Genomic DNA, 46,427 nt, shown 5'->3' on the forward strand with positions numbered 1-46,427 from the left:
CGGGCCGCCCCCCGACCGGCTGCGGGTGGGCCCCTGGCGGGACAGCTGGACCACCCGCCAGCACGCCGACGCCGTGCGCGCCGTCCGCGCCGCCATCGGCCGCGGCGACGTCTACCAGGTCAACGTGGTCGGTCACGCCGCCGCCACCTACACCGGCGACCCCCGCCCCGCCCTGGCCCGCCTCGCCGCGCTGCCCGGCGCCCGCTACGGCGGCACCCTGCACGGCGACGGCTGGACGATCGGCTGCGCCTCACCGGAGACCCTCGTCGCCGTGCACGCCGGCCGGGTCGTCACCCGCCCCATCAAGGGCACCCGCCCCGCCACCCCCGCCGGCCGCCGCGACCTGCTCGCCTCCGCCAAGGAACGCGCCGAACACATCATGATCGTCGACCTGGAACGCAACGACCTCGCCCGCATCGCCCGCACCGGCTCGGTGACCGTCGACGACCTGTTCACCGTCCGCCGCTGGTGCGACCTGTGGCAGGCCGAGTCGACCGTGTCGGCGGCCCTCGCCGACGGGACCGGCCTGACCGACCTGCTGCGCGCCACCTGCCCCGGCGGCTCCGTCACCGGCGCCCCGAAACACGCCGCGCTGGCGCTGATCGCCGCCGTGGAACCCGTCGGCCGGGGCGCCGGCATGGGCGCGTTCGGTTGGCTGGGCCCCGGCCACCTGGACCTGGGCCTGACCATCCGCACCGCGGCGGCCGACCACGACCGGCTGCACCTGTGGGCCGGCGGCGGCATCACCTGGGACAGCGACCCCGCCGCCGAGGTCGCCGAGGCCGCCGCCAAGGCCGCCCCGGTACGGGCCCTGCTCGCCGCCGGCTGAGCACACCCGGGCCGTTAGGGTGACGGCATGCACGTCGAGTACAGCGGTACCGGCGACCCCGCCCGCAGCCTCGCCCTGCTGTGGCGCACCCGCGACCGGGTCAGCCGCAGCGGCGACCTCGGCGTCGACCAGATCGTCCGGGCCGCCATCGACGTCGCCGACGCCGAGGGCCTCGCCGCGCTGTCCATGCGCCGGGTCGCCGAACGCCTCGGCGTCGGCACCATGTCCCTCTACACCCACGTGCCCGGCAAGGGGGAACTGCTCGACGTCATGCTCGACACCGTGCACGGCGAGACCCCCCGCCCCACCGACGTCCCCGGCGGCTGGCGCGGCCGCCTGGACCGCATCGCCCGGGACAACTGGGCGCTGTACCTGCGCCACCCGTGGCTGTTGCAGGTCGCCACCACCCGCCCCCCGCTGGGCCCCCAGGTCACCGCCCGCTACGACTACGAACTACGCGCCGTCGAGGGCACCGGCCTGACCGACCTGGAGATGGACGCCGTGGTCACCCTCGTCGACTCCTACGTCCACGGCGCGGTACGCGGCGCGGTGGAGGCCGCGCAGGCCGCCGGCCGCACCGGCCTGACCGACGAACAGTGGTGGCGCGCCCACGCCCCCTACCTGGAGAAGGTCATGGACCCGGCCCGGTTCCCCACCGCCGCCCGGGTCGGCACCGCCGCCGGGCAGGAGTACCAGGCCGCCACCGACCCGACCCGCGCCTTCGAGTTCGGCCTGGCCCGCGTCCTGGACGGGATCGCCGCCCTGATCGCCGACCGGTGCGCCGGTTCACCGCCGCCGGTAACCCCCCGATAGCCTTCCGGACATGACCGTACGCCCGATCCGGATCATCGGTGACCCCGTCCTGCGCACCGCCTGCACCCCGGTGACCCGCTTCGACGCCGCCCTGCAACAGCTCGTCGACGACCTGATGGACACCCTCACCGGCGAACCCGGCCGGGCCGGTGTCGCCGCCCCCCAGATCGGCGTCGACGCCCAGGTGTTCGTCTACGACGCCGACGGCCACCGCGGACACCTGATCAACCCCACCATCGAGCTGTCCGACGAGATCCAGGACGACGACGAGGGCTGCCTGTCCATCCCCGGCCTGTACTTCCCGACCCGCCGCGCCCTGCACGCCACCGTGCACGGCGTCGACCGGCACGGCGACCCGCTCACCATCTCCGGCAGCGGCTTCCTCGCCCGCGCCCTGCAACACGAGACCGACCACCTCGCCGGCCGGCTCTACGTCGACACCCTGCGCGGCGACGTCCGCCGCAAGGCCCTGCGGGAGATCCGCGCCGGCCGGTTCGACTCACCCCGCCGCCACCGCTGACCCCGCCCCGACGGTCAACGCGTACTCACCGAACCCGGCCACCCGGGTGAACCCCAACCGTTCGTAGAGGCGCACCGCCACCGCGTTGTCGGCCCGCACGTTCAACGTCACATGGTCGACGCTCGCGGCCAGCCGGGCACACAACGCGGCCACCACCTGACCGCCCAGACCCCGCCCCCGTACCGCCGGACGGGTGGTCACGTTCCCCACCGCGGCCACCCGGTACGTCGGCGACCACACGTGCACCCCGGCCACCGCCACCAGGGCGTCACCGTCGCGCACCCCCACGTAGTGGCCGGTGTCGAGCATCCGCGCGTCGAACCAGTTCCCCGGGTACGCCACCGCGTACAGGTCCCGCAACGCCGGCAGGTCCGCCGCGCCGAGCACCTCACCCCCGGCGGCGGCACCGGCCAGCCGCCCCGGCTCGGTCAACGCCATCCGCAGGTGCGCCCCGGCCGGCGTGACGACGTACCGGCCCGCGAGGACCCGCTCCAGGCCGGGGGACAGGTGCGCGTACAGCCGGGCCGGCAGCACCGGGGCCACCTCGTCGAGCAGCGCCGCCACCGCCGCCCGGTCCCGGTCGGCGGCGAACGCCAGCAGCACCGGCTCGTCGGCCCCGTGGTAGAGCAGCACCACCTGGTCACCCCGCCGGAACCACGACGTGTACGGCCAGAAGAAGTCGTCCAGGTCACCCAACTGGTAGGCGTGCAGCACCGGATCACGGCGCAGCAGCGCCGCCAGCACGGCACGGTCGTGTTCGGCGCGGACCGGCACCGCTCAGCAACGACCCGCGGGAAGGTTCTCGTCGGCCCACCGGGCCAGCTCGTCCAGCGCCGGCAGCAGGGCCGCGCCCCGCCCGGTCAACTGGTAGCTGACACCCAGCGGGGGACCCTCGCGCACCGTGCGGCTGACCAGGTCCACCCGGGCCAGCTCACCGAGCCGGTCGGACAGCACCGACTCGCTGATGCCCGGCAGCGCCCGGGCCAGCTCGGCGAAGCCCGCCGGCCCCTGGGCGAGGGTGCCCAGGATCATGCCGTTCCACCGCTTGCCGAGGAACGCGAACGCCCGGGACAGCCCCCCGGGACAGGCGCGGGGCCCGCCGTCGGTCGGGGAGCACGTCGTCATCGTCCCAGCATACGTGGTCTTCAACTCACCGTAGCTACTTCGAAAAAACTAGCTGCTACCGTAGTCGCAGCAACCGTCGATCCGACCGGAGGACACCATGACCGACGTACTGCCCGACCACCTGATCACCCTCGACCCCCGAGCCCAGGCCCAACTGTTCACCGAAGCCCGCACCGCCAACACCTTCACCGACACCCCCGTCAGCGACGAACAACTCCACGCCATCTTCGACCTCGCCAAGTACCCACCCACCGCCATGAACGTCCAACCCCTGCGCATCCTGTTCGTCCGCCCCGGCGAAGGCCGCGACCGCCTCCTCACCCACGTCGCCGACGGCAACCGCGCCAAAACCGCCACCGCCCCCGTCGTCGCCGTCCTCGCCGCCGACACCGACTTCCACGAACACCTCGACACCGTCTTCCCGATCCGCCCCGGCATGCGCGAACACTTCGCCGCCGACCCCACCACCCGCGACGCCATGGCCAGGTTCAACGCCGGCCTCCAGGTCGGCTACTTCCTGCTCGCCGTCCGCGCCGCCGGCCTCGCCGCCGGACCCATGGGCGGATTCGACCCCACCGGCGTCGACAACGAATTCTTCACCGACACCGGCTGGAAGTCCCTACTCCTGGTCAACATCGGCCACCCCGGCCCCGACGCCTGGCACCCCCGGCTGCCCCGCCTCGACTACGACACCGTCGTCCGACACGCCTGAACCACCCCCGAACCCCCAGTGGCTGGCCCGCCGAGCACCCCGCTCAGCCGGCCAGCCACTGGTCATAACCCAACCGCGCCACCAACGCCAACACCACCACCAACAACACCACCCGCACGAACCCCGCACCCCGCCGCAACGCCATCCGCGCCCCCACCACCGCCCCCGCCACGTTGCACACCGCCATAGCCGCACCCAACGCCCACCACACGTGCCCGGTCAACCCGAACACCACAAGCGCACCCAGATTCGTTCCCGCGTTCACCACCTTCGCCATCGCCGAGGCGTGCACGAAATCCGAACCCAGAATCGCCGTGAACGCCAACACCAGGAACGTGCCCGTACCCGGCCCGATCAACCCGTCGTACAGGGCGATACCCAGACCCGCCACCGCCACCGCCACCACCACCCGAACCGGCGTCCGCCGCTGCGGCCACGCCACCACACCCAGCGACGGCCGCGCGAGCACGAACACCGCCACCACCACCAGCACCACGAGCACCACCGGCCGGTACGCACCACCCGGCACCGCACCCGCCAACGCCGCACCCAACCCCGCCGTCAGCACCGCCAACCCGGCCGCCGGACCCGCCACCACCCAGTCCAGCTTCGTCCGCCGCGCATACGTCACCGCAGCCGTCGACGTACCCGCGATCGCCGCCAACTTGTTCGTCCCCAACGCCGTCGCCACCGGCACCCCCGGCACCGCCACCAACAACGCCGGCAACAACAACAACCCACCCCCACCCACCACCGCATCCACCCACCCCGCCAGGGCAGCCGCAGTCAACAGAGTCGTCAACGACACAGGATCCACGGCCGGCCATTCTCCCCACCCCACCCGACCACCCACCCACCCGAGTGGCCCACCTCACCGCCCCCGCCGCCGCCGCAACCACACCCCCACCACACCCACCGCCACGAACACCAGCACCGAACAACACAACAACTTGATCATCCAGCAACTGTCCCACGCCACGTAGGGTGCACACGTGCGCCTGGCCACCTTCAACCTGCTCCACGGCCGCTCCCTGACCGACGGACTCGTCGACCCCGACCGCCTCACCGCCGCCGTCCACGCCCTCGACGCCGACATCCTCGCCCTCCAGGAAGTCGACCGCGACCAGTCCCGCAGCGGCCACCACGACCTCACCACCATCGCCGCCCACGCCCTCGACGCCCCCGAACACCGCTTCGCCGCCGCCGTCGTCGGCACCCCCGGCGAACACTTCCGCCCCCTACGCCACGACGACGACGGCCACGGCGAACCCTGCTACGGCATCGGCCTGATCAGCCGCCACCCCGTCCACAGCTGGCACGTCACCCGCCTCAACCCCGCACCCGTCCGCTCACCCATCTACGCCCCCGGCCCCGGCGGCGGCCTCATCCTCCTGCGCGACGAACCCCGCGTCGTCCTCGCCGCCGTCCTCGACACCCCCCACGGCCCCCTCACCGTCGCCGCCACCCACCTCTCCTTCGTCCCCGGCTGGAACGCCCACCAACTCCGCCGCGTCGTCCGCGCCCTGCGCGCCCTACCGGCCCCCCGCATCCTCCTCGGCGACCTCAACCTCCCCGCCGGCCCCGCCCGCCTCCTCACCGGCTGGCAACCCCTCGCCCGCCGCCCCACCTACCCCGCCACCGCACCCCGCGTACAACTCGACCACATCCTCGCCGACCCCCACGACCGCCACCGGCTACCCCCGGTCACCGCCACCGCCACCCCCCGCTCCACCATCTCCGACCACCGACCCCTCATCGTCGACCTCGGCTGAGCCGCACCCCCACCCGGTCACCTCCGCCCCGCAGCCCGCTGCGCCGCCCGCAACGCGTTACGGAACAACATCGCCACCGTCGTCGGACCCACCCCACCCACCCGCGGAGTGATCGCCCCCGCCACCCGCGCACACGACTCGTCCACATCCGGCAACAACCGACGGCCCTCGTACCGCACCCCACCACCCACCACCACCGCACCCGGACGCACATGCTCCGGCCGCACGATCCCCGGCACCCCCGCCGCCGCCACCAGGATCTCCGCCCGCCGCGTGTACCGCGGCCAGTCCGCCACCCCCGTGTGCACCACCGTCACCGCCGCATTCGCCGTCGGCCGCTTCTGCGCCAACAACATCGCCAACGGACGCCCCAACGTCGCCCCCCGACCCAGCACCACCACCTCCCGCCCCGCCACCGGCACCCCGTGGAACGCCAACAACGCCTCGATCCCCGCCGGCGTACACGGCACCGGACCCGGCAACCCCAACGCCAACCGCCCCAGGTTCACCGGATGCATCCCGTCCACGTCGGAATCCGGATCCAACACCTGCAACGCCCGGTCATAGTCCAGATGCCCCGGAACCGGATGCTGCACCAGCACCGCATGCACCCCGGCGTCGTCGTTGAAATCCCGCAACACCCGGTGCAGATCGGCCTGCGTCGCCGACGCCGGCAACCGCACATGCGGCGACGCGAAACCCAACTCCGCCGCCTGCCGGGACTTGATCCGGATGTACCCCACGCTCGCGTCGTCGTCACCCACCAAAACCGTCGCCAACGCCGGCACCACCCCGGCCGCCCGCAACGCCGCCACCCCCTCGGCGACCTCGGCGAGAATCCGATCCGCCACCGGCCCACCCGGCAACAGACGCGCCGAACCGGCCGACGCAGCAGAAGAAGAAGAGACGGACATGGCTCACCTCGACCACGGAGGCCCAGGCGGTCGACCCCCGCGACGAGCTCCCCGATGGTCAACCCATCCCCGTGCCGCCAGTCGCATCCACCCACACCATGCCACACCCACCCCCGCACACACCGCCCCGATCAGTCACCCGGACCACCCGACACCAACCCCACCAACACCCGGTTCGTCCGGTTCGACCGCACCGCCGCCCGCTGCTGACCCGCCGTCACCTCGATGTACGTCTGCGACGACGCCAACGACGCATGCCCCAACAACCGCATGATCTCCGCCGCCCCCGCCCCCTCCTCGGCCAACCGGGTCGCGAACGTGTGCCGCAACGCGTGCAACCGCGCCCCCGCCGGCACCCGGTCGGTGATCCCCGCCCGCCGGTAACAGGAATCCACCAGATACTGCAACCCGCCCCGACGCAACGGCGCACCCTGCCGATCCACCAGCAACACCCCGTCCGGACGTACGCTGCGCGCCCCGAACCGCCGCCGCCGACTGTCCAGGTACGCCGACACCACCTCGTCCAACTCCGGCTCCACCGGCACCACCCTCGGCCGACCGCCCTTGCCGGCCACCGCCACCCGCCGCTCACCGGCCCGCCCCGACACCGACGACACCCGCAACGCCAACAACTCCGCCAGGCGCAACCCCGCGCACAACGCCAACGCCAACACCGCCACGTCCCGCTCCGGCCACGGATCACGCTGCCGCGCGTCCTCCCGCGACACCGACGCCAACAGCACCTCCGGGGTGTCCTCGCCCCGCAACGGCTTCGGCTGGGGGAGCGGCGTCCGGGGACGCCCCACCGCCGGCATCGGATTGCCCGCCACCACCTGCTCGGCTACGAGGAACGAGAAGAAGCCGTTCCAACTCGACCAGGCGCGGTGCACCGACGCCGCCGCCCGGGGCGCGGCGAACCGGGCGAACGCCGCCCGCATCACCCGGGGGGAGAGGGCGGAGATCATCAGCTCGTCGGGGGACAGGGGAGGGGTGCACTCCTCGCCGGCCAGCGCCGCGACGGCCCGCAGGTCCCGCCGGTACGCCTCCTGCGTGTGCGGGGACGGCTTGCGGGTGGCCCGCGCGGTCAGGAACTCCTCGATGAGCCGGCCAACCGATTCGTCCTGTTTGTCATGCATAAGGGATATTATGCAGCTTTCTCGGGTTGTCGGCCACCCGGGGGGAGGGGAGCGGCGACGGGTTGCTCCGGCCGCCTCGCACCTACCGCTGCACACCGTGGTCGCCATCAGCGCGCCCGGGTGGCGGGTCCTGGTGGATCCCGCCGTTGTGTGCCACTGGAACATGTCGGGTCGGTGCCTCGTCGGCCGCCCGACCCCGCACCGGCGACCCGTCGGACCGGCGGCGGGGCGCACGGGTTCCGGGGTGTCCGCCGCGTGGGCGCGGCCCGAAGGCGGCTGTCGCCACTCCGGGTATCCGAAGGCCGGAGGGGGCCACTCTTCCGGCTCACTTTACATAATGTGAATTATCGAATCAGGGCCGGAGTTGGTGGCGGGGCTGGTTGGATGACCGTTCGGCTCACCGGGGCGACCGCCGGGCGCGGCGTCGGTTTGCCCGCCGCAGGCGGCGGGGGCATGTGACGGGAGCACGTCACCGCGATGTTCCGGAGAGGAAGCACCGATGCTGTCCGCACTCGACCGTCGGCACACCGTCGCGCCGCCCGGGTACAGCCGTTGGCTGATCCCCCCGGCGGCGTTGGCGATCCACCTCTGCATCGGCCAGGTCTACGCCACCAGCGTCTACAAGAACTCCCTGATCGCGCACTTCGACGCGAGTCAGACGGCGATCGGAGTGATCTTCAGCATCGCGATCGTGATGCTGGGGTTGTCGCCGGCACCTGGGTCGAGGCGAACGGGCCGCGCAAGGCGATGTTCGTCTCGGCGTGCTTCTGGGCGGCCGGGTTCGGCGTCGGCGCGCTGGGCATCGCCACCGGGCAGCTGTGGCTGCTGTACGTCGGGTACGGGCTGCTGGGCGGGATCGGGCTGGGCATCGGCTACATCTCCCCCGTCTCCACGTTGATCAAGTGGTTCCCGGACCGGCCGGGTCTGGCCACCGGTCTGGCGATCATGGGTTTCGGTGGTGGGGCGATGGTGGCCTCTCCCCTGTCGCGTCAGCTGTTGTCGCTGTACGACTCCGGGTACGACCCGGCCGACGCCGGGTCGACGGCCTCGGGGCCGGCGCTGGTCTGGTTGTTCGTCACGCTGGGTGTCGGCTACTTCGTGATCATGATGTTCGGGGTGGTCAACGTGCGGGTGCCGGCGGCGCACTGGCGGCCGGCCGGGTTCGATCCGGCGGCGGTGGCGGCGAAGCCGCTGGTGACCACGGCGAACGTGTCGGCGGCGAACGCGGTGCGGACCCGGGCGTTCTGGCTGCTGTGGGTGGTGCTGTTCTGCAACGTGACCGCCGGGATCGGGATCCTGGAGCAGGCCAGCCCGATGATCCAGGACTTCTTCCGCGACGGGGGCGGCTCGGCGGTGTCGGTGGCCGCGGCAGGCGGGTTCGTGGGGTTGTTGTCGCTGTTCAACATGGCCGGCCGGTTCGTCTGGTCGTCGACGTCGGACGTGATCGGCCGTAAGCCGATCTACCTGGTGTACCTGGGTGTGGGGATGGTGCTGTACGCGGTGCTGGCCCTGGTCGGGCAGACGGCGACGGCGCTGTTCGTGCTGTTGGCCTGCGTCATCCTGTCGTTCTACGGCGGCGGGTTCGCGACCGTCCCGGCGTACCTGCGGGACCTGTTCGGCACGGTCGAGGTGGGGGCGATCCACGGCCGGTTGCTGACGGCGTGGTCGGCGGCGGGGGTGGCCGGGCCGTTGATCGTCAACGCGTTCCTGGACGCGCAGGGTGAGCCGGGGACGTTGACGGCGGCGGCGTACCGGCCGGCGTTGTTCACGATGGTCGGGGTGCTGGCGGTGGGGTTCGTGGCGAACCTGCTGGTGCGTCCGGTGCCGCAGCGGTACCACGAGCCGGCCGGTGGGCGGGACACGGATGTGGTGACGACGCAGAGGAGTGGGGCGCGATGAGTGGGGACGGTCCCCGGGGTCAGCGGGCCCGGTTGTGGGTTTCCTGGTCGGTGGTGTCGGTGCTGCTGGGGTACGGGGTGGTGCAGACGGTGCTGACGGTGGCGAAGCTGTTCACCGGTTGACGGCCGGGCGGCGGTGGACGGGGTGTCGGGCCGCCGGTCACAGGCCGCCGGCGACGCGCAGCACCGCGCCGGTGGTGTAGGTGGCGTCGGGTCCGAGCAGCCAGGCGACGGCGCCGGCGACCTCGTCGGGTTCGCCGGCGCGGCCGAGGGGGATGCGGCCGGCGGCGGTGTCGGCGCGGTCGGGTACGCCGGAGTCGGCGTGGATGTCGGTGCGGATGATGCCGGGGGCGACGGCGTTGACCCGGATGCCGCGGGGGGCGAGTTCCTTGGCCAGGCCGATGGTGAGGGTGTCGGTGGCGGCCTTGACGGCGGCGTAGTGGACGTACTCCCCCGGGCTGCCGAGGGTGGCGGCGGCGGAGGAGATGTTGACGATGGCGCCGCCGGTGGTGAGCCGGCGGGCGGCCTGTTGGGCGCACAGGACGTAGCCGATGAGGTTGACGTCGACGACGCGGCGCAGGTCGTCGGGGCGTAGTGCGGTGAAGGGGCCGATGGGGCTGGTGACGCCGGCGTTGTTGACCAGGGCGGTGAGGGGGCCGAGGTCGGCGGCGGCGGTGAAGAGGCGGTCGACGTGGGTGGGGTCGGTGGTGTCGGCGGGGACGGCGACGGCGCGGCCGCCGAGGCGGTGGATGTCGGCGACGACGGTGGCGGCGGCGGTGTGGTCGTGGCGGTAGCCGATGGCGAGGTGGTGGCCGGCCGCGGCGAGCCGTCGGGCGGTGGCGGCGCCGATGCCTCGGCTGCCGCCGGTGATGACGGTGACCGCGGTCATTGCCTGTGCTCCCCTGCGGGTCCGGTGTGCGGTGGTGTGACGGTACCTCCGTGTCGGCGTGGTGGGCATGGTGTGGGTGCTCACGTGGCGCGGTGGTGCGGTGGTGTGCTGGGTGATCGCTTACGCTCACCGCGTTTCGGACGGAACGGATCGGTGGAGGTGTGTGGTGGGTGTGAGTGTCGGTGATCTGGTGGAGGATTTCGTGCTGCCGGATCAGACGGGTGCGCCGCGGCGGTTGTCGGAGTTGTTGGCGGCGGGGCCGGTGGTGTTGTTCTTCTATCCGGCGGCGATGACCCGTGGGTGTACGGCGGAGAGTTGTCATTTCCGGGATCTGGCGGCGGAGTTCGCGGCGGTGGGGGCGCAGCGGGTGGGGATCAGTCGGGATTCGGTGGACAGGCAGGCGGAGTTCTCCCGGATGCACGGGTTCGACTATCCGTTGTTGTCGGATGTCGACGGTGTGGTGGCGCAGGCGTTCGGGGTGCGGCGGCGGTTGCCGTTGGGGCCGTTGAGCACGCGGCGGATGACGTTCGTGATCGGTCAGGACCGGCGGGTGCTGGCGGTGGTGCACAGCGAGTTGGGGATGAACGAGCACGCGGACGAGGCGTTGCGGGTGCTGGGGGGCTGATCTTCCGGTTGTCGTGGTGGGCTGGTATCAAGGCAGGATCAGACACGTGTACGAAAGAGGGTTGTGATGGCGGGCCAGGGTTTGTCCGATGACGAGGTGCGGGGTATCCGGGAGGCGTTGGCGGCGGGGCGGAAGCCGAAGGTGGTGTTCACCGCGTCGGCGGGGCAGATCGCCGGGCAGGTGGGTCAGGTGGTGGAGGTGACCGATCCGGCGGTGTCGGACGAGTTCGTGGTGGTGCGGTTCGGGCGCGACGAGTTGCCCTTCTCCCCCGCCGATCTGGCGGTGGCGCCGCGGGGTGCGGGTCGTCGGGTGGTGGAGGCGAAGCCGGAGCCGGCGGTGGAGCCGGTGGAGCCGACGGCGAAGGCGGAGCCGGAGTTCGTGTTGGACACGCCCCGGGTGCCGGTGCAGCGTCGGGAGGAGTCGAGGGTGGAGCAGCAGTCGGTGCCGGTGGAGAAGCCGGCGGCGCGTCGGCCGACGAAGGTGGCGAAGCCGAAGGGGCCGGCGGGGTTGACGGTGACGTTGGCGTATGCCGACGGTGAGTGGACGGTGGCGGCGCAGCAGGGGGCGAAGGCGTTGGCGAAGCCGTACGTGGTGAAGCCGGCGGAGGCGTTGCGGATGGTGGCGTTGGTGGATGTGCCGGGGGTTCAGGAGGCGGTGGAGCAGATCCTGTCGGCGGAGCGGTCGGAGGCGGAGCAGCAGGCGGAGAAGTTGCGGGCGGAGTTGGCGGAGATCGAGGCGCGGTTGGCGGAGTTGCGCGAGGCGCGGTGAGGTCGGGCCGGTGACGGTTGTGGTGGTGGCCGGTCGGTGCCGGTGGGCGGGGGTCGCCGGGTCGGCTGCCCCCGCCGGGGTGGGTCAGAAGTAGTCGCCGAGTTGGGCGGGGCCGGGGGCGGCGAGCAGGTCGAGGGGGGTGGGGTCGGTGCCGGTGGGGTGGTGCAGGAGGCCGGCCTGGGCGACGGTGCGGGCGGTGGCGGCGCCGGTGTAGAGCAGGGCGAAGCCGCGCACGGTGAGGTGCAGGTCGGCGGGGGCGGTGGTGCGGCGCAGGTCGGCGTGGCCGTCGGTGATCTCCAGGTGCCAGGTGCCGGTGTTCCAGTCGGCGAGCGGGTCGTCGAGGGTGAAGGTGGCGGTGCCGTGCAGGTGTGTCGGCCAGCCCCGGTCGCGGATGGCGCGGGTGACGTCGACGGGGCGGTGCATCCAGGTGTCCTGTTCGTGTTCGCGGGCCTTTTCCACGGGGAGGTGGGGGGTGAGGGGGTCGCCGGGGAGCAGGGTGAGGCGCAGGGTGGGGGCGACGCTGTGCCAGCTGGCGAGGATGCCGACGAGTTCGCGGGCGGCGTCGGCGGTGGTGGCGGCGAGGTCGTCGACGGTGATGGTGCCCTGGTCGCCGTAGTTGTCGCGGCGGTTCCAGCCGGCGTAGCCGACGAGGTGGCCGTGGTGTTCGACGAGGGTGAGGCCGTCGTAGGGCAGGGTGTGGTCGGTGGTGTGGCGGGTGCGGTGGTGGTCGTGCAGGGGGCCGGTGCGGGCGAGTAGGCCGCGGCGGTGGCGGGCGGTGTGGGTGTGCAGTTCGTCGACGGCGGCGAGGTCGGCGGGGGTGCCGGGGCGGACGGTGAGGTGTGGGCTGGGGTGGTGGCGGGTGAGCAGGGCGGTGGGGAGGTTGACGGTGCGTAGGGTGCCGGCGGTTTCCCAGCCGCAGGCGCGGTAGGGGGCGGCGACGGTGGGGAACAGCGCGCTGACGGCGGCGCCCCGGTCGTGTGCGCCGCGTAGCAGGGTGGTGAGCAGGGCGCGGGCGACGCCCCGGCCGCGGGTTTCGGGGGTGACGGCGACGCCGGCGATGTCGGCGGCGGCGACGGTGCGGCCGTCCCACCACTGGTGGTGGTGCAGGTCGACGGCTTTGCCGATGAGTCGGCCGGTGTGGTCGAACGCGCCGTAGCGGGTGGTGCCGGGGGTGGTGGTGGGTGGGGGTGCGGGTTGCGGGTCGGAGCCGAAGGCGGTGCGGCCGAGGTGCCAGGCGGCGGTGGTGTCGTCGTCGGTGAGTTCCCGGACGTGGGGGTCGTGCGGCATGCGGCGACGATAGCGGTGGTTGGGTGGGGTGGCGACGGGTTTGTGGTGGACGCGTTGCGGGGCCGGTGCGACCCCCTCGCTCCGGCCCCGCGTCCCGCGCCCCTCGCGCGTCTTTCAGTGTTGCGGGATGTTCTGTACCCCGATTCGCTTGCGGAACACCCAGTAGGTCCAACCTTGGTAGGCGAGGACGATCGGGGTGAAGACGACGGCGACCCAGGTCATGATTTTCAGGGTGTAGGGGGTGGAGGCGGCGTTGGTGGCGGTGAGGGTGCCGGCGGGGTCGCCGGTGGAGGGCATGACGTTGGGGAACAGGGCGGTGAAGAGGGTGGCGACGGCGAGGGCGATGGCCAGGGCGGTGCCGGTGAAGGCCCAGCCTTCGCGGCGTACCCGGGCGGCGGCGAGCGCGCCGAGCAGGGCGAGGGCGGCGCCGGCGGCGAGGACGATGGCGGCGGCGTTGGAGCGGATTGTCAGTGTCCAGGTGAGGAAGGCGACGGCGGCGACGGCGGTGCCGGCGCCGAGGGTGACGGCGAGGGTGCCGGCGCGGTGGCGGATGTCGCCGGTGGTCTTGAGGGCGAGGAAGACCGCGCCGTGGGTGAGGAAGAGGCCGAGGGTGGTCAGGCCGCCGAGCAGGGCGTAGGGGTGGAGCAGGTCGATCAGGCCGCCGACGTATTCGTGGTCGGCGTCCAGTGGTACGCCGCGGAAGATGTTGGCGAAGGCCACGCCCCAGAGCAGGGCGGGGATGGCGGAGCCCCAGAAGATGGCCTGGTCCCAGCGGCGTTTCCAGGAGGCTTCGGGGCGCTTGTGGCGGTATTCGAAGGCGACGCCGCGGGCGATGAGGGCGAGCAGGATGAGTAGCAGGGGCAGGTAGAAGCCGGAGAAGAGGGTGGCGTACCACTCGGGGAAGGCGGCGAACATGGCGCCGCCGGCGGTGATGAGCCAGACCTCGTTGCCGTCCCAGACGGGGCCGATGGTGTTGATGAGGACGCGGCGTTGCCGGTCGTCGCGGCCGAGGACGGGCAGGAGCATGCCGACGCCGAAGTCGAAGCCTTCGAGGATGAAGTAGCCGGTGAAGAGGACGGCGACGAGGAGAAACCAGATGGTGGTGAGTTCCACGGTGGGGCTCCGGGTCAGTAGGCGAAGGCGAGCGGGCGCTCGGCGTCGTCGGTGTCGTCGGGGGTGGGGTCGGGGGTGACGTCGGGTACGCCGGCGCGGGCGTAGCGGACGAGGAGTTTGAATTCGATGACGGCGAGGGTGGCGTAGATGAGGGTGAAGGCGGTGAAGGAGGTGAGGACTTCGGTGAGGGAGACGCTGCGGGAGACGCCGTCGCGGGTGAGCATTTCGCCGAAGACGATCCAGGGTTGGCGGCCCATCTCGGTGAAGATCCAGCCGAAGGAGTTGGCGAGCAGTGGGAGCACGGGCATGATCAGGCCGGCGCGCAGCAGCCATCTGTTGGTGGGGGTGCGGCCCTTGCGTTGGGTCCAGAGGATGAGCAGGGCGATGGCGGCGGCGGCGAGCCCGAAGCCGATCATGAAGCGGAAGCTCCAGTAGGTGACCGGGATGATCGGGGTGTAGCTGCCGGGGCCGTACTGGCTGGCGTACTGGGCCTGGAGGTCGTTGATGCCGTGGACGGTGCCGTTGGGGTCGCCGGTGCCGAGGTAGGACAGCAGGTAGGGGATCTTGAGGGCGAAGACTTCGCGGCTGCCGTCGAGGCTGCCGACGGTGAGTACGGAGAACGAGGCGGGGCTCTCGGTGGTGTAGAGGCCTTCGGCGGCGGCCATTTTCATGGGCTGCACCTGGGTCATGATCTTGCCTTGGATGTCGCCGGTGAGGACGACGAGGGTGGCGGAGATGAGGACGACCCAGGCGCCGAAGCGGGTGGCGTGGCGGTAGGCGTCGGTGTCGGGGCTGTCGCGGCGGCGCATGACGTGCCAGAGGCCGACGGTGGTGACGAGGGCGCCGGCGACGAGGAAAGCGCCGGCGAGGGTGTGCGGGAAGGTGATGAGGGCGACCTTGTTGGTGAGGACGGCGACGAAGTCGGTGAGTTCGGCGCGTCCGGTGTCGGGGTTGAAGCGGTAGCCGACGGGGTTCTGCATGAACGAGTTGGCGGCGAGGATGAAGTAGGCGGACAGGTTGGTGCCGATGGCGGCGGCCCAGATGCTGGCCAGGTGCAGGCGTTTGGGGAGCCGGTCCCAGCCGAAGATCCACAGGCCGATGAAGGTGGATTCGAGGAAGAAGGCGACGAGGGCTTCGATGGCCAGGGGTGCGCCGAAGATGTCGCCGACGAAGCGGGAGTAGTCGGACCAGTTCATGCCGAACTGGAATTCCTGCACGATGCCGGTGACGACGCCCATGGCGAAGTTGATCAGGAAGAGTTTGCCGTAGAACTTGGTGAGTTTGAGGTATTTCTCGTCGCCGGTGCGGTGCCAGCGGGTCTGGAGGATGGCGACCAGGACGGACAGCCCGATGGTCAGTGGTACGAAGAGAAAGTGGTAGACGGTGGTGACACCGAACTGCCAGCGGGCGACGTCCAACGCGTCCACCGGGATTCCCCCTGCCGTTGATACTACGAGACGTAGTAGATACTACTGCGTGTCGTAGGTCGACGGGCAGGGTCGGGGGTCCCGACCCGACCCGGGACCAATGACCCTGATCACCGCAGGCCGCACGACCCGGGTCCGGTCCTCCCCCACGCCCGTGCGACCATCGGCGACTGATGGACACCCCGCGCCCCGGCTGGCAGCCACCACGGTTCTGGCGTGCCGCCCAACTGCTCGCCCGGCTGGTCGTCGCCCTGTTCGCCCGGCTGGAGGTCAGCGGGGACGTCCCCGCGCACCTGCGCCGGGGGCCGCTGATCCTGGCCGCCAACCACATCAGCCCCTTCGACCCCATCGTGCTGGGCGCGGCCTGCCGGGTTCGGGGCGTGTCGCCCCGTTTCATGGCCACCGGTGGGCTGTTCCGCACCCCGGGGCTCGGCGCGCTGATGCGCCACGCCGGGCACCTGCGCGTCGACCGGGGCAGCACCGCCGTACGCCGGGCGCTCGACGACGCCGCCGCAGCGGTCACCGCCGGGTCGGTGGTGCTGGTCTACCCGGAGGGGCGCATCGGGTTGGACCCCGGCATGTGGCCCGAACGCGGCAAGACCGGCACCGCCCGCCTCGCGATGGCCTGCGACGCCCCGGTGGTGCCCGTGGCCCAGTGGGGGTCGCACGAGGTACTGCCCTACCGGGCGCCCCGGGGGATGCTGCGCGCGTTGGCCCGGGCACTGGTCCGCCGCCCGGTGATCCGGGTCCGCTTCGGCGCGCCGCTGCACCTGCGGGACCTCTCCCCCACCGCGCCCGGCGCGGCCCGCCGGGGCACCGACCGGATCATCGACGCGATCACCGACACCCTGGTGCCGCTGCGGCCCGACGAACCGGACCGGCCCCGGCACGTCGACCCGGGACGTCCCGTCGACACCAGCCGGGTCCACCGCCGCCCGTCGTCGGCCGGGGCCACACCGGCGGACCGTCGCCACACGGAAGAGGGTCAGGGATGAGTGAACCGACCGTACTGATCACCGGCACCTCCAGCGGCATCGGGCTGGAGGCCGTCCTGGGCTGCGCGCGGGCCGGCTGGCGGACCGTGGCGACCATGCGGGACGTGTCCCGCGCCGCGCGGCTGCGGGCCGCCGTCGCCACCGCCGACGTCGCCGACCTGGTCGACGTACGGCAACTCGACGTGGTCGACCCGGCGTCGGTCGCCGCCGCCGTCGCCGGTGTCGTCGACCGGTACGGGCGGCTCGACGCGGTCGTCAACAACGCCGGCGCCGGTCACCTGGGCACCCTGGAACAGGAGGGCGTCGACGCGGTCCGCGCCGTCATGGAGGTCAACTTCTTCGGGGTGCTGCACGTCAGCAGGGCCGCCCTGCCGCACCTGCGGGCCAGCGGGGGCCGGCTGGTGACCGTCAGCAGCGTCGGCGGGGTGATCGGGCAACCGTTCAACGAGGCGTACTGTGCGGCGAAGTTCGCCGTCGAGGGGTTCATGGAGTCCCTCACCCCGGTCGCCGCCACCGTCGGGGTCGCCGTCTGCGTGGTCGAGCCGGGGGCGGTGGCCAGCGAGTTCGTCGCCAACGTCGGGATCGACCGGGATGCCGTGGTGGCCGCCGCCGGGGCGTACGGGCCGGGACTGCGGGCGTACCTGCGGCGTACCGCCGACGCGTTCGCCGCCGCGCAGTCCCCCGCCGACGCCGCGGCGGTCGTGGTGCAGGCGGTCACCGGCCCGACCCCGCCGCCGCGGGTGCAGACCTCCGCGCCGGCCCGGCAGTTCGTCGGGGTGAAGCTCGCCGACCTCGACGGCACGGCGGTCACCGCGCTGACCGGGGCGTGGATCGACTGACCGGGCGGGCGACCCCGGCGGGGCGACGGTTGCCGGTCGGTCACCCGCCGGCAACCGGGGACGGGCATACTGCGCTCGTGTCGACCCGTCCCGGTTACCTGGACGCCCCCACCCCGTTGGCCTTCGCGCACCGGGGCGGGGCCGCCGACGGCGACGAGAACACCGTCGCCGCGTTCACCCGGGCCGTCGACCTGGGCTACCGGTACGTGGAGACCGACGTGCACGCCACCGCCGACGGGGTGTGCGTGGTCTTCCACGACGCCACCCTGCGCCGGGTCACCGGTGAGCACGGTCGCATCGCCGACCTGCGCTGGGCCGACCTGGCGTCGGTGCGGGTCGGCGGCGCGGCGGTCGTGCCCCGGCTCGACGAGGTGCTGGCCGCCTGGCCGCAGGTCCGGTTCAACATCGACGTGAAGACCGACGGCGGGGTCGCCCCGGCGGTCGGGGCGGTGACCCGGGCCGGTGCGGCCGACCGGGTGCTGCTGGCGTCGTTCGACGACGCCCGGCTGGCCCGGCTGCGCGCGGCCACCGGCGGGCGGGTGGTCACCGGCCTGGGCATGCGCGGGGTGGCCCGGCTGTGGTGGGCGTCGCGGCACGGCCGGCCGGTGCGGTTACCGCCGTCGGTGGTGGCCGCGCAGGTGCCGCCCCGCTACGCCGGGGTGCCCGTGGTCGACCGCCGGTTCCTGGCCTACTGCCGCCGGTTGGGGGTGCAGGTGCACGTCTGGACGATCGACGAACCTGCCCAGATGCACGACTTACTGGATCGTGGTGTGGATGGCATCATGACCGATCACGTCGGCGTGCTGCGCGACGTCTACCGCAGCCGCGGCCTCTGGGCCGCCTGAGCCCCGAGGACCCCGATGGCCGACCCGGTCACCACCACCCCGACCACCGTCGACACCCCGGCGGGCCTGCGCCGGGAGCGGCGCGGCTGGTACCTGTACGACTGGGCCAACTCGGCCTTCCAGACCACCGTCATCACGGTGTTCCTCGGACCGTTCCTCACCACCGTCACCGAACTGGCCGCCGGCTGCGAGCTGGGCGCGGACCGCTGCGACGGGTACGTGCACCCGCTGGGCGTCCGGGTCGCCGCCGGTTCCTACTACCCGTACCTGATCTCGCTGTCGGTGCTGTTGACCGTGTTCGTGCTGCCGGTGGTCGGGGCGATCGCCGACCGGACGGTGCACAAGAAGCGGCTGCTGGCCGGGGCGGCGTTCACCGGCGCCGGGGCGACCATCGCGATGGCGCTGGTCACCGGCGACCGGTACCTGCTCGGTGGGGCGTTGTTCCTGGTCGCCAACATCGCCTTCGGCGCGGCGGTGGTGGTGTACAACTCGTTCCTGCCGCAGCTGGCCGGCCCGGACGAACGCGACGCGGTGTCCAGTCGCGGCTGGGCCATCGGCTACCTCGGCGGTGGCCTGCTGCTGGCGTTGAACCTGGTGGCGGTGACCCTGCTCAGCGAGGACGACAACCCGCAGCGCACCCTGGACCTGGCCCGCTGGTCGATCGTGTCGGCCGGGGTGTGGTGGGCGGTGTTCACCCTGGTGCCGTTGCGGTGGCTGCGGGAGCATCCCACCGCCGAGGCGTTGCGCGGGGCGGGCCGTGACGTGGTCACCGACGGGTTCCGGCAGCTCGGCCGGACCCTGCGGGAGATCAAGGCGTATCCGTTGACGCTGTTCTTCCTGCTGGCGTTCCTGGTCTACAACGACGGCATCCAGACGGTGATCACCCTGGCCAGCCAGTACGGCACCGAGGAGTTGCGGCTGGGGCAGAGCACGCTGATCGTGACGATCCTGCTGGTGCAGTTCCTCGCCTTCGGCGGGGCGTTGGCGCTGGGGGCGTTGGCCCGGCGGATCGGCGCGTGGAAGACGGTGCTGCTGTCGCTGGTGCTGTGGACCGGGGTGATCATCGGCGCGTTCCGGTTGCCCGCCGAGGCCCCGCTGCCGTTCATGATCCTCGGTGGGGCGATCGGTCTGGTCCTCGGCGGCAGCCAGGCGTTGAGCCGGTCGCTGTTCAGCCAGCTCATCCCCGCCGGCAAGGAGGGCGAGTACTACGGGTTCTACGAGATCAGCGACAAGGGCACCAGTTGGCTCGGCCCGCTGGCGTTCGGGTTGGTCTTCCAGCTCACCTCCTCCTACCGGGTGGGTCTGGTCTCCCTGCTGATCTTCTTCGTGGTGGGGTTCGCGTTGCTGGCCGCGGTGCCGATCCGCCGGGCCATCGTCGCCGCCGGCAACACCCCGCCCCGGGTGCTCTGACCATCGGCCCGATCCACCCGCGCCGATGGGCTAGGCTGCCCCGACGTGACCGACGACGCCGCTGCCACCCCCACCTGCCTGGCCCGTCCCCTGCCCGGCCCGGACGACGGGGGGACCGGTTGCGCCGCCGCGCGGGGCGTCGACGGCCGTCCGCTGCACGCCGCCGCGTTGAAGTTCTTCTGGGGTCCGATGGACTGCGGCAAGTCGACGATGGCGTTGCAGATGAACTACAACCACGCCCGGCAGGGCCGCCGGGGGCTGGTCACCACCCGCATCGACAGGTCGTTGGGGCCACGGGTCACCACCCGCATCGGGTTGGCCCACACCGCCGTGGAGGTGACCGACGAGCTGGACCTGCGGGCGCTGGTCCGCGACACCTGGGCCGAGGGGGTCCGCATCGACTACCTGATCTGCGACGAGGCGTCGTTCTACGACGTGGCGCACGTCGAGCAGATGGCCGAACTGGTCGACGGCTACGACGTCGACGTGTACGCCTTCGGCCTCGCCACCGACTTCCGGTCCTGCCTGTTCCCGGCCGCCCGGCGGCTGTTCGAACTGGCCGACGAGGTGGCCCGCATCCAGGTGGAGGTGCTGTGCTGGTGCGGGCGGGAGGGCCTGCTCAACGCCCGGGTCGTCGACGGGCGGGTGGCCCGCGAGGGCGCGCAGGTCGTCATCGGGGACACCGTCGACACCGCCGACGTGCGCTACCAGGTGCTGTGCCGGCGGCACTACCGCTCCGGCGACCTCGGCCCACGCGCCTGACCCGCCCGGCGGGTCAGTACGGGTCGCCGCAGACCCGCCACTTACCGTCCTCCTTCACCACCGGCAGCCGGCGCTGCTCGGCGGCCCCGCCGTCGCGGGTGACCCGCACCGCCACCTCCCCGGCCGGCCGGCCGTCGCGGGTGCGTACCGACACGTCGAGGATCTCGTAGCCGGTGACCACCGGCGGGGTGCGGACCCAGCCGGCGAACCCGACCTCGCTCCACCGGCTGCGGGTCTGCGCGCACAACCGCCGGTAGGCCTGGTCCACCTCACCGGCGGACAACTCCCGGAAGAACCCGTCGGCGGTCTCCCGCACCGGGCCGGTGGCGCCCGCCACCACCTGCACGTTCCACAGCCCCAGCCCGGCCACCCCGACCAGGCACAGGCCGACGGCGAGGCCACCCAGGAACAGGCCGGTGCGCACCGGGCGCCGCCGCCGCGCCGGTCGCGTCCACGCCTGCCGCACGCTCATCACCTGCGACGGTAGGCGGACGGGCCGGGGCCGCGCAGGCGGTTCGCCCCCTGTCGCGCGGCCGGGGTGATCGTCTACCGTCGGCGCACACCCCTGGTGAAGGAGCGACGGATGAGCCGCTACGTGCAGCCGGTACCGGACATCGACGACCCGTACGCCGGTGACCGGCTGCTGCGGTCGTGGCTGACCCGGCAGCTGGGCGCGGCCGGGCACACCGCCGCGCAGGACCGGCTGGCCGCGCTCGCCGCCGACGTCACCGGGCCGCTGCGCGCCGCGCACGCCGACGCCGAGGCCCACCCGCCGACGCTGGTCCGCTACGACCCGTGGGGCGCGCGCGTCGACCGGATCGACACCAGCGCCGGCTGGCAGGCCCAGCGGGCCGCCGCCGCCCGGCACGCCGTGGTCGCCCTGCCCTACCTGGAGTCGGCGCGCGGCACGTGGGGGGCCGCCGCCCGCGTCGTCCAGCACGCCCTGCTGCACCTGTACGGGCCGGAGTCGGCGACCTTCTCCTGCCCGGTGGCGATGGCCGACGGCGCGGCGGCGCTGCTGAGCAGCCCCGACGTCGACGCGCAGGTCCGCGACGCCTGGTTGCCCCGGTTGGTCGCCACCGACCCGGACACCGCGATCGTCAGCGGGCAGTGGATGACCGAGTCGCAGGGCGGCTCCGACCTGTCCGGCACCGGCACCCTCGGCCGGCCGGCCGCCGACGGGTCGTGGCGGCTGACCGGGGAGAAGTGGTTCTGCTCGGCCGCCGACGCGGCGATGGCGGTGGCGTTGGCCCGGCCGGAGGGGGCCGGGCGGGGCAGCCGGGTCCTCGCCCCGTTCCTGGTGCCCCGCTACGCGGCCGACTCGCCGCTGGCCGGGGCGACCGCCGTCCCCGACGGTCCCGCCCCCGGGGTGGTGGTGCGGCGGCTCAAGGACAAGTTGGGCACCCGGGCGTTGCCGACCGCCGAGATCGGGTTGCGGGACGCGTACGCGCTGCCGTTGGGTGACCCGGCGGTGCCGGGGCTGGTGCGGGCGATGACCCTGGTGGTGGTGACCCGGGTGCACAACGCGTCGGCCGCCGCGTCGGGGATACGCCGGGGCCTGTCCTACGCGCTGGCGTACGCGCGCACCCGGCGGGTGGCCGGCGGGCTGTTGGCCGACAATCCGCTGCACCGGGCCACCCTCGGCGCGTTGGCGGTGGACGCGGCGGGCGCGTTCGCCCTGGCCGGGCACGCGTTCACGTTGCTCGGCCGGGTCGAGGTCGGCGGCGACCCGCAGGCCGCCGCGGAGCTGCGGGTGGTCGCGCCGCTGGCGAAGCTGGCCACCGGCCGGCTGGCGGTGTCCTGCGCCGCCGAGTACGTGGAGGCGTTCGGTGGGGCCGGCTACGTCGAGGACACCGGCGTGCCGAGGTTGCTGCGCGACGCGCAGGTCCTGCCGATCTGGGAGGGCACCACCAATGTGCTGGCGGTGGACGTGCTGCGCGCGGTCACCCGGGAGGACGCCGGGGCGCCGCTGCTGCGTCGGCTCACCGATGCCGCCGACGCGGCCCGCCCGTTGTCCCCGACCCTGGCCGACACCCTCGCCACGGTGGCCGGGGAGCTGCGGGCCACCCTCGGTGAGGTAACCGCCGACCCGGCGTCGGCGACGGTCCTGGCCGGCGCGCGCGGCCTGGCCCTGCGGATGGCGTACGCGTTGGCGGCGGCGCTGCTGGTGGAGCACGCCGCGTGGGGTGACGGGCAGGCCGAGGTGGCGGCCCGGTTGTGGGCCCGGCGGTGGCTGCGGCACGAGGACGTCTCCGCCGACGCCCACCACCACCTCGACCTGCTCACCTGACCCGGTCAACGGGTGAGCGTGCCGTGCAGGAACAGGTCGACCAGGTCGGTGGTGGACGGTGCCGTGGTGGCCAGCGGGCCCGGCGGGGACAGCAGGCCGAGGAACAGGTCGGCGAGCTGGTCGGGTGGGAGCCGTAGCCGGTCGACGTCGGGGGCGAACAGGGCGGCCACCGCCGGCCGGACCGCCGTCGCCGCCGCGCCCGCCGGTGGCGGGTCGGGGCGGGCCCGGCCGGCGGCGTGCAGGGCGCCGAGCACCGCGCCCAGCCGGGCCAGGTGGGCGTGGATCACCACGGCGGCCTCGGTGAGCCGACCGGTGAGTGGCTGACGCCTGTCGATGCGGGTCAACCGGTCGAGCAGCGGGTCGGGGCGCAGGACCTCGGCCACACACGCGTCGAGCAGCGCCTGCTTGTCGGCGAAGGCACGGAACACGGTCGCCTCGCCGATCCCGGCGGCCCGCGCCACCTCGGCCGTGGTCAGGGTGGTGCCCCGGCGGGTCAGCAGGGGCAGCGCGGTCTGCACGATCATGGCGCGGCGGCGGTCGGCGGTCATGGCCGGCGCGCGTCGTCGGCGTCCCCCGGGTGCCGTCATGGCACCACCCTCGGGAGTGAGCGCTCACTCCGTCAATCGGTTTTCTCAGCCGCGCCGCCGGGCCCGCGCCGCCCAGATGACGTACGCCGGGTCCCGGTCGAGGTTGTGCCGGTCCCGGTCGTAGCGGCGGGTGGTCCGCGGGTCGGCGTGCCCCATCGCGTCCTGCACGTCCTCCAACGGCACCCCCTCCTCGCGGGCGGTGGTGGCGAAGGCGTGCCGCAGCGAGTGCGGGGACAGTTTCGCCGCCGCCGCGATGCCCGCCGTGGCGGCCAACCGGCGCACCAGCCGGAACACCGAGTGCCGGTCGAGGCGGCCGCCGGTGGTGGTGGCCAGCAGCGGCCCGGTCAACGCCTCGACGGCCACCCCGGCCGCCGCCGCCCGCTCGGCCAGGTAGGCGTCGAGGGCGTACGCGGTGCCCGGGGTGAGCGCCCGGCGACGGGCCTTGCCACCCTTGCCGACGAACCGGACGCTGCGGTGCCCGCGTTCGGCACCGAGGTCGGTCAGGTCGAGGGAGACCAGTTCACCGACCCGCAGGCCGAGGTCGGCCAGCAGGGCGACGGCGGCCCGGTTGCGGGCGGCCGTCGGGCCGGTGTCGGCGGCGGCGGCGGCGAGCAGCGCGTCGACCTCCTGCGGGGTGAGGCCGACGGTGGCCGAGTGGTCCCGGTCGATGCGCGGCCGGTCGGCCCCGGAGACCGGGTTGGCGTCGACCGCCCGCAGCTTCACCAGGAACTCGTACCAGCTGGACAGGGCGGACAGTTTCCGGGCGACGGTGGCGGGGGTCAGCGGCCGGCCGCTGCGCGCCGCCGGGGTGGCCTCCAACTGCCGGGCGTAGGCGTTGACGTCGAGGAAGGTGGCCCGCAGCGGGTCCAGGTCACCGCCGGCGCACCAGGTGAGCCAGCCGGCGATGTCGCGGCGGTAGGCGTCGCGGGTGTGCGCCGACAGCCGACGGTTACGCAGCCACGCCTCGGTGAAGTCGACCGGTGTGCCGGCCAACGCCGGGCGGGTCGGGGTGCGGGGCAGGACGGGGCCGTCGGGACGCAGCATGCGAGAAAGACTCTCAGCCCCGGTGGGCAATCACGGTGAGGCGCGCCCGAGCGGATTGCCCGACGCCCGGGCGCGACGGTGTTCGGCCCGGTGGGGGCCGGTTCGGCCCCCACCGTGGGCGCGACGGTCAGGCGGTGATCTGCCGGTGTCCGTTACCGGCGGTGACCGGAACCCGACGCGGCTTGGCCCGCTCGGCGATCGGGATGCGCAGCGTCAGCACCCCGTGCTCGTAGGCGGCCTCCAGCCGGTCGGTGTCGAGGGTGTCGCCGAGGAACAACTGCCGGGAGAAGGTGCCCATCGGCCGCTCGGCGGCGACCAGTTCGACGGCCTCGGAGGTGGGCCGGCGGCGCTGCGCGCGGACGGTCAGCACGTTGCGCTCCACCGTGCAGTCGATGCTGTCGGGGTCCACCCCGGGCAGGTCGAACGCGGCGTGGAAGTGGTCGCCGTCGCGCCAGGCGTCCAGGTGCATCACCGCAGGGCGGCTGGTGGTGCCGAAGAGCTGCTCGGCGAGCCGGTCGATCTCACGGAAGGGGTCGGTACGCATCAGCATGGTCGTGCCTCCTCGGTTTCCTCGGGCCGAAGGTCCTTTGAGTTGAGTCGGGTGGGCTCAACTCGTACCTCAGTATTTACCGCGTCGTGGCGCACGCGTCAACCCGGCCGTCGGTCAGGGCCCGGTACGCCAGTAGATCCCCTGCTCGCGGGGTGGACGGCGCGGGGCGGGGGCGCGCGCGACGACGCGCAGCCGCCCGGCGTCCACCCGCAGGTCGCCGTCGGCATCCGGGGTGGGTGACGTCCGGCTCAGAGGGCGTGGCCGGTGGTGGCGTCCACGTGCGCGGGCACCTCGTCGTGCCGGTCCCCCACACTGGACGTCCCCGACGGTTCGAACATCAGGATCGACGCACCGTCGGGAGCGGACGGGCGGTGTGCCACCCCGCGCGGCACCACGTACACCGCGCCGCGCGGCAACACCACCGTCCGCTCGCCGGTCTCCTCGCGCAGCCCGATGCGCAGCTCACCGTCGAGCACCAGGAAGAACTCGTCGGTGTGGTCGTGGGTGTGCCACACGTGTTCCCCGGCCACCTTCGCCACCCGCACGTCGTAGTCGTTGACCCGGGTGACGATGCGCGGGCTCCACAACTGGTCGAAGGAGGCCAGCGCGGACACCAGGTCGATCGGCTCGTCGCTCATCACCCCATCCTGGCACCGACGTCCCGTACCGCACCGACGGCGGTCGGCGGACATCCCGGGAAACCGGGTTGCCCACGGTGGCGGCGACCGCGAGGGTGTGTCCATGCCCGACGACCTGTTCGCCGTCACGGCGGCCACCGGAGCCCTCGGCCGGCTCGCCGTCGCACACCTGCGCGAACGGGTCCGGCCCGATCGGATCGTGGCCGTCGCCCGCGATCCCGGCCGTGCGCGGGACCTGGCGGTCGCCGTACGCCCCGGCGACTACGACAGCCCCGGAACCCTGGTCGAGGCGTTCGCCGGGGTCACGCGACTGATCTTCGTGTCGTCACCCGAACTCGACCAGGCCCGCCGTACCGCCCAGCACCGCGCGGTCGTGGCGGCGGCGCGGCACGCCGGGGTCACCGACGTCGTCTACACCAGCTTCCTCCCCATCGCCGGCCTCTTCGACGCCCACCGGGCCACCGAGGAGGCACTCGCCGCGGCGGGGCTGGCCCACACGGTGCTGCGGAACCCGTTCTACACCGAGCCGTTCGTCGACGCGGCGGTCGGCGTCGACGCGTTGGTGCACGCCACCGAGGGACGGGGCCTGAACACCGCCACCCGGGCGGACCTGGCCGGAGCCGCCGTGGCCGCCCTGTTGCGCCCCGACACCCGGGGCCGGACCTACACCCTCACCGGGCCGGTGTGGACGTACCCGCAGCTGGCCGCCGCCCTGGGCGTCGTGGCCCGACCCGGGGTCGTGGCCGGGGCGATGGGTTGGCTGCACGGACTGGCCCGTGCCGGCGCGCTGGAGGCGACGACCGGCGACCTGCGGGAGCTGCTCGGGCGGACGCCCACCGACATCCTCGGCCAGCTGCGGACGACCGGCTCCTGCTGAGCCTGGCCCGCGTCGCGGCATCCGGCCCGATCCGCCACCGGCATCACGGCGGCCCGGACGTGAGGTGAACCGGCACCAGTTCCCGACATCGGGCGGGAACAACAGAACAGACATTATGGTGTCTGGACGTTATGCCCTTTAAGTCCACCTGATTTACCGGATTGCCGATAACAGTAATCCGATAAATGGTCTGGGTGACGCCGACAGGGACTGCGAGCGGACGTCGAGGGAGCGTCAGCCGTGGGGACGCCCGGAGCAGCCGCAGGCGTGCACGGCAGCGTCGGTCCCCGCCACTGCGGACGGTGCCGCGTCGATGGGCATGTGCAGGGCGGCGTTCGGGGCGCAGCAGGTGTCGCCCCGCCACGCCTCCCGGCCCTCCCTGACCGCGACGGCGGCGATGACCAGCGCGGCGACCGGATCGGCCCAGGACCAACCGAACAGGCTGTTGACCACCAGGCCGACGAGCAGCACGGCGGACAGGTACGTGCACAGCAGGGTCTGCCGGGAGTCGGCCACCGCCGAGCGGGAGCCGAGTTCCCGGCCGGCGCGACGCTGCGCGAACGACAGTGCCGGCATGACCAGCAACGACAGTCCGGCCAGGGCCAGACCGACGGTGGAGTGTTCGGCGTCCGCCCCGCCCGACAGGGCGCGCACCGACTCGACGGTGACGTAGGCGGCGAGGGCGAAGAACGAGCCGGCGATGACACGCAGCGCCGTCCTCTCCCGGGCCTCGGGGTCACGACCGGCGAACTGCCAGGCCACCGCCGCCGCCGACGCCACCTCGATGACCGAGTCGAGGCCGAACCCGATCAGCGCCATGGACGAGGCCAACGTCCCGGCGGTGATCGCCACCGCCGCTTCGACGACGTTGTAGGTGATGGTGGCGGCGACGAACAGCCGCACCCTCCGGGTGAGCGCCGCGCGTCGTTCGGGTGCCGGGCCGGCCGACGGCGGTCGGACCGGCGGCAGGCTCATCAGCAGCAGCCCTGCCCGTCGGCGTCCGGACAGACCGTCGGGTCGACCGCGAGGACCAGGCCGAGCAGGTCGCCCAGGGCGTGCGCCAGCCGTGGGTCGGTCAGCTCGTAGCGGGTACGCCGGCCTTCGGGGACGGCGACGACCAGGCCGCAGCCGCGCAGGCAGGTGAGGTGGTTGGACAGGTTCTGCCGGGTCGTTCCCAGTAGCGCGGCCAGGTCGGCGGGGTAGCCGGGCCCGTCGCGTAGGGCCAGCAGCACCCGCGCGCGGGTCGGGTCGGACAGGGCGTGGCCGAAGCGGGCGAGGACCTGGGCGTACGTCGACGTCTCCACGACGTGGATAGTACATCCGACACTGTACTGAAACGGGTGCCGGTGATCAGCCCGGCGAGCCGCGCAGGTGGGTCAGCAACCGGTGGAGCCACTCGGTCAACAGCGCGCGTTCGGCGTCGGTGAGGCCGGGCAGGTCCGGCGTCACCGCGGCGAAGGTCACCGCGACGGCGCGCAGGGTCGGGTCGGGGGTCGCCGGGGCGGTGGTGAGGATGCCGCCGAGCACGGCGTCGAACACGGCGTCACCCAGTCCGGGGTCGCGGTGCGGCGCGGGGGTCCCCAGCAGGGTGAGGATGACGCCGGTGCCGGCGGCGTGGATCATCGTGGCGGCCCGCTGCTCGTCGACCCGCAGCAGGCCGGCGGCGGCGAGCCGGTGCACCCGGGAGCGCAGCACCGCGAGGCCCGCCACCGACGCCGGGGACGGGTCGCCGGGCCCGCGCGTGCCGAGCAGTCGGAACAACTCGGGGTTGGCCAGGCCGAACTCCAGGTGCGTGCGCCATCCGGCGCGCAGGTCGGCCACCGGGTCGGCCGGCGGAGCATCCGTGGCCGCCGTCTTGGTGGCGACGTAGCTGGCCATCACGTGTTCGGCGACGGCGTCGACGAGGCCGTTCTTGTCACCGAACAGCCGGTAGATGGTGGGTGCCTGCACGCCCGCGGCCTGGGCGACGGCGCGGGTGGTCACCGCGTGCGCCCCGTGGTCGCGCAGCAGTCGGGCGGCTGCCGCGACGATGTCGGATCGCACGTCGTCGCGGGGCGGGTTGTCGGGCGTCACCGTCACGGATCAACGATAACAGCAACTTGTTAGCGTCGAACTATCGGTGTTAGCGTCTGCGGCGTAACGCTGATTCGTCGAAGGGTCGCCATCGTGTTCGTCATCACCGGTGCCACCGGGCAGCTCGGCTCCCGGATCGTCGACCAGTTGCTGGCCCGGGTGCCCGCCACCACCGTGGGGGTGAGCGTGCGCGACGTCGACAAGGCCATCCACCTGGCCGGACGCGGCGTCCGGGTCCGCCGGGGGGACTTCACCGACCCCGCCACGCTGGCGCACGCCTTCGCCGGGGCCGAGCTGGTGCTGATCGTGTCCGCCGCCATCCGGGGCGGCGACGCGGTGACCGCGAACCGGGCCGCCATCGACGCCGCCCGCGCCGCGGGAGCCGCCCGCATCCTCTACACCAGTCACCAGGCCGCCTCCCGCGACTCCCGCTTCCCCGCCCAGGTCACCCACGCCGCGACCGAGGAGCACCTGGCCGCGACCGGGATGCCCTTCACCGCCCTGCGCAACGGCTTCTACGCCGGTGCCCTCGGGTTCGTCATCGGCGACGCCCTGACCACCGGGCACCTGGTGGCGCCGGCCGACGGGCCGGTGTCCTGGACCGCGCACGACGACCTGGCCGAGGCCGCCGCCATCGCCCTGACCGGTGGTCAGGGCGTGCTCGACGGCGTCACCCCCGCGTTGACCGCCGGGGAGGCCCTCGACCTGGCGGACGTCGCCGCCATCCTCACCGACCTCACCGGACGCACCGTCACCCGGATCGTCGTCGACGACGACGAGTGGAAGGCCACCGCCGTCGCCCGGGGCATGCCCGAGGCCGCCGCCGAATTCACCCTCGGCATGTACCGGGCGGCCCGGCGGGGCGAGTTCGCCGTCACCGACCCGACCCTTCAGGCTCTGCTCGGCCGGCGTCCGACGCCCGCCCGGTCGGTGATCGAAACCCTCGTCGCCGCCGCGCCGCAGCCCGTACGTCCGGCCTGAGCCGCGCCACGCGACCCGGGCGTGCCGGCCACGGTGGTGCGAGGATCGGCCGCATGCCCACCGAGGAACGGCTGACCGGCCGCGGGGTCCGGGACGCGATCGACGAACTGACCCGCACGCTCGGCCCGCACACCGACCGGGACTGGAGCGCCGCAGCCGGCGACCTGGACTGGTCGTGCCGGACGACCGCCGCGCACATCGCCCACGACCTGCTCGGCTACGCCACCCAGCTCACCGGCCGGCCCGACACCGGCTACCTCCCGCTCGACCTGCGGGTACACCCCGACGCCACCCCGGCGCAGGTGCTGGTCGTGGTGGCCGCCTGCGGGGGGCTGCTCGCCGCCGCGCTCGACACCGTCCCCGCGCACACCCGTGCCTGGCACTGGGGACCCTGCGACCCGCCCGGCTTCGCCGCCATGGGCATCGCCGAGACGCTGCTGCACACGTACGACATCACCCGGGGGCTCGGGGTGACGTGGCGGCCGCCGGCGGCACCCAGCGCGGCGGTGCTGGGGCGGCTGTTCCCCGACGCGCCCGCCGGTGACCCGCCCGACGTGCTGTTGTGGATGACCGGGCGGGCCACCCTGGGCGGCCGGCCGCGACGCGACGAATGGACCTGGCGGGCCGCCGTCGACTGACCCGGCGGCGGGTGCCGGCTACGTCGGCGGCCGCCGCCACGGCCAGCGCCAGCGGGGGCGGCGCGCCGGTGGCGGAGGCGCCGGGACGGGCGGGACCGGTGCGCTACGGCTGGCGCGGTGGACCCGCCACTGGCGCAGCACCGCCTCGGTGTCGACCGGGCGGACCGCCACCCGGGGGCCGGAAGGGTACCGCAGCCACGCCACGATCTCCCGGTTGAGCAGCCCGACGAACTCCCGGACCGACTCCTCGGTGGGCAGGTCACGGACCTCGTCGGGAACCTGCTCGACCCGGCGGCGCAGTTGCAACGGGGTGGGCAGCAGCAGGTCGGTGGGCAGCGCCTCCCGCTCCAGGAAACTCGTGATCCACCAGGACTCGTCGTAGGGGAGGTCACGGCCGGGGATCGGCTTGCCCATGCCGGGCAGGTTGTCGAACTCGCCCCGTTCCTGGGCGCTGCGGATCTGCGCCTCGACCGAGGCCTCCCACGCGTCCACCATCCTCCGGACACCTCCCCCGGCCACCGTATCCACCCGGCCGTCACCGGTGCAGCGCCTGCGGGGCGGGCGACATTCCCCGGGTTCAGCGGTGGTGCCGCACGTGGCGGTGCCCGTCGAGGGGGAACGGTGGCCGGGCGGGCAGCACCTCGACGAACGGGAAACCGCTCTTCTCCGCCACCCGGCACGACGCCGGATTGTCCAGCTGGTGCAGCAGTTCCAGGCGGGCCAGCCCGGTCGCGGCGAACCGGGTGAACGCCCACCGGCTCACCGCGTCCACCGCCCGGGGTGCCACCTGACGGCCGCGCGCCGACCCGGCCGTCCAGTAGCCGACCTCCGCGTCGGCGCGGCCCGGCACCACGTCCTTGAGCAGGACGCAGCCGACCACCCGGTCGCCGTCGGGCGCGGGTTCGCAGACGGCGAAGCTGAACCGGCGGCCCGCCGCCCAGCCCTGCCGGTTGCCGTCGACCCAGCGTCTGGCCTGCGCCGGGGTGGTCAGCGGGTTACGGGTCCGGGTCCGCAGCTCCGGGTCCCGGTGCGCCTCGACCAGCGCGTCGACGTCGTCGTCGCGCCAGCAGCGCAGGAGCAGTCCGGGTGCGGTGACGGTGGGGGCGGCCCGCAGGGTCACAGACATCTGAGCAGTGTGGCCGCTGCGCCGCCCGTCCGGAACCCCTGCCGTCGGGCACGGGGCGTCGCGGGACGACGGCACGGCGTAGGGTGCGGGGCAGGACGGCGGACGGGGGCGACGATGGTCGCGGTCGGTGCGGTGGCGGGAATCGCCCTGGTGGCGCTCGGTCTGGTGCTCACACCCGGGCCGAACATGGTCTACCTGGTGTCCCGGTCGGTCAGCCAGGGCCGCCGGGCGGGGCTGGTGTCCCTGCTCGGGGTGGCCGCCGGGTTCGGCGTCTACCTGGCCGCCGCCGTCGCCGGCATCGCCACGGTGTTCGTGCTGGTGCCGCCGCTGTACACGGCGGTGAAGCTGGCCGGGGCGGCGTACCTGCTGTGGTTGGCGTGGCGGACGCTGCGCCCGGGCGGGCGCTCGGCGTTCACGCCGCAGGAACTGCCGGTGGACCGGCCGCGCCGGCTGTTCGCCATGGGGCTGCTCACCAACCTGCTCAACCCCAAGATCGCCATCTTGTACGTGTCGTTGCTGCCGCAGTTCGTCGACCCCGCCCGGGGTGACGTGGCGGTGCAGAGCCTGCTGCTCGGCGGCACCCAGATCACCGTGGCGTTGGCGGTGAACACGCTGATCGTGCTGACCGCCGGGTCGGTGTCGGCGTTCCTGGTGCGCCGGCCGGGATGGGCGCGGGTGCAGCGGTGGGTGACCGGCAGCGTGCTCGCGGCGATGGCGGTGCGGATCGCGGCGGACCGGTCCCGGGCCGCGGTGGCGGCCGGCTGACCCGGTCAGACCGGTGACGGCCGGGGAGCCGCCGTCGGCAGTTCCCGGTTCACCGGGCCGTCGACGGCGGCCACGGCCAGCCCGATCGCGTAGAACATCACCGACAGGTTCATGTCGGTGAACCCGTAGAACGGGGCGAGGGCGAGGGCGACCACCGGCACCACGCTCAACCACCGACCGGCCGCGGACACCGCGACGGCGGTGCTGCGGACCAGCACCACGAGCAGGGCCAGCAGCGTCAGCAGGGCGGGGATGCCGTGGCTGTACATGGTCAACCAGACCTGCCCCTGGGTGCCGAGAGGTTCCGCGCCGGTGGTGGTGTCGGCGCTGCGGGGTGCGCCGTAGCCGAGCAGCGGCGAGTGCAGCACCGCGTCGAGGGTCTGCCGGTACAGGTCGGCGCGGTCCCGGGTCGAGTCGGTGTTCTCCACCCGGTTCATGATCATGTCGCCGACCGGGACGACGAGGGTGACCACCCAGGCCACGGCCACCCCGGCGGTGATCGTGCCGATCAACCGGACGTCGCCGCGCAGCACGGCGCGCAGCCCCAGGTAGACCAGGCCCACCCCGAGGCCGACGAACATGCCCCGGTTGAGGGTGAGGAACGCCGGCACCAGCGCCAGCGGCAGGGACACCAGCAGCACCCGGCGCAGCGGCCCGGTGCGCACCGCCGACAGGTACGCCAGCACGCACGGCACCAGCAGCGCGAACCCCGTACCCCAGTTGTTGGTGTACGGGTACGGGGCGGCCGTCCGGTAGTACGGGTTGCGACCGGTGGGGTTGAACTCGGTGGAGTGCACGTGGGTGACCGCCCGGATCATCCGCTGCCCGGCCAGGCCGTCGGGCAGCAGCACCTCCACCGGGGTGGTCAACGCCAGCCGGGGGGCCAGCACGCCGACCCAGCCGAGCGCCACCATCCCCAGCCAGAAGAACAGCACCGGCTGGAACAGCCGGTCCCAGCGGGCCCCCTGCCGGGCGGCGGTGTAGACGTACAGGTAGACCACGAGGGCGGTGAGGACGAAGCCCAGCCGCAGGCCGTAGACGAGCAGGCTGCCGGCCTTCTCCAGCCGGGTGGCGCTGACCACGATGAGGCCGACGAGGACGAACCACAGCGCCGAGCCGGGCGGCCAGGACACCCGGCCGTGGGCGAGCAGGACCACCGCCAGCAGCATCCCGAACAGCGTCCAGCCGAGGTAGAGGCCGCCGAGCAGCCACCACAGCGGCATCGCCGCGAACATCAGGTACAGCGGCCAGAGCGGCAGTGCGCGCGGTGGCGCCGCGTTCCTCGTCCCCACCGGGGCAAGGTTAGGCGGGCGGGGTCGGGCCGGTCATCGGCGGAGTGGCTGTGACGGACGCCATCGGGGCCGGTTCCTCGCGGATCACCGCGACGCCCCCGGCGGGCAGGATCACCGTGCCGTCGGCGGGGACGCCGGTGAGCAGGTCGACCCCGACGGCCGGCACCCGCTGCGGCCGGTCGGTGTGGTTGAGCAGGAACAGCCAGCTCGCCTGCGGGTGGGCGCGGCGTACCGCCTCCACGCCGGGCGGGGCGTCCGGGCAGACCGGGGCGACCCCGGCGGTCCGGGCCACCTGGGTGACCAGCCGGCGGTAGGTGCGGTCGTCGGGTCGGGTGGACAGGTACCAGGCGGTGCCGTCGCCGACCCGGTGCCGGGTCACCGCCGGTCGGCCGTCGAGGACCCCGCCGACGTACGTGCCGACCGGTTCGGCGCCGTCCAGGTGCACGGTCTCCGACCAGATCCGGCCGGTGCCGCCGCCGGAGAGCAGCACCTGTTCGTCGGCGGCGAGCGGGTGGAACTCCTCCACCCGCAGGCCGAGCAGGTCCCGGTACGCGCCGGGGTAGCCGCCGAGGTGCACCCGGCCGTGCGGGTCGGCGACCCCGCTGAGGTAGCCGACCAGCAGGTGTCCGCCCGCCTCGACGTGGTCGCGGACCCAACCGGCGGTGGCGTCGTCGGCCAGGTAGACGGCGGGCAGGACGAGCAGCCGGTACCGGTCGAGCGGGTCGCCGGGGACGACGACGTCGCAGCCGTACCCGGCCCGCCACAGCGCCCGGTGCGCGGCGGCCAGTTCGGCGTGCCCGTCGAGCAGGGTCGAGGGCATGCCGGGGTGGCGCAGCGCCCAGCCGCTGGCGGCGTCGAAGGCCAGCGCGACCGACGCGGTCACCTCGCCGGCGGTGACCTCGGCGAGCCGGTCGAGGTGCTCGCCGAGGCGGACCGTCTCGCGGAAGACCCGGCTGTCGGGGCCGGTGTGCGGCACCAGCGCGGAGTGGAAGCGTTCCGCGCCGCCCGCCGGGGCCCGCCACTGGAAGAACATCGCCCCCCGGGAGCCGCGGGCCACGTGGGACAGGCTGTGCCGGACCATCCGGCCGGGTTCCTTGGTGTGCGAGCGGCCGGTGGTGTGGATCTGACTGGCGGCGCTCTCCATCAGCAGCCAGGTGGCCGGCCCGTCGGCGGGGGCCGGTCGGGTGGTGGCCCGGCGGCCGTGTCGCGCCCAGCCGCGCGCCAGGTCGGCGGCGAGGGCGGTCTGTTCCTCGGCACCGCCGTCGACGGCCGACGGGTAGTGGTCGACGGCGACCAGGTCCACCTCGGCCGCCCAGCGGGCGTGGTCGACCGGCACCCAGTCGCCGAGGACGTAGTTGGTGGTGACCGGCAGCGCCGGGTTGGCCGCCGTGAGCAGGTCGCGTTGTTCGACGTACGCGGCGAGCAGGGTGTCCGACCAGAACCGCCGGAAGTCCAGCAGCTGGCCGGGGTTGCCGAGGTACTGGGTGGCCCGGGGGGTGCTGACGTACGCCCAGTCGGTGTAGTGCTGGCTCCAGAAGCTGGTGGCCCAGGCGGCGTTGAGGGTGTCCAGGTCGCCGTGGCGTTCGACGAGCCAGCGCCGGAACGCGGCCTCGGCGTGCGGGCAGTGGCAGGTGGTGCCGTACTCGTTGTGTACGTGCCACAGGGCGACGGCCGGGTGGTGGGCGTAGCGGGCGGCGAGGGTGACGGCGATGCCCCGGGCGGCGGCCCGGTAGGCGGGGGCGGCGGCGCAGTAGGTGTCGCGGCTGCCGTGGTGCAGCCGGACGCCGTCGGCGGTGACCGGCAGCGCGTCGGGGTGCGCCAGGGAGAACCAGGGCGGTGGGGAGGCGGTGGGGGTGGCCAGGGCGACCCGGATGCCGCCGTCGTGCAGCAGGTCCAGCACCTCGTCGAGCCAGCCGAAGTCGTAGCGGCCGGGGGCGGGTTCGAGCCGGGACCAGGCGAACACGCCGACGGTGACCAGGTTGACCCGGGCCCGGCGCATCAGGGCGACGTCCTCGCGCCAGGTGGCGGCGGGCCACTGTTCGGGGTTGTAGTCACCGCCGTGGCAGAGTCGGCCGTCGTCCCACATAGCCACCATCCCGTCGACTTTGTTTGATAGGTGCCCAAACTATGGAGATGATTTACCCATGTCAATCGGGTTGGTCGCGGGTCAATCGAAGTCAATCGTTGACAGTTCGTTGGGAAGGCAAAGAAACTGTCGGTACCGCCGGAAAACGCCCCCGAGGAGACGCCGATGCCGTACCGACCGCCGCTGGTCCCGTACGAGACGTTCGTGGCCGACCCGCCCGACCTGCCCGTCCGGGAGCCGGGCGAGGACGGGGTCGCCACCGTCGGCCGGGCCGAGGTCGTCGCCACCGACGGGCACGGGGTCACCTTCAAGGCCGCCCTGTCCGACGGCGGCAGCCTGGTGGTCCGCCTCGACGCCGCCGGGCACGGCGTGATCCGGGTCCGCCTCGCCGAGGACCCGCAGGCCCGCAGCCGCTCGGCCCGCGCGTTGCCCCTGGTCCACCCCCGGGCCCACCCCGCCGCCATCACCGTGGACGACACCCACGTGCTCATCGACGCCGGAGCGGTCGTCGCCGAGATCCGCCTCGACCCGTGGCACCTGCGGTTCCTCACCCCCGACGGGCGGGTGCTGCTCGACCAGGACCCGGGCACCCGGGACATCAGCGGCCGGCGGCGCACCCTGCCGTTCGGCCGCAGCAGCGCCGACGGCGCGCCCGTCGCCTGGCACGAGAGCTTCGTCGCGTTCGGCGACGAACGGTTCGTCGGCTTCGGGGAGAAGTTCACCCCGCTGGACAAGCGCGGCCAACGGGTCCTGATGTGGAACTACGACGCGTTCGGCGGGGAGTCCGACCGGTCCCACAAGAACGTGCCGTTCTACCTGTCCGACCGGGGCTACGGGGTGCTCGTCGACAGCGGCATGCCGGTGCAGTTCGACGTCTGCCAGTCCACCCACAGCGCCGTGCAGATCCTCGTCCCCGACGACCTGATCGACTACTACGTGCTCGCCGGCCCCACCCCCGTCGAGGTGCTGGACCGGTTCGACGAACTGACCAGCCGACCGTACCTGCCGCCGAAGTGGGCCTTCGGGGCGTGGATCTCCTCGGGGTTCTACCCCGACAGCCAGCAGCGGGTGCTGGAGCGGGCCCGCCGCATCCGGGAACGCGACATCCCCTGCGACGTGCTGCACCTGGACTGCTACTGGCAGGTCGCCGGCCGCTGGTCGGAGCTGCGCTGGGACGACGAGGCGTTCCCCGACCCGGCCGGGATGCTGGCCACCCTCGGCGGGCAGGGCTTCCGGGTGTGCCTGTGGATGAACCCGTACCTGATGACCGGCAGCCCGCTCTACGCCGACGCGGCGCGCGCCGGCTACTTCCTGCACCGCGCCGACGGCAGCACCTACGTGGCGGACGTGTGGCACGGCAGCTACCCGGCCAGCGCCATCGTCGACTTCACCAACCCCGACGCCGTCGCCTGGTTCCGGGGGCTGCTGCGGCCCCTGCTGGAGCAGGGGGTGGCGGTGTTCAAGACCGACTTCGCCGAGGCCGTCCCGGCCGACGCGGTGGCGCACAACGGCATGACCGGCGTGGAACTGCACAACGTCTACACCCTGCTGTTCAACGACATCGTCGCCGACCTCACCGAGGAGGTCGCCGGGCACCGTACGGTGTGGGCCCGCTCGTCGTACCTGGGCGGGCAGCGGCACAGCGCGCAGTGGAGCGGCGACGTCAACGCCACCTGGCCCGGCCTGGCCAGCACCCTGCGCGGCGGCCTGTCGCACGGGCTGTCCGGGGTGCCGTTCTGGAGCCACGACACCGGCGGTTTCCACGGCACCCCCGACCCGGACCTGTACGTGCGGTGGACCCAGTTCGGGGCGCTGTCGCCGCTGGTCCGGCTGCACGGCACCACCAGCCGGCTGCCCTGGGACTTCCCCGCCGAGACCGAACGCGACGCGGTGGCCGCGCTGCGGCTGCGGTACCGGCTGATGCCGTACCTGTGGTCGGCGGCCGTCGAGGCGGCGCGCACCGGCGCGCCGATGATGCGGGCGCTGCTCGTCGACACCCACGAGGACCCGACCGCGTGGACCACCGACCTGCAGTACCGGCTCGGCACCGACCTGCTCGTCGCCCCGGTCACCGACCCGTCCGGGCGGCGGGCCGTCTACCTGCCCACCGGTGACGACTGGATCGACGCCGGCACCGGCGAACGGCACGGCGGCGGCCGTCAGCTGCGGGTCGCCGTGCCGCTGCACCGGCTGCCGCTGTTCGTCCGGCACGGCGCGCTGGTGCCGCTCGTCGCGTCCTCAGGCACCGTCGGCGACGGCCCGTTCGACGACGTCACCCTGGTCAGCTGGGGTGGGGTGGACGCCCGCACGGTGCTGCACGACGTCGACGGCGACACCGTGGTGGAGGCGCTGCGCGACGGCGACACCCTGCGGATACGCACCGACGGGCCGCTGCGGGTCCGCCGGCTGGGCGTGGTGGGTGACGACACCCCCCGCCGGTTGCTGCTCAACGGCGAACCGGTCGCCCCGACGCCGTTCGTGCCGTGGTTCCCGCCGGACTGACCCCACCGTGCCGGGTGGCTGTCCGGGCTCCGGACGTGCCGCTAGAGTTAGTTGAGTTTCCAGCCGAACAGACGTACCGACGGTGCACCGGCGTGGCACCCCCACCGTCGGGCGCAGGGAGCGGACAGACCGTGATCAGCATCCACAACGAACCGCAGCCGACCGACCTGGGCGACGTCCGGGTGGCCAACCGGGCCGTGGTCCTGCGGCACGTCCGCCTGCACGCACCCTGCTCCCGGGCCGACATCGCCGCCACCACCGGCCTCAACAAGGCCACCGTGTCCAGCCTGGTCACCGAACTACTCGACCGGCGACTGGTCCGCGAGACCGGGCTGACCGGCAACCGGGTCGGCCGGCCGGCCACCATGCTCGTCCTCGACGGCGCCCCGTACGCGGCGCTGGGCCTGCAGATCGGCGCGGACGACCTGGTGGTGGTCGCCGTGGACCTGGGCGGCAACCGGCTGCTCACCTGGCGACGGGCGTTCCCCGCCCCGACCGCCTCCCCCGCCGACACCGTCCGGGCGCTGGTCACCCTGGCCCGACGCGCGATCGGCCGGGTCACCGGGCAGGGCCGCACCGTGCTCGGCCTCACCGTCGGGGTACCCGGCCTGGTCGACACCGCCGGCGGGGTGCCCCTGGCCAGCGGCCTCGGCTGGCGGGACGTGCCGCTCGCCGCCGACCTGCGGGCCGCGCTGCGCGAGACCGGATTCACCGTCACGGTGGACACCGACGCCAACCTCGCCGTGCTGGCCGAGCAGCGGCACGGCGCGTACGCCGGCGCCACCGACCTGGTCCACATCACCGGCGGGGTCTCCGTCGGCGCGGGGGTGCTCGCCGGTGGCCGGCTGCTACGCGGCGGCCGGGGCCACGCCGGGGAACTCGGCCACCTCTGCCTCGACCCGGCCGGGCCGCCGTGCCCGTGCGGCCGACGCGGCTGCCTGGCCGCGGTGACCGCGCTGCCGGCCGTGGTGGCCCGCCTGCTGCCCGACGCCACCCAGGACGGCCCGGTCACCGACTACCTGCCGGAACTCGACCGGATCGTGGCGTCGGCCCGGCAGGAGGAACCGGCCGTGCTGGCCGGGCTCGCCGAGATCGGCCGGCACCTGGGGCACGGGGCGTCGATCCTGGCGAACCTGCTCAACCCCGAGGCGATCGTGGTCGGCGGGCACTTCGCCACGCTGGCGCCCTGGCTGCTGCCGGCCGCCCGCGCGGAACTGGTCGCCCGGACCCTCGCCCCGCAGGCCGGGGGCTGCCGCCTCGACGCCTCCACGCTGGACTCCGCCGCCACCGCGCTGGGCGGCGCCACCGCCGCGTTGGCCACCATCGAGGCCGGTCGACTCCCCGCCGGCTGATCCGGGTGCCGGTCACCTCTTGACCGGCCGACGCGCAGGTGCCAACCTCGAACCGCCGCCCCGTCGTTCGGGCACCCGGGGCGGCACGTTTTCCGCAGTCGTCGAAGCGCTTCGCCGCTCCGGGCCGACGACCGCCACCACCCTCACTCCGCGATGCCGCACGTCACCACGGCCGTCGAAACGCTTCGACCGTCGGCCGGACGCCTCACCGCGAGCCACCGGAAGGTAACCGCAGATGAACGACCCCACCGACCGCGCCACCGGACCGTCCCCCGAAGCGCACGCCGACGAGCTGCTGGCCCGGCTCACCCTGCCGGAGAAGATCGGCCTGCTGCACCAGTGGCAGGCCCCCGTGCCCCGGCTGGGCCTACCCGGCTTCCGCACCGGCACCGAGGCGCTGCACGGGGTCGCCTGGCTCGGCCCGGCCACCGTCTTCCCGCAGGTCGTCGGCCTGGCCAGCAGCTGGAACCCCGACCTGGTCCGGGCCGTCGGCGACGCCGTCGGCACCGAGGTACGGGTCAAACACCAGGCCGACCCCGCCGGCGTCGGGCTCAACGTGTGGGCGCCGGTGGTCAACCCGCTGCGCGACCCCCGCTGGGGCCGCAACGAGGAAGGCTGGTCGGAGGACCCGTGGCTGACCGGCCGGCTCGCCACCGCGTATGCGACCGGGCTGCGCGGCGACCACCCCCACCGGCTGCGCACCGCCCCGACAATCAAACACTTCCTCGGCTACAACAACGAGACCGACCGGGCCACCACCTCCAGCGACCTGCCACCCCGGGTCCTGCACGAATACGAACTGCCCGCGTTCCGCGCCCCCCTCGCCGCCGGCGCGGCGGTCGCCGTGATGGCCTCCTACAACCTGGTCGACGGGGTGCCCGCGCACCTGAGCCCGCTGCTCGACGGCGAACTGCGCCGGTGGACCACCGACGAGGTGATGGTCGTCGGCGACGCCGGGGCGGTCACCAACATCGCCGGCGTGCAGGGCCACCTGCCCGACCACGTCACCGGCTTCGCCGCCGCCCTACGCGCCGGCATCGACAACTTCACCGAGGACGACACCGACAGCGCACCGACCGTCCGACGCATCACCGAAGCCCTGCACCGCGGGCTCGTCGACGAAGCCGACGTGGACCGGGCGGTCCGCCGCATCCTCACCGTCCGCATCCGCCTCGGCGACCTGGACCCACCCGGGCAGGACCCGTTCGCCGGGGTCTCCCCCGACCTGCTCGACAGCCCCGCCCACCGGGACCTGGCCCGCGAGGCAGCCCGCCAGTCGGTCGTGCTGCTCGACAACGACGGGCTGCTGCCACTGCCCACCCGCACCCCACCCCGGGTCGCGGTCCTCGGCCCCCTCGCCGACACCGTCTACGAGGACTGGTACAGCGGGACCCTGCCGTACGCGGTCACCGTCCGGGAGGGCCTGGCCCGGGAACTGCCCACCGTCACCCACCACTGCGGCGCCGACCGGATCGCGTTGCGCGTCGGCGACCGGTACGTGCGCTGCCCCCGCTCCTCCGAAGGTGGCCCGTTGACCGCCGACGACGGCCGCGACGGCACCTGGTTCGACGTGTTCGACTGGGGGCAGGACGTGGTGGCGCTGCGCGCCGTCGCCAACGGCCGGCACGTCGGCGCCGACGACGACGGGGCACTGGCCAACGACCGTCCCGGACCGGGCGGCTGGATCGTGCGGGAGACCTTCCGCTTCCGGCACCGCCCCGACGGCACCGCCCTGCTGCACCACCTCGCCACCGGCGCGTACGTGCGGGTCGACGAGACCGGGCGGCTGCGCGCCGACGCCACCGACCCGGACACCGCCACCGCGTTCACCGTCGAACTCGTCGCCGACGGCGCGGCCGAGGCCGCCGCGCTGGCCGACGCCGCCGACGTGGCCGTCGTCGTCCTCGGCAACCACCCGATGGTCAACGGCCGGGAGACCGAGGACCGGGCCGACCTGGCCCTGCCCGGCGGGCAGGAGCGGCTGCTGCGCGCCGTGCACGCCGCGAACCCGCAGACCGTGCTGGTGCTCACCAGCAGCTACCCGTACGCGGTGGGCTGGGCGCACGAGCACCTGCCGGCGGTGCTGTGGTCGGCGCACGGCGGTCAGGAACACGGCACCGCCCTGGCGCAGGTGCTGCTCGGTGTCGCCGACCCCGGCGGCCGGCTCACCCAGACCTGGTACCCCGACGCCGCCGACCTGCCCGACCTGCTCGACTACGACGTGATCGGCGCGGACAGCACCTACCTCTACTACCGGGGCGAGCCGCTGTACCCGTTCGGCCACGGCCTCAGCTACGCCCGGTTCGACTACGCTGACCTGCGGGTGGACACGCCGACGGTCAGCGCCGGCGACGAGGTCGCGGTGAGCGTCGAGGTCACCAACACCGGCGACCGGGAGGGCGAGGAGATCGTGCAGCTCTACACCCGGCAGCGACGCTCCCGGGTCAAGCAGCCACTGCGGCAACTCCGCGACTTCACCCGGGTCACCCTCGCCCCCGGCCAGCGACGCACGGTCACCCTGCGGCTGCGTGCCGACGACCTGACCTGGTGGGACGAGCAGCGCGGCGGCCCGGTGCTGGAGGACGCCACCCACACCCTGCTGGTCGGCCGTTCCGCCCGCGACATCCGCGCCGTCGGCGCGGTGACCGTGCACACCCGCGCCGCCGCGCCGCGGCCCCGCCCGGCGGTGGCCGCCGGCGGTACCCGGTGACCGCCGCGCCCGGGCGCAGCCGCAAGTCGCCCGACCAGGTCACCATCGTCGACGTCGCCCGGCACGCCGGGGTGGCGGTCAGCACCGTTTCGTACGTGCTCAGCGGCAAACGCGCCATCTCCGAGGTGACCCGCACCCGGGTGCTGGCCAGCATCCGGGAACTGGGCTACCACCCCAACGCCGGGGCGCGGGCGTTGGCCAGCCGACGCGCCAACACCATCGCCCTGGTCCTGCCGCTGCGCGCCGGCATGCAGGTGCCGGTGGTGATGCAGTTCGCCATCGCGGTGGTCACCACGGCCCGCCGGTTCGACCACGACGTCCTGCTCGTCACCTCCGACGAGGGGCCGTCGGGGCTGCGCCGCATCGCCGGCAGCGCCATGGTCGACGGGATGCTGGTGATGGACGTCGAACTGGACGACTCGCGGGTGCCGCTGCTGCGGGACCTGACCCGACCCAGCGTCCTGATCGGCGTCCCCGCCGACCCGACCGGCCTGACCTGTGTGGACCTCGACTTCCACCGCGCCGGGCAGGTGTGCGTGGAACACCTGGCCCGGCTCGGGCACCACCGGGTGGCGCTGCTCGGCGCCCCCGCCGCCGTCTACGACCGGGGCACCGGCTTCGCCCACCGCACCCGCGCCGGGGTGGCCGCCGCCGCCGACCGGCACGGCGTCACCGTCGTCACCCAACCCTTCGAGGAGGGGCCCGCCGCGATCCGTCAGGAACTCGCCGACCTGCTCGACCGGCACCCCGACCTGTCGGCGCTGGTGGTGCAGAACGAGGCGGCCGTCGGGCCGGTGCTGGCCTGCCTGCCCACCCTCGGACGACGGGTGCCGCAGGACATGTCGGTGGTGGCGATCTGCCCCGACCAGTTCGCCGAACAGGCCGCACCCCGGATCACCTCGGTGCCGGTGCCCGCCGAGGAGATCGGCCGGCAGGCGGTGGCGTTGCTGATGCGCAAGCTGCACGACGAGCCGGTGCCGGAGGTGACGCTGCTGCCGCCCCGGCTGACCATCCGGGACAGCACCGCCGCGCCGACGGCCCGGACCCCCCGGTGACCGGCGGGCCACCCCCGTCGGCACACCGGATCTGGGACGACGCCCCGGCCGCCGACTGGCCCGACGCCTTCCTCACCGGCAACGGCGAGTACGGGCTGATGGTCCCCGGCGACCCGCACGCCGAACGGCTGGTGGTCAACCACCACCGGTTCGTGCTGCCCAACGGCACCCACGACGCGCGGGCCCCGCACCTGGCCGCGCTGCTGCCCCGGATCAGGGAACTGGTCCTCACCGGCCGCCGCGCCGAGGCCGGTGAACTGCTCACCGGCGGCCGGGACCTGGCGTGGACGCAGTCGTACCATCCGGGGTTCGCGCTGACCGTCGACGCCCCCGCGACGACGGTGCGGGACTACCGGCGGCACACCGACTTCACCACCGGCGAGGTGGTGGTGCGGTGGTCCGGGCGGCGGCGACGCAGCTTCGTCTCCCGCGCCGACCGGCTGGTCGTCACCCACCTCGACCAAGGCGACTGCGTCGTCGGGGCGACCGGTGACCTGCCCGGCCGCCCCGACACGGTGCGCTACGACACCACCGCCTACCGCCACGACGGGCTGGTGTTCCTGCGGGTCCGTGGCCGCTACCCCGACGTCGGCGGCGCGTACGGCTTCGAGGCGGTGACCCTGGTCCGGGGCGACGCCGAACCCGCCGGTGACCGGGTGCTGGTACGCGGGCCGGCGCTGCTGACCACCGTCCTGGACCGCACCGCCACCGCGGCGTGGCCCACCGCCGCGCAGCAGCGGCGACTCGCCGGGCACCCGGCCGACTATCCGACGCTGCTGGCCCGGCACGTCACCCGGCACACCGGCCCCTACCGGCGGGTCGACCTGGACCTGGCGGTGCCGGCGGCCGACCGGGACCTGCCCGTGGGCGCGCTGCTCGCCCGGCAGGCCACCGCCGGTGACCGGTGCGACCCGGCGCTGCTGGAACGCCTCTTCCACGCCGGCCGGTACCTGCTGCTCAGCGCCAGCGGCGTGCTGCCGCCCCGGCTGACCGGCATCTGGACGGGGTCCTGGGACGCGGCCTGGGCCGGGGACTTCACCACCGACGCGAACCTCAACCTGCAACTGGCCGGCGCGAACGTCGGCGCGTTGCCGGAGGTGACCGCCGCGCACGCCCGGCTGGTCCGCGCCCAGGTCGACCACTGGCGGGACAACGCCCACGCCGTCTACGGGGCACGGGGCCTGCTCGCGCCCAGCCGCACCGACGGTGAACACGGGCACCTGTTCCACGTCCACCCGCACTGGCCGTTCACCGCGTGGCTGGCCGGCGCGCACTGGCTGCTGCACCCGCTGTACGAACACCACCAGGTGACCGGGGAACCGCTGGGGGAGGTGGCGGGTTGGCTGGCCGAGGTGGCCGACTTCTTCACCGACGTGCTCACCGACGTCGACGGGCAGCCGGCGCTGGTGCCGTCGTACTCGCCGGAGACCGGGCCCCTCGACGGCACCGGCCGGCCGGTGCCGGTCGCCGTGAACGCCACCATGGACGTCGCCGCCGCCCGGCACGCGATGGCCGTCGCCGCCGAGGTGACCGGGTCGCAGCGGTGGGCGGCGGTCCATGACCGGCTGCCCGGCTACCGCATCGACGCGCGGGGCGCGCTGGCCGAGTGGGCGTGGCCCGGCTACCGCCCCGACGACGACCACCGGCACGTCAGCCACCTGTATCCGGTGTGGCCGACCGGGGAGATCGACCCCGAGGACACCCCGGAGCTGGCGGCGGCGGCACACCGGGCGTTGACGGTCCGCGGCGACGAGGACGGCTCCGCCCACGGCACCCTGCACCGGGCCCTGGTGGCCGCCCGGCTCGGCGACGGGCCGCTGGTCGGGACGTACCTGCGGCGGATCGTCGCGGCGGACATGTTCTTCCGGTCGCTGATGAGCGCCCACAACCCGGGCCGGGTGACCTACAACGCCGACGCGGCGCACACCCTGCCGGCGGTGCTGATCGAGGCGCTGGTGCAGACCCGCCCGGGTCTGCTGCGGCTGCTGCCGGCGCTGCCGCCCGGCCTGCACCGGGGGACGCTACGCGGGGTGACCTGCCGGGGCCGGCTCACCGTCGAGGAGTTGACCTGGGACGACGGTCGGGTCACCGCCCGGCTGGTCGCCGCCACCACCCGGCGGATCCGGGTCCGCAGCCCCTACGGCGACACCGGCTGTGACCTGCCGGCGGGCACCCCGGTGCGGGTGACCCACCGCCGGTGACCCGCCCGGGTCACAACGCGTCGGGCCGGCACAGGGCGGGATGCCGCTCGCCGGGCCGCGCGTACCAGGGGGCGTCGTCGGGGGCTGCGGCGGTGTCCAGCCGCAGCCGCGCCCACTCGTCCAGCTCCGGCAGCGCGTCGGGGGCGAACCAGCCGACCTCGGTGGACTCGTCGCCGTCGGCACGGGGCCGCCCACCCACCGGCCGGCACCGGAACCACACGTTGAGGTACTCGCAGGCGTCGCCGTTGGGGTAGACCACCGGGTGGGTGGCGACCCCGGCGATCCGGTCGACGACGACCCGTACCCCGGTCTCCTCCCACACCTCCCGCACCACCGCGTCGGCGGGCTGCTCACCCGGGTCGACCACGCCGGCCGGCAGCGACCAGCGGCCGTTGTCGCCGCGGCGGGCCAGCAGCACCCGGCCGGCGTCGTCGCGGACCACCCCGGTCACCCCGGGCAGCAGCAACAGGTCGTGTCCGACGTGGGCACGCAACTTGACGATGTACGGGGAGACGGCCACCGGCCCACCGTAACGGTCCCGGCGGCCCCGGCGGCGGCGGACCCGCGCGACGGTGGGGGTGCGCCGGGGTGTCCCGGGCAGCCTCTAGACTTCCCCGTCGATGGACCCGCAGCCCACCACCCCCGCCGACCTGCGTCCCTGCGCGCACTGTGGACGTGACGTGCCGCAACGCGCCGGGGCGGGACGCCCGTTCCGGTACTGCCGGGACAACGACGGCGCCTGCCAGCGGGCGTCGCGTAACTCACGGATGCGACACCGCAACGCCCCCGGCCTGCCCGGTCAGGTGGCCCGCACCTGGGAGGTCGTGGACCGGCTCGACCAGGTGGTGGAGACCCTCACCGAGGCGTTGCACGCCGAACTGTCCCCGGCCGGGGTGCAGCGGCAACTCGCCCAGGCCCGCGCCGACGCCGCCGCCGAGATCGCCGCCGCGCACACCGCCCGCGACGAGGCCCGCGAGGCCG

Annotated in this window: 45 protein-coding genes and 2 pseudogenes; 25 read left to right on the plus strand and 22 right to left on the minus strand. The window is 73.9% G+C overall.

Going from position 1 to position 46,427, the window contains the following annotated elements; translation table 11 throughout:
• The 3 genes from H1A17_RS16890 to def all read left to right on the plus strand — a co-directional run.
• On the plus strand, window positions 1-829 hold an 829-nt coding region (locus H1A17_RS16890), incomplete at its 5' end, for a chorismate-binding protein (RefSeq protein ID WP_194822308.1).
• Between the two features lie 27 nt (window positions 830-856).
• A complete protein-coding gene (locus tag H1A17_RS16895) occupies window positions 857-1,642 on the plus strand; it encodes a TetR/AcrR family transcriptional regulator (protein WP_145919991.1) in 786 nt (261 codons plus the stop codon).
• Between the two features lie 10 nt (window positions 1,643-1,652).
• On the plus strand, window positions 1,653-2,162 hold the full coding sequence (def, locus tag H1A17_RS16900) for a peptide deformylase (RefSeq protein ID WP_145919992.1): 510 nt from the start codon (window positions 1,653-1,655) through the stop codon (window positions 2,160-2,162).
• Here the strand turns inward: def and H1A17_RS16905 are convergent.
• Entirely contained in the window at window positions 2,142-2,936 is a 795-nt protein-coding gene (locus H1A17_RS16905) for a GNAT family N-acetyltransferase (RefSeq protein WP_194822309.1), read from the minus strand. The two genes, def and H1A17_RS16905, sit on opposite strands and share 21 nt — an antisense overlap.
• 3 nt (window positions 2,937-2,939) lie before the next feature.
• Window positions 2,940-3,287, minus strand: coding sequence for a helix-turn-helix domain-containing protein (locus H1A17_RS16910; RefSeq protein WP_145919994.1), 348 nt, complete (start codon window positions 3,285-3,287; stop codon window positions 2,940-2,942).
• A 97-nt stretch (window positions 3,288-3,384) separates the two neighbouring features.
• Here H1A17_RS16910 and H1A17_RS16915 point away from each other — a divergent pair, with 97 nt between their 5' ends.
• Window positions 3,385-3,999: a malonic semialdehyde reductase gene (locus tag H1A17_RS16915; protein WP_145919995.1), complete on the plus strand. Its 615-nt coding sequence runs from the start codon at window positions 3,385-3,387 to the stop codon at window positions 3,997-3,999.
• A 43-nt stretch (window positions 4,000-4,042) separates the two neighbouring features.
• On the opposite strand, the gene H1A17_RS16920 is transcribed toward H1A17_RS16915, so the two are convergent.
• Window positions 4,043-4,801 carry a TSUP family transporter gene (locus H1A17_RS16920; protein ID WP_228543692.1) on the minus strand — a complete coding sequence of 253 codons (759 nt, stop codon included), beginning with the start codon at window positions 4,799-4,801 and terminating at the stop codon, window positions 4,043-4,045.
• Between the two features lie 190 nt (window positions 4,802-4,991).
• Here H1A17_RS16920 and H1A17_RS16925 point away from each other — a divergent pair, with 190 nt between their 5' ends.
• Complete coding sequence (locus H1A17_RS16925) at window positions 4,992-5,771, plus strand: endonuclease/exonuclease/phosphatase family protein (RefSeq protein WP_145919996.1); 780 nt, start codon at window positions 4,992-4,994, stop codon at window positions 5,769-5,771.
• Window positions 5,772-5,788: 17 nt separating this feature from the next.
• On the opposite strand, the gene H1A17_RS16930 is transcribed toward H1A17_RS16925, so the two are convergent.
• The gene (locus H1A17_RS16930; protein ID WP_194822311.1) at window positions 5,789-6,685 is read right to left on the minus strand and encodes a bifunctional 5,10-methylenetetrahydrofolate dehydrogenase/5,10-methenyltetrahydrofolate cyclohydrolase; all 897 of its coding nucleotides are present in this window, start codon (window positions 6,683-6,685) and stop codon (window positions 5,789-5,791) included.
• A gap of 131 nt (window positions 6,686-6,816) precedes the next feature.
• Entirely contained in the window at window positions 6,817-7,821 is a 1,005-nt protein-coding gene (locus H1A17_RS16935; protein WP_194822312.1) for a tyrosine-type recombinase/integrase, read from the minus strand.
• A gap of 499 nt (window positions 7,822-8,320) precedes the next feature.
• Here H1A17_RS16935 and H1A17_RS16940 point away from each other — a divergent pair.
• A pseudogene (locus tag H1A17_RS16940) lies at window positions 8,321-9,720 on the plus strand (OFA family MFS transporter).
• A complete protein-coding gene (locus tag H1A17_RS35110; RefSeq protein WP_255469992.1) occupies window positions 9,717-9,842 on the plus strand; it encodes a hypothetical protein in 126 nt (41 codons plus the stop codon). The pseudogene H1A17_RS16940 and the gene H1A17_RS35110 overlap by 4 nt, the downstream one beginning before the upstream one ends.
• A gap of 37 nt (window positions 9,843-9,879) precedes the next feature.
• Here the strand turns inward: H1A17_RS35110 and H1A17_RS16945 are convergent, their stop codons facing one another.
• Window positions 9,880-10,608 (minus strand): SDR family oxidoreductase, encoded by a 729-nt coding sequence (locus H1A17_RS16945; protein ID WP_145920000.1) that lies wholly within the window; start codon window positions 10,606-10,608, stop codon window positions 9,880-9,882.
• 172 nt (window positions 10,609-10,780) lie between these two features.
• Between H1A17_RS16945 and H1A17_RS16950 the strand changes: the two genes are divergently transcribed.
• Window positions 10,781-11,233: a peroxiredoxin gene (locus H1A17_RS16950; RefSeq protein WP_168222497.1), complete on the plus strand. Its 453-nt coding sequence runs from the start codon at window positions 10,781-10,783 to the stop codon at window positions 11,231-11,233.
• Window positions 11,234-11,299: 66 nt separating this feature from the next.
• A complete protein-coding gene (locus H1A17_RS16955) occupies window positions 11,300-12,001 on the plus strand; it encodes a hypothetical protein (RefSeq protein WP_194822313.1) in 702 nt (233 codons plus the stop codon).
• An 84-nt stretch (window positions 12,002-12,085) separates the two neighbouring features.
• Here H1A17_RS16955 and eis read toward each other — a convergent pair whose 3' ends face one another.
• From eis to H1A17_RS16970, 3 genes are all read right to left on the minus strand, one after another.
• A complete protein-coding gene (eis, locus tag H1A17_RS16960) occupies window positions 12,086-13,288 on the minus strand; it encodes an enhanced intracellular survival protein Eis (protein ID WP_145920002.1) in 1,203 nt (400 codons plus the stop codon).
• A 114-nt stretch (window positions 13,289-13,402) separates the two neighbouring features.
• Window positions 13,403-14,401, minus strand: a complete 999-nt coding sequence (cydB, locus tag H1A17_RS16965; RefSeq protein WP_145920003.1) for a cytochrome d ubiquinol oxidase subunit II — start codon at window positions 14,399-14,401, stop codon at window positions 13,403-13,405.
• 14 nt (window positions 14,402-14,415) lie between these two features.
• Window positions 14,416-15,828 (minus strand): cytochrome ubiquinol oxidase subunit I, encoded by a 1,413-nt coding sequence (locus tag H1A17_RS16970; protein WP_194822314.1) that lies wholly within the window; start codon window positions 15,826-15,828, stop codon window positions 14,416-14,418.
• Window positions 15,829-16,001: 173 nt separating this feature from the next.
• Between H1A17_RS16970 and H1A17_RS16975 the strand changes: the two genes are divergently transcribed.
• The 5 genes from H1A17_RS16975 to H1A17_RS16995 all read left to right on the plus strand — a co-directional run bounded on the left by H1A17_RS16975 (window position 16,002) and on the right by H1A17_RS16995 (window position 20,679).
• Window positions 16,002-16,823, plus strand: a complete 822-nt coding sequence (locus H1A17_RS16975; RefSeq protein ID WP_145920005.1) for a 1-acyl-sn-glycerol-3-phosphate acyltransferase — start codon at window positions 16,002-16,004, stop codon at window positions 16,821-16,823.
• Window positions 16,820-17,662, plus strand: coding sequence for an SDR family NAD(P)-dependent oxidoreductase (locus H1A17_RS16980; RefSeq protein WP_145920006.1), 843 nt, complete (start codon window positions 16,820-16,822; stop codon window positions 17,660-17,662). The genes H1A17_RS16975 and H1A17_RS16980 overlap by 4 nt, the downstream gene beginning before the upstream one ends.
• Before the next feature lie 77 nt (window positions 17,663-17,739).
• Entirely contained in the window at window positions 17,740-18,507 is a 768-nt protein-coding gene (locus H1A17_RS16985) for a glycerophosphodiester phosphodiesterase (RefSeq protein WP_194822315.1), read from the plus strand.
• Between the two features lie 15 nt (window positions 18,508-18,522).
• Window positions 18,523-19,917 (plus strand): MFS transporter, encoded by a 1,395-nt coding sequence (locus H1A17_RS16990; protein WP_194822316.1) that lies wholly within the window; start codon window positions 18,523-18,525, stop codon window positions 19,915-19,917.
• A gap of 45 nt (window positions 19,918-19,962) precedes the next feature.
• Window positions 19,963-20,679, plus strand: coding sequence for a thymidine kinase (locus H1A17_RS16995; protein ID WP_145920009.1), 717 nt, complete (start codon window positions 19,963-19,965; stop codon window positions 20,677-20,679).
• 13 nt (window positions 20,680-20,692) lie between these two features.
• Here H1A17_RS16995 and H1A17_RS17000 read toward each other — a convergent pair whose 3' ends face one another.
• Window positions 20,693-21,151, minus strand: coding sequence for a hypothetical protein (locus H1A17_RS17000; protein WP_194822317.1), 459 nt, complete (start codon window positions 21,149-21,151; stop codon window positions 20,693-20,695).
• 111 nt (window positions 21,152-21,262) lie between these two features.
• Between H1A17_RS17000 and H1A17_RS17005 the strand changes: the two genes are divergently transcribed.
• Entirely contained in the window at window positions 21,263-22,969 is a 1,707-nt protein-coding gene (locus H1A17_RS17005) for an acyl-CoA dehydrogenase family protein (protein ID WP_145920011.1), read from the plus strand.
• A gap of 5 nt (window positions 22,970-22,974) precedes the next feature.
• Here H1A17_RS17005 and H1A17_RS17010 read toward each other — a convergent pair whose 3' ends face one another.
• From H1A17_RS17010 to H1A17_RS17025, 4 genes are all read right to left on the minus strand, one after another.
• A complete protein-coding gene (locus tag H1A17_RS17010; protein ID WP_228543694.1) occupies window positions 22,975-23,556 on the minus strand; it encodes a TetR/AcrR family transcriptional regulator in 582 nt (193 codons plus the stop codon).
• A 45-nt stretch (window positions 23,557-23,601) separates the two neighbouring features.
• Window positions 23,602-24,600: a tyrosine-type recombinase/integrase gene (locus tag H1A17_RS17015; protein ID WP_194822318.1), complete on the minus strand. Its 999-nt coding sequence runs from the start codon at window positions 24,598-24,600 to the stop codon at window positions 23,602-23,604.
• Window positions 24,601-24,727: 127 nt separating this feature from the next.
• Window positions 24,728-25,150: an Hsp20/alpha crystallin family protein gene (locus H1A17_RS17020; protein ID WP_145920013.1), complete on the minus strand. Its 423-nt coding sequence runs from the start codon at window positions 25,148-25,150 to the stop codon at window positions 24,728-24,730.
• 248 nt (window positions 25,151-25,398) lie between these two features.
• A complete protein-coding gene (locus H1A17_RS17025; RefSeq protein WP_145920014.1) occupies window positions 25,399-25,788 on the minus strand; it encodes a cupin domain-containing protein in 390 nt (129 codons plus the stop codon).
• 103 nt (window positions 25,789-25,891) lie between these two features.
• Between H1A17_RS17025 and H1A17_RS17030 the strand changes: the two genes are divergently transcribed.
• Window positions 25,892-26,665: an NAD(P)H-binding protein gene (locus H1A17_RS17030; RefSeq protein WP_145920015.1), complete on the plus strand. Its 774-nt coding sequence runs from the start codon at window positions 25,892-25,894 to the stop codon at window positions 26,663-26,665.
• A 234-nt stretch (window positions 26,666-26,899) separates the two neighbouring features.
• On the opposite strand, the gene H1A17_RS17035 is transcribed toward H1A17_RS17030, so the two are convergent.
• The 3 genes from H1A17_RS17035 to H1A17_RS17045 are packed head-to-tail and all read right to left on the minus strand — an operon-like array spanning window position 26,900 to window position 28,744.
• Window positions 26,900-27,640, minus strand: a complete 741-nt coding sequence (locus H1A17_RS17035) for a cation transporter (RefSeq protein WP_194822319.1) — start codon at window positions 27,638-27,640, stop codon at window positions 26,900-26,902.
• On the minus strand, window positions 27,640-27,969 hold the full coding sequence (locus H1A17_RS17040) for a helix-turn-helix transcriptional regulator (RefSeq protein WP_145920017.1): 330 nt from the start codon (window positions 27,967-27,969) through the stop codon (window positions 27,640-27,642). The genes H1A17_RS17035 and H1A17_RS17040 overlap by 1 nt, the downstream gene beginning before the upstream one ends.
• A gap of 46 nt (window positions 27,970-28,015) precedes the next feature.
• Window positions 28,016-28,744, minus strand: coding sequence for a TetR/AcrR family transcriptional regulator (locus tag H1A17_RS17045; RefSeq protein ID WP_309236788.1), 729 nt, complete (start codon window positions 28,742-28,744; stop codon window positions 28,016-28,018).
• 87 nt (window positions 28,745-28,831) lie between these two features.
• Here H1A17_RS17045 and H1A17_RS17050 point away from each other — a divergent pair, with 87 nt between their 5' ends.
• Both H1A17_RS17050 and H1A17_RS17055 read left to right on the plus strand, forming a co-directional pair.
• Window positions 28,832-29,719 (plus strand): NAD(P)H-binding protein, encoded by an 888-nt coding sequence (locus tag H1A17_RS17050; RefSeq protein ID WP_145920018.1) that lies wholly within the window; start codon window positions 28,832-28,834, stop codon window positions 29,717-29,719.
• 53 nt (window positions 29,720-29,772) lie between these two features.
• Window positions 29,773-30,357, plus strand: coding sequence for a maleylpyruvate isomerase N-terminal domain-containing protein (locus H1A17_RS17055; RefSeq protein ID WP_145920019.1), 585 nt, complete (start codon window positions 29,773-29,775; stop codon window positions 30,355-30,357).
• Window positions 30,358-30,375: 18 nt separating this feature from the next.
• Here H1A17_RS17055 and H1A17_RS17060 read toward each other — a convergent pair whose 3' ends face one another.
• Both H1A17_RS17060 and H1A17_RS17065 read right to left on the minus strand, forming a co-directional pair.
• Window positions 30,376-30,852, minus strand: a complete 477-nt coding sequence (locus tag H1A17_RS17060) for a DUF1992 domain-containing protein (RefSeq protein ID WP_194822320.1) — start codon at window positions 30,850-30,852, stop codon at window positions 30,376-30,378.
• Window positions 30,853-30,934: 82 nt separating this feature from the next.
• A complete protein-coding gene (locus tag H1A17_RS17065) occupies window positions 30,935-31,483 on the minus strand; it encodes a GNAT family N-acetyltransferase (protein ID WP_194822321.1) in 549 nt (182 codons plus the stop codon).
• A 114-nt stretch (window positions 31,484-31,597) separates the two neighbouring features.
• On the opposite strand from H1A17_RS17065, the gene H1A17_RS17070 reads away from it, so the two are divergent.
• Entirely contained in the window at window positions 31,598-32,248 is a 651-nt protein-coding gene (locus H1A17_RS17070) for a LysE family translocator (protein ID WP_194822322.1), read from the plus strand.
• A gap of 5 nt (window positions 32,249-32,253) precedes the next feature.
• Here H1A17_RS17070 and H1A17_RS17075 read toward each other — a convergent pair whose 3' ends face one another.
• Both H1A17_RS17075 and H1A17_RS17080 read right to left on the minus strand, forming a co-directional pair.
• Window positions 32,254-33,540 carry an O-antigen ligase family protein gene (locus H1A17_RS17075; RefSeq protein WP_309236789.1) on the minus strand — a complete coding sequence of 429 codons (1,287 nt, stop codon included), beginning with the start codon at window positions 33,538-33,540 and terminating at the stop codon, window positions 32,254-32,256.
• A 10-nt stretch (window positions 33,541-33,550) separates the two neighbouring features.
• Window positions 33,551-35,635 carry a beta-galactosidase gene (locus tag H1A17_RS17080; RefSeq protein ID WP_194822323.1) on the minus strand — a complete coding sequence of 695 codons (2,085 nt, stop codon included), beginning with the start codon at window positions 35,633-35,635 and terminating at the stop codon, window positions 33,551-33,553.
• Between the two features lie 156 nt (window positions 35,636-35,791).
• Between H1A17_RS17080 and H1A17_RS17085 the strand changes: the two genes are divergently transcribed.
• The 5 genes from H1A17_RS17085 (at window position 35,792) to H1A17_RS17105 (ending at window position 45,446) form a co-directional block, all read left to right on the plus strand.
• Entirely contained in the window at window positions 35,792-38,128 is a 2,337-nt protein-coding gene (locus H1A17_RS17085; protein ID WP_194822324.1) for a TIM-barrel domain-containing protein, read from the plus strand.
• Between the two features lie 131 nt (window positions 38,129-38,259).
• On the plus strand, window positions 38,260-39,480 hold the full coding sequence (locus H1A17_RS17090) for an ROK family transcriptional regulator (protein WP_145920025.1): 1,221 nt from the start codon (window positions 38,260-38,262) through the stop codon (window positions 39,478-39,480).
• Window positions 39,481-39,715: 235 nt separating this feature from the next.
• The gene (locus tag H1A17_RS17095; RefSeq protein ID WP_194822325.1) at window positions 39,716-42,190 is read left to right on the plus strand and encodes a beta-glucosidase; all 2,475 of its coding nucleotides are present in this window, start codon (window positions 39,716-39,718) and stop codon (window positions 42,188-42,190) included.
• A complete protein-coding gene (locus H1A17_RS17100) occupies window positions 42,187-43,245 on the plus strand; it encodes a LacI family DNA-binding transcriptional regulator (RefSeq protein ID WP_145920027.1) in 1,059 nt (352 codons plus the stop codon). Before H1A17_RS17095 ends, H1A17_RS17100 begins: the two co-directional genes overlap by 4 nt.
• Window positions 43,242-45,446 carry a glycoside hydrolase N-terminal domain-containing protein gene (locus H1A17_RS17105; protein WP_194822326.1) on the plus strand — a complete coding sequence of 735 codons (2,205 nt, stop codon included), beginning with the start codon at window positions 43,242-43,244 and terminating at the stop codon, window positions 45,444-45,446. Before H1A17_RS17100 ends, H1A17_RS17105 begins: the two co-directional genes overlap by 4 nt.
• A 10-nt stretch (window positions 45,447-45,456) precedes the next feature.
• Here the strand turns inward: H1A17_RS17105 and H1A17_RS17110 are convergent, their stop codons facing one another.
• Window positions 45,457-45,966, minus strand: a complete 510-nt coding sequence (locus tag H1A17_RS17110; RefSeq protein ID WP_145920029.1) for an NUDIX domain-containing protein — start codon at window positions 45,964-45,966, stop codon at window positions 45,457-45,459.
• A 100-nt stretch (window positions 45,967-46,066) separates the two neighbouring features.
• On the opposite strand from H1A17_RS17110, the pseudogene H1A17_RS17115 reads away from it, so the two are divergent.
• A pseudogene (locus tag H1A17_RS17115) lies at window positions 46,067-46,427 on the plus strand (hypothetical protein); the annotation flags it as partial.

The sequence above is a fragment of the Micromonospora sp. S-DT3-3-22 genome (assembly GCF_015354745.1).
In the GTDB taxonomy this organism is placed as follows: Bacteria; Actinomycetota; Actinomycetes; order Mycobacteriales; family Micromonosporaceae; genus Micromonospora; species Micromonospora wenchangensis.

Coding starts and splice junctions, on each gene's coding strand:
- H1A17_RS17010 (WP_228543694.1), bottom strand. CDS start 23,556: ATGACGGCACCCGGGGGACGCCGACGACGCGCGCCGGCCATGACCGCC.
- H1A17_RS17080 (WP_194822323.1), bottom strand. CDS start 35,635: ATGGTGGCTATGTGGGACGACGGCCGACTCTGCCACGGCGGTGACTAC.
- H1A17_RS16915 (WP_145919995.1), top strand. CDS start 3,385: ATGACCGACGTACTGCCCGACCACCTGATCACCCTCGACCCCCGAGCC.
- H1A17_RS16935 (WP_194822312.1), bottom strand. CDS start 7,821: ATGCATGACAAACAGGACGAATCGGTTGGCCGGCTCATCGAGGAGTTC.
- def (WP_145919992.1), top strand. CDS start 1,653: ATGACCGTACGCCCGATCCGGATCATCGGTGACCCCGTCCTGCGCACC.
- H1A17_RS17095 (WP_194822325.1), top strand. CDS start 39,716: ATGAACGACCCCACCGACCGCGCCACCGGACCGTCCCCCGAAGCGCAC.
- H1A17_RS17005 (WP_145920011.1), top strand. CDS start 21,263: ATGAGCCGCTACGTGCAGCCGGTACCGGACATCGACGACCCGTACGCC.
- H1A17_RS16930 (WP_194822311.1), bottom strand. CDS start 6,685: ATGTCCGTCTCTTCTTCTTCTGCTGCGTCGGCCGGTTCGGCGCGTCTG.
- H1A17_RS16990 (WP_194822316.1), top strand. CDS start 18,523: ATGGCCGACCCGGTCACCACCACCCCGACCACCGTCGACACCCCGGCG.
- H1A17_RS16895 (WP_145919991.1), top strand. CDS start 857: ATGCACGTCGAGTACAGCGGTACCGGCGACCCCGCCCGCAGCCTCGCC.
- H1A17_RS16910 (WP_145919994.1), bottom strand. CDS start 3,287: ATGACGACGTGCTCCCCGACCGACGGCGGGCCCCGCGCCTGTCCCGGG.
- H1A17_RS17055 (WP_145920019.1), top strand. CDS start 29,773: ATGCCCACCGAGGAACGGCTGACCGGCCGCGGGGTCCGGGACGCGATC.
- H1A17_RS16955 (WP_194822313.1), top strand. CDS start 11,300: ATGGCGGGCCAGGGTTTGTCCGATGACGAGGTGCGGGGTATCCGGGAG.
- eis (WP_145920002.1), bottom strand. CDS start 13,288: ATGCCGCACGACCCCCACGTCCGGGAACTCACCGACGACGACACCACC.
- H1A17_RS35110 (WP_255469992.1), top strand. CDS start 9,717: ATGAGTGGGGACGGTCCCCGGGGTCAGCGGGCCCGGTTGTGGGTTTCC.
- H1A17_RS17085 (WP_194822324.1), top strand. CDS start 35,792: ATGCCGTACCGACCGCCGCTGGTCCCGTACGAGACGTTCGTGGCCGAC.
- H1A17_RS17025 (WP_145920014.1), bottom strand. CDS start 25,788: ATGAGCGACGAGCCGATCGACCTGGTGTCCGCGCTGGCCTCCTTCGAC.
- H1A17_RS17020 (WP_145920013.1), bottom strand. CDS start 25,150: ATGCTGATGCGTACCGACCCCTTCCGTGAGATCGACCGGCTCGCCGAG.
- H1A17_RS16980 (WP_145920006.1), top strand. CDS start 16,820: ATGAGTGAACCGACCGTACTGATCACCGGCACCTCCAGCGGCATCGGG.
- H1A17_RS17035 (WP_194822319.1), bottom strand. CDS start 27,640: ATGAGCCTGCCGCCGGTCCGACCGCCGTCGGCCGGCCCGGCACCCGAA.
- H1A17_RS17060 (WP_194822320.1), bottom strand. CDS start 30,852: ATGGTGGACGCGTGGGAGGCCTCGGTCGAGGCGCAGATCCGCAGCGCC.
- H1A17_RS17030 (WP_145920015.1), top strand. CDS start 25,892: ATGCCCGACGACCTGTTCGCCGTCACGGCGGCCACCGGAGCCCTCGGC.
- H1A17_RS17015 (WP_194822318.1), bottom strand. CDS start 24,600: ATGCTGCGTCCCGACGGCCCCGTCCTGCCCCGCACCCCGACCCGCCCG.
- H1A17_RS17070 (WP_194822322.1), top strand. CDS start 31,598: ATGGTCGCGGTCGGTGCGGTGGCGGGAATCGCCCTGGTGGCGCTCGGT.
- H1A17_RS16945 (WP_145920000.1), bottom strand. CDS start 10,608: ATGACCGCGGTCACCGTCATCACCGGCGGCAGCCGAGGCATCGGCGCC.
- H1A17_RS16975 (WP_145920005.1), top strand. CDS start 16,002: ATGGACACCCCGCGCCCCGGCTGGCAGCCACCACGGTTCTGGCGTGCC.
- H1A17_RS17000 (WP_194822317.1), bottom strand. CDS start 21,151: ATGAGCGTGCGGCAGGCGTGGACGCGACCGGCGCGGCGGCGGCGCCCG.
- H1A17_RS17065 (WP_194822321.1), bottom strand. CDS start 31,483: ATGTCTGTGACCCTGCGGGCCGCCCCCACCGTCACCGCACCCGGACTG.